Source organism: Streptomyces spongiicola, assembly GCF_003122365.1.
Taxonomy (GTDB): domain Bacteria; phylum Actinomycetota; class Actinomycetes; order Streptomycetales; family Streptomycetaceae; genus Streptomyces; species Streptomyces spongiicola.
On sequence record NZ_CP029254.1, the window covers coordinates 5,922,719 to 5,980,389 of the forward strand.

Annotated in this window: 40 protein-coding genes and 2 pseudogenes (2 of these 42 running past the window's edge); 24 read left to right on the forward strand and 18 right to left on the reverse strand. The window is 70.1% G+C overall.

Features of this window, described 5'->3' with window-relative positions; translation table 11 throughout:
- The 7 genes from DDQ41_RS25855 to DDQ41_RS25885 form a co-directional block, all read right to left on the reverse strand.
- Positions 1 to 154 carry the 5' end (the start) of an ABC transporter substrate-binding protein gene (locus tag DDQ41_RS25855; protein WP_109296610.1) on the reverse strand. Its footprint begins 1,526 nt before the window's first position, so only the first 154 of its 1,680 coding nucleotides appear in the window; its start codon is at positions 152 to 154; its stop codon lies off the left edge, out of view.
- 77 nt (positions 155 to 231) lie between these two features.
- Positions 232 to 1,041: a class I SAM-dependent DNA methyltransferase gene (locus DDQ41_RS25860; RefSeq protein ID WP_109296611.1), complete on the reverse strand. Its 810-nt coding sequence runs from the start codon at positions 1,039 to 1,041 to the stop codon at positions 232 to 234.
- Positions 1,038 to 2,318 carry an MFS transporter gene (locus tag DDQ41_RS25865; protein WP_109296612.1) on the reverse strand — a complete coding sequence of 427 codons (1,281 nt, stop codon included), beginning with the start codon at positions 2,316 to 2,318 and terminating at the stop codon, positions 1,038 to 1,040. The genes DDQ41_RS25860 and DDQ41_RS25865 overlap by 4 nt, the downstream gene beginning before the upstream one ends.
- On the reverse strand, positions 2,302 to 3,363 hold the full coding sequence (locus tag DDQ41_RS25870; protein WP_109296613.1) for a mandelate racemase/muconate lactonizing enzyme family protein: 1,062 nt from the start codon (positions 3,361 to 3,363) through the stop codon (positions 2,302 to 2,304). Before DDQ41_RS25870 ends, DDQ41_RS25865 begins: the two co-directional genes overlap by 17 nt.
- Positions 3,360 to 4,457 carry a pyridoxal-phosphate dependent enzyme gene (locus DDQ41_RS25875; RefSeq protein WP_109296614.1) on the reverse strand — a complete coding sequence of 366 codons (1,098 nt, stop codon included), beginning with the start codon at positions 4,455 to 4,457 and terminating at the stop codon, positions 3,360 to 3,362. The genes DDQ41_RS25870 and DDQ41_RS25875 overlap by 4 nt, the downstream gene beginning before the upstream one ends.
- A complete protein-coding gene (locus DDQ41_RS25880; RefSeq protein WP_109296615.1) occupies positions 4,454 to 5,302 on the reverse strand; it encodes a Rossmann-like domain-containing protein in 849 nt (282 codons plus the stop codon). Before DDQ41_RS25880 ends, DDQ41_RS25875 begins: the two co-directional genes overlap by 4 nt.
- A complete protein-coding gene (locus DDQ41_RS25885) occupies positions 5,299 to 6,555 on the reverse strand; it encodes an ATP-grasp domain-containing protein (protein WP_174720325.1) in 1,257 nt (418 codons plus the stop codon). Before DDQ41_RS25885 ends, DDQ41_RS25880 begins: the two co-directional genes overlap by 4 nt.
- A 581-nt stretch (positions 6,556 to 7,136) precedes the next feature.
- On the opposite strand from DDQ41_RS25885, the gene DDQ41_RS25895 reads away from it, so the two are divergent.
- Positions 7,137 to 7,682 carry a GNAT family N-acetyltransferase gene (locus DDQ41_RS25895; RefSeq protein WP_109296617.1) on the forward strand — a complete coding sequence of 182 codons (546 nt, stop codon included), beginning with the start codon at positions 7,137 to 7,139 and terminating at the stop codon, positions 7,680 to 7,682.
- A 951-nt stretch (positions 7,683 to 8,633) separates the two neighbouring features.
- Positions 8,634 to 9,439, forward strand: a protein-coding gene (locus tag DDQ41_RS25900) for an IS5 family transposase (protein ID WP_217364463.1) whose coding sequence is annotated in 2 segments (ribosomal slippage) — positions 8,634 to 8,964 and positions 8,964 to 9,439 — 807 coding nt in all. Because the reading frame shifts where the segments join, the coding sequence is not laid out codon by codon here.
- A gap of 486 nt (positions 9,440 to 9,925) precedes the next feature.
- Here DDQ41_RS25900 and DDQ41_RS33110 read toward each other — a convergent pair.
- The gene (locus DDQ41_RS33110; RefSeq protein ID WP_373995407.1) at positions 9,926 to 10,105 is read right to left on the reverse strand and encodes a NucA/NucB deoxyribonuclease domain-containing protein; all 180 of its coding nucleotides are present in this window, start codon (positions 10,103 to 10,105) and stop codon (positions 9,926 to 9,928) included.
- A gap of 211 nt (positions 10,106 to 10,316) precedes the next feature.
- On the opposite strand from DDQ41_RS33110, the gene DDQ41_RS25905 reads away from it, so the two are divergent.
- The 5 genes from DDQ41_RS25905 (at position 10,317) to DDQ41_RS25925 (ending at position 17,606) form a co-directional block, all read left to right on the forward strand.
- Positions 10,317 to 12,479: an ATP-dependent nuclease gene (locus DDQ41_RS25905; RefSeq protein WP_109296618.1), complete on the forward strand. Its 2,163-nt coding sequence runs from the start codon at positions 10,317 to 10,319 to the stop codon at positions 12,477 to 12,479.
- Positions 12,476 to 14,290, forward strand: coding sequence for a UvrD-helicase domain-containing protein (locus DDQ41_RS25910; protein ID WP_162602741.1), 1,815 nt, complete (start codon positions 12,476 to 12,478; stop codon positions 14,288 to 14,290). The genes DDQ41_RS25905 and DDQ41_RS25910 overlap by 4 nt, the downstream gene beginning before the upstream one ends.
- Positions 14,291 to 14,375: 85 nt before the next feature.
- Positions 14,376 to 15,542 (forward strand): DUF262 domain-containing protein, encoded by a 1,167-nt coding sequence (locus DDQ41_RS25915; protein ID WP_109296620.1) that lies wholly within the window; start codon positions 14,376 to 14,378, stop codon positions 15,540 to 15,542.
- Positions 15,539 to 16,651, forward strand: a complete 1,113-nt coding sequence (locus DDQ41_RS25920; protein WP_109296621.1) for a DUF3696 domain-containing protein — start codon at positions 15,539 to 15,541, stop codon at positions 16,649 to 16,651. The genes DDQ41_RS25915 and DDQ41_RS25920 overlap by 4 nt, the downstream gene beginning before the upstream one ends.
- Positions 16,629 to 17,606 carry a hypothetical protein gene (locus tag DDQ41_RS25925; protein WP_109296622.1) on the forward strand — a complete coding sequence of 326 codons (978 nt, stop codon included), beginning with the start codon at positions 16,629 to 16,631 and terminating at the stop codon, positions 17,604 to 17,606. The genes DDQ41_RS25920 and DDQ41_RS25925 overlap by 23 nt, the downstream gene beginning before the upstream one ends.
- Before the next feature lie 395 nt (positions 17,607 to 18,001).
- Here DDQ41_RS25925 and DDQ41_RS25930 read toward each other — a convergent pair whose 3' ends face one another.
- A complete protein-coding gene (locus DDQ41_RS25930; RefSeq protein WP_109296623.1) occupies positions 18,002 to 19,531 on the reverse strand; it encodes a helix-turn-helix domain-containing protein in 1,530 nt (509 codons plus the stop codon).
- A gap of 410 nt (positions 19,532 to 19,941) precedes the next feature.
- Between DDQ41_RS25930 and DDQ41_RS25935 the strand changes: the two genes are divergently transcribed.
- From DDQ41_RS25935 to DDQ41_RS25945, 3 genes and pseudogenes are all read left to right on the forward strand, one after another.
- Positions 19,942 to 20,832, forward strand: a complete 891-nt coding sequence (locus tag DDQ41_RS25935; RefSeq protein WP_109296624.1) for an aminoglycoside phosphotransferase family protein — start codon at positions 19,942 to 19,944, stop codon at positions 20,830 to 20,832.
- Between the two features lie 617 nt (positions 20,833 to 21,449).
- Positions 21,450 to 21,833: pseudogene (locus tag DDQ41_RS33255) on the forward strand (YunG family protein); the annotation flags it as partial.
- 60 nt (positions 21,834 to 21,893) lie between these two features.
- The gene (locus DDQ41_RS25945) at positions 21,894 to 22,388 is read left to right on the forward strand and encodes an NUDIX domain-containing protein (RefSeq protein ID WP_262508686.1); all 495 of its coding nucleotides are present in this window, start codon (positions 21,894 to 21,896) and stop codon (positions 22,386 to 22,388) included.
- An 840-nt stretch (positions 22,389 to 23,228) separates the two neighbouring features.
- Here DDQ41_RS25945 and DDQ41_RS25955 read toward each other — a convergent pair.
- From DDQ41_RS25955 to DDQ41_RS25965, 3 genes are read right to left on the reverse strand one after another with little or no spacing between them, the layout of a single operon-like run.
- On the reverse strand, positions 23,229 to 23,822 hold the full coding sequence (locus DDQ41_RS25955) for a hypothetical protein (RefSeq protein ID WP_109296626.1): 594 nt from the start codon (positions 23,820 to 23,822) through the stop codon (positions 23,229 to 23,231).
- Positions 23,823 to 23,878: 56 nt separating this feature from the next.
- Complete coding sequence (locus tag DDQ41_RS25960; RefSeq protein WP_109296627.1) at positions 23,879 to 24,889, reverse strand: TniB family NTP-binding protein; 1,011 nt, start codon at positions 24,887 to 24,889, stop codon at positions 23,879 to 23,881.
- The gene (locus tag DDQ41_RS25965; protein ID WP_109296628.1) at positions 24,886 to 27,810 is read right to left on the reverse strand and encodes a TnsA-like heteromeric transposase endonuclease subunit; all 2,925 of its coding nucleotides are present in this window, start codon (positions 27,808 to 27,810) and stop codon (positions 24,886 to 24,888) included. The genes DDQ41_RS25960 and DDQ41_RS25965 overlap by 4 nt, the downstream gene beginning before the upstream one ends.
- Before the next feature lie 273 nt (positions 27,811 to 28,083).
- Here DDQ41_RS25965 and acnA point away from each other — a divergent pair, with 273 nt between their 5' ends.
- Positions 28,084 to 30,801: an aconitate hydratase AcnA gene (gene acnA / locus DDQ41_RS25970; RefSeq protein ID WP_109296629.1), complete on the forward strand. Its 2,718-nt coding sequence runs from the start codon at positions 28,084 to 28,086 to the stop codon at positions 30,799 to 30,801.
- Between the two features lie 130 nt (positions 30,802 to 30,931).
- Here acnA and DDQ41_RS25975 read toward each other — a convergent pair.
- A pseudogene (locus DDQ41_RS25975) lies at positions 30,932 to 31,279 on the reverse strand (IS30 family transposase); the annotation flags it as partial.
- Positions 31,280 to 31,441: 162 nt separating this feature from the next.
- Between DDQ41_RS25975 and DDQ41_RS25980 the strand changes: the two are divergent.
- Both DDQ41_RS25980 and DDQ41_RS25985 read left to right on the forward strand, forming a co-directional pair.
- Positions 31,442 to 31,906 carry a type II toxin-antitoxin system Phd/YefM family antitoxin gene (locus DDQ41_RS25980; protein ID WP_109296630.1) on the forward strand — a complete coding sequence of 155 codons (465 nt, stop codon included), beginning with the start codon at positions 31,442 to 31,444 and terminating at the stop codon, positions 31,904 to 31,906.
- Between the two features lie 2 nt (positions 31,907 to 31,908).
- Positions 31,909 to 32,259, forward strand: a complete 351-nt coding sequence (locus DDQ41_RS25985) for a hypothetical protein (protein ID WP_109296631.1) — start codon at positions 31,909 to 31,911, stop codon at positions 32,257 to 32,259.
- Positions 32,260 to 33,232: 973 nt separating this feature from the next.
- On the opposite strand, the gene DDQ41_RS25995 is transcribed toward DDQ41_RS25985, so the two are convergent.
- Positions 33,233 to 34,132, reverse strand: a complete 900-nt coding sequence (locus DDQ41_RS25995; RefSeq protein ID WP_109296633.1) for a LysR family transcriptional regulator — start codon at positions 34,130 to 34,132, stop codon at positions 33,233 to 33,235.
- A gap of 218 nt (positions 34,133 to 34,350) precedes the next feature.
- On the opposite strand from DDQ41_RS25995, the gene DDQ41_RS26000 reads away from it, so the two are divergent.
- A complete protein-coding gene (locus DDQ41_RS26000; RefSeq protein WP_109296634.1) occupies positions 34,351 to 34,719 on the forward strand; it encodes a DoxX family protein in 369 nt (122 codons plus the stop codon).
- A 378-nt stretch (positions 34,720 to 35,097) separates the two neighbouring features.
- Here the strand turns inward: DDQ41_RS26000 and DDQ41_RS26005 are convergent, their stop codons facing one another.
- Positions 35,098 to 38,928 (reverse strand): GH92 family glycosyl hydrolase, encoded by a 3,831-nt coding sequence (locus DDQ41_RS26005; RefSeq protein ID WP_109296635.1) that lies wholly within the window; start codon positions 38,926 to 38,928, stop codon positions 35,098 to 35,100.
- A 744-nt stretch (positions 38,929 to 39,672) separates the two neighbouring features.
- On the opposite strand from DDQ41_RS26005, the gene ngcE reads away from it, so the two are divergent.
- From ngcE to DDQ41_RS26055, 9 genes are all read left to right on the forward strand, one after another.
- The gene (gene ngcE, locus DDQ41_RS26015; RefSeq protein WP_109296637.1) at positions 39,673 to 41,124 is read left to right on the forward strand and encodes an N-acetylglucosamine/diacetylchitobiose ABC transporter substrate-binding protein; all 1,452 of its coding nucleotides are present in this window, start codon (positions 39,673 to 39,675) and stop codon (positions 41,122 to 41,124) included.
- A gap of 91 nt (positions 41,125 to 41,215) precedes the next feature.
- On the forward strand, positions 41,216 to 42,139 hold the full coding sequence (locus tag DDQ41_RS26020) for a carbohydrate ABC transporter permease (protein ID WP_109296638.1): 924 nt from the start codon (positions 41,216 to 41,218) through the stop codon (positions 42,137 to 42,139).
- Position 42,140: 1 nt separating this feature from the next.
- Positions 42,141 to 43,070, forward strand: coding sequence for a carbohydrate ABC transporter permease (locus DDQ41_RS26025; RefSeq protein ID WP_109296639.1), 930 nt, complete (start codon positions 42,141 to 42,143; stop codon positions 43,068 to 43,070).
- A 170-nt stretch (positions 43,071 to 43,240) separates the two neighbouring features.
- Positions 43,241 to 44,440 (forward strand): ROK family transcriptional regulator, encoded by a 1,200-nt coding sequence (locus DDQ41_RS26030; protein ID WP_109296640.1) that lies wholly within the window; start codon positions 43,241 to 43,243, stop codon positions 44,438 to 44,440.
- A 120-nt stretch (positions 44,441 to 44,560) separates the two neighbouring features.
- A complete protein-coding gene (locus DDQ41_RS26035; protein WP_109296641.1) occupies positions 44,561 to 45,673 on the forward strand; it encodes a substrate-binding domain-containing protein in 1,113 nt (370 codons plus the stop codon).
- Positions 45,674 to 45,837: 164 nt separating this feature from the next.
- Positions 45,838 to 46,626 carry an ATP-binding cassette domain-containing protein gene (locus DDQ41_RS26040; RefSeq protein ID WP_109296642.1) on the forward strand — a complete coding sequence of 263 codons (789 nt, stop codon included), beginning with the start codon at positions 45,838 to 45,840 and terminating at the stop codon, positions 46,624 to 46,626.
- The gene (locus DDQ41_RS26045; RefSeq protein ID WP_109296643.1) at positions 46,623 to 47,927 is read left to right on the forward strand and encodes a sugar ABC transporter permease; all 1,305 of its coding nucleotides are present in this window, start codon (positions 46,623 to 46,625) and stop codon (positions 47,925 to 47,927) included. Before DDQ41_RS26040 ends, DDQ41_RS26045 begins: the two co-directional genes overlap by 4 nt.
- 246 nt (positions 47,928 to 48,173) lie before the next feature.
- The gene (dxs, locus tag DDQ41_RS26050; RefSeq protein WP_109297952.1) at positions 48,174 to 50,150 is read left to right on the forward strand and encodes a 1-deoxy-D-xylulose-5-phosphate synthase; all 1,977 of its coding nucleotides are present in this window, start codon (positions 48,174 to 48,176) and stop codon (positions 50,148 to 50,150) included.
- A 164-nt stretch (positions 50,151 to 50,314) separates the two neighbouring features.
- Positions 50,315 to 51,826 carry an amino acid permease gene (locus DDQ41_RS26055; protein ID WP_109296644.1) on the forward strand — a complete coding sequence of 504 codons (1,512 nt, stop codon included), beginning with the start codon at positions 50,315 to 50,317 and terminating at the stop codon, positions 51,824 to 51,826.
- A gap of 742 nt (positions 51,827 to 52,568) precedes the next feature.
- On the opposite strand, the gene DDQ41_RS26060 is transcribed toward DDQ41_RS26055, so the two are convergent.
- A complete protein-coding gene (locus DDQ41_RS26060) occupies positions 52,569 to 52,940 on the reverse strand; it encodes a PIN domain-containing protein (protein ID WP_109296645.1) in 372 nt (123 codons plus the stop codon).
- A 172-nt stretch (positions 52,941 to 53,112) separates the two neighbouring features.
- Here DDQ41_RS26060 and DDQ41_RS26065 point away from each other — a divergent pair, with 172 nt between their 5' ends.
- On the forward strand, positions 53,113 to 54,222 hold the full coding sequence (locus DDQ41_RS26065) for a hypothetical protein (protein WP_109297953.1): 1,110 nt from the start codon (positions 53,113 to 53,115) through the stop codon (positions 54,220 to 54,222).
- Between the two features lie 282 nt (positions 54,223 to 54,504).
- Here the strand turns inward: DDQ41_RS26065 and DDQ41_RS26070 are convergent, their stop codons facing one another.
- Both DDQ41_RS26070 and DDQ41_RS26075 read right to left on the reverse strand, forming a co-directional pair.
- A complete protein-coding gene (locus tag DDQ41_RS26070) occupies positions 54,505 to 56,634 on the reverse strand; it encodes a 3-hydroxyacyl-CoA dehydrogenase NAD-binding domain-containing protein (RefSeq protein WP_109296646.1) in 2,130 nt (709 codons plus the stop codon).
- Between the two features lie 73 nt (positions 56,635 to 56,707).
- Positions 56,708 to 57,671 carry the 3' portion of a thiolase family protein gene (locus DDQ41_RS26075; protein WP_109296647.1) on the reverse strand. It continues 263 nt past the right edge of the window, so 964 of the gene's 1,227 nt are visible here — the last part of the coding sequence; its start codon lies beyond the right edge, outside the window; the stop codon is at positions 56,708 to 56,710.

The window sequence follows — 57,671 nt, forward strand, 5'->3', positions numbered from 1 at the left end:
CGGTGGCGGAGAGGAAGCCGCGGCGGCGCAGGCCCGGGAAGCGGTCGGGGGAGCTGTCCGGGAAGTGGTCGGGGGAGCTGTCCGGGAAGCGGTCCCGGGAATGGTCCTGGGAGTGTTCCGGGGAGGGGGGACGGCGGGTGGTTTCGTCGTGCATGCGTGTTTCCTCGGGGTGTGTGGATGTGCGGCTTGCGGAGTGGGGCTGCGGGCGTCGGGGTGTGTGGACGGGCCCGGTCAGCAGGGCCGGGTCGAACGGGCCACCACGTGCAGCCGGTCGGCGTCGGTGGTACGGCCGGGAAGCAGGCCCTCCCGCCACGGCGGTTCGGTCCGCGGGCCGGGACCGTCGTGGAGTTCGAGGGTCTCGAAGCCCTGCGCGGCCAGGAGGTGCACCGCCTCCAGCGGGAACAGCAGCCGCCACGCGGAGCGTTGCTCGACCGGCTCCGTCCCGTCGTCCGCGGTCCACACGCGGGTGCGGCGCAGCAGCTGCGCCGTACGGTCGACGGTGAGGGTGGTGGTGGACCGGTAGGCCGTGCCCTGCCGGACGAACCCGTCGGCCCTGGGCGTGTCGAGCAGGTCGGTGCGGCCCAGGAAGTAGGCGCCGTTGCGCATCTCCGCGACGAGGAGTCCGCCAGGGGCCAGCGCACGGCGGCAGGAGGACAGGAAGGCGTCGAGCTGCTCGTTGGTGTGGCAGTACAGCAGGGCGCTGTCCAGGCAGACCACGGCGTCGAAGGCGTCCCGCCCGAGATCGAACCCGCGCAGGTCGGCGTGCACGTAGTCGGGCCCGGGATGGTGGGTGCGGGCGTGCGCGAGCATCGCCGGGGAGAGGTCGGCGCCGGTCACCGTACGGCCGGCGCGGTGCAGGTGTGCGGCGTCCCGGCCGGTACCGCAGCCCATGTCCAGCACGCGCGGGCCCGCCGCGTGCCGCCGCAGGCAGTCCTCGGCCCAGCGTCCGGCCAGCCGGTCGGGGTCGGGGAAGCGGGTCTCGTACAGTTCGGGGTTGTCCGTGAGCAGGTTGTGCGCACTCGCCGTCGGTGTCGAGGTCAACTCGGTTTCCTTCCACTGGCGGTCGCGGATACGGCGGGCTTCGGCGGCGTCGGCAGCGAGCCCAGCCGGCGCAGCCAGGCCACGCCCAGTGCGGACGCGAGCCCGAACAGCGCGCAGCACGCCCACGGCAGCCAGCCGGCGTCGTGCTGCTCCCCGGTGTCCATGGCCCAGCCCACGACGCCGTTGCCGGCTGCGGCGGCGAAACCCGAGACGACGTAGAAGATTCCGAAGTGGGAGCCGGTCAGCTCGGGGCGGCCGAAGCCGGGGATCAGCTCCATGACGAACGGCTGGGCGATCATCAGGCCGAGGTAGAGCAGCAGGGCGCCCGCCAGCACGGGCAGGGCGCGCAGCACCGCGTCCACCGTCCCGTACGGTCCGCCGGAGCCACCGGCCACCAGCGCGGGCGGCAGGAACGCCAGTGCCATCAGGCCGAGCCCCGTGGCGATCCAGCGTGACCTGGTCCCCCGCTCCTTGAGGGCCCGGGTGAGGCGCAGCTGAAGGGTGAGGCTGGCGAGGGTGCCGACGAGGAAGACGAGACCGGCCGCGCCGTCCCAGCCGGTGGCCTGCCGCGCCCCGTCGGGCAGCAGCAGGTAGAGCTGGTTCTCCAGGGTGAACATGCCGACCATGGCGAGTGCGAAGGCGACGAAGGCGCGGTTGCCGAGGACCTCGCGCCAGTCGGCGAGTATCGTGCCCTGGCTCGGTTCGACCCGCCGGGCGGGCAGGGCGAGGGCCTGAGCCACGGTGAGGACCGCGAAGATCCCGGCGGCGGTCAGGGCCGACGTGCGGAAGTCCACGAGCAGCAGCGCGCTGCCCAGCAGCGGCCCGATCAGCGCCCCGGTGGTGGCGAAGACGTTGAACAGGGCGAACGCCTCGGCCCTGCGCCCGTCGGCCTCCTGGGCGAGGTAGGCGCGTACGGCGGGGTTGAACAGCGCCCCGGCGAAGCCGCTGAGGACGGACGCCCCGAGCAGGACGGCCAGGTTGTCGCCGAGCGCGAACAGCGCGAACCCCACCGTGCGCAGAGCGCAGCCGGTGATGATCACACCCCGTGCGCCGAGCCGGTCCGAGGCCGAGCCGCCGACGATGAACAGGCCCTGCTGGCTGAGGTTGCGCACACCGAGCACGACACCGACGACGGCGGCGGACATGCCCAGGTTCTCGGTGAGGTGGGTGGCCAGGTAGGGGATGAGGAGGTAGAAGCCGGTGTTCACGCCGAGTTGGTTGACCAGCAGGAGCCGGACCGCGAGCGGGAAGCTCCTCATCTCACGCCATGTCCTCACGGTTCACCTCCCGCGGCGCGACGCCCAGGCCGGGCAGACCGCTCGCCCCTACGCGGCCGTCCTCGCCGCCGATTCCGGTCCATGGGTCGTGGGCGAGCAGGAGGTGCCCGTCGAGGTCGGCCCAGCGGGCCCGGTCGGCGAGGTGGACGGCGGGCGCGAGGCCGAGACTGCTGGCGGTCAGGCAGCCGAGCATCAGCTCCGTGCCGCTGCCGTCGATCGACTCGGCGATGCGCAGGGCCGCGTGCACCCCTCCGCACTTGGCGAGCTTGACGTTGACGCCCTGAACGCGTCCGGCCAGCCGGCGCACGTCCTCCAGGTCCACGGCGTCCTCGTCCGCGATGACCGGCAGCGGCGAGCGTTGGGCCAGCGCGCCCAGCGCTTCGGGATCGCCGGGGGCGAGGGGCTGTTCCACGGCCTCGACGCCGAGGTCGGCGAACCGGGGCAGCAGGGCCTCGGCCCGGGCCGCGGTCCAGGCACCGTTGGGGTCGAGGAGCAGCCGGGCCCGGGGCGCGGCGTCGCGGACGACGCGGACGCGCTCCACGTCGTCCTCCGGATCGGGCGCCCCCGCCTTGACCTTGATCACCTCGAAGCCGCTCGCCGCGAGCCGGCGGGCCTGCTCCGCCGTGTGTGTGAGGGACGTGATGCCGATGGTGCGGGCGGTCGCGACGAGAGGGGGCTCCGCGGCGCCGAGGAGCCGGTGCACGGGACTGCCCGCGCGCTTGCCGACGAGGTCGAGCAGCGCCGACTCGACGGCGGCCGTCACGGCCGGGGGAGTGCCGTCACCGGTCGGCTCGTCCGCCCGCAGGGCCTCCAGGGCGGTCTCGGGATCGGGGAAGCGCGCGAGGTCCGCACCGGCGGCAGCGAGGAGCCCGTCCAGGGTCTTGGCGTCGAGGCGGTAGTAGACGCTGGTGACAGCCTCACCGTGCCCGGTGGCACCTTCGTGTTCGATGGTCAGCCACACGGCGTCGCGGGTGGTCATGGTGGAGCGGGAGATGCGCAGCGGTTCGGTGAGGTCGAGGCGCACGGTGCGCCGGCCGGCCCTCACGGCTTGCCTTCCGAAGAGGGGGCGGCCTTCAGCGGGTCGGTGACGCGCGCGCACCGCACCCACCCCGCTGCCTCGGCCGCGCGCGGGTGCGGTATCTCCACGGGCCGGGTGGCCGCCGCGGCCGGGTCGAGGCCGTGGCCGGCCGTGAAGTCGTCGTCGTAGACGGTGCCGAGGTAGCGGTGCGGGCCGTCGGGGAAGACGGCGGCGACGACGGCTCCGGGGTGGACGCGGGCGGCCCAGGCGGCGACGCGGGCGGCGGCCCCGGTGCTCCAGCCACCGCTGACGAAGCTGGCGCGGGCCAGGCGGCGGCAGCTGTCCACGGCCTCGGCCGGGCCGACCCAGTGGACCTCGTCGAAGGCGTCGTAGGCGACGTTGCGCGGGTGGATGCTGCTGCCCAGGCCGCGCATCAGCCTCGGCCGGGCGGGCTGGCCGAAGATCGTGGAGCCGGTGGAGTCGACTCCGATCAGCCGCAGCGCGGGCCAGTGGCGGCGCAGCGGGCCGACGATGCCGGCGCTGTGCCCGCCGGTGCCGACGCTGCACACCAGAATGTCCAGGTGGTCGAGCTGGACGGCGAGTTCGGCGGCGAGCGAGGCGTAACCGGCGCTGTTGTCGGGGTTGTTGTACTGGTCGGGCCAGTAGGCGCCGGGCAGCACGGCGAGCAGTTCGCGCAGCCGGCCGAGCCGCGCGGCCTGCCAGCCGCCCTGGGGCGCGGGCCGGTCCACCATCTCCAGCCGCACTCCGTGAGAGCGCAGTAACTGGCGCATCGAAGGCTCCAGTTCACTGTCGGCCACCAGCACGACGGGGTGGCCGAGGGCCTGGCCGGCGAAGGCGAGCCCGACGCCGAGCGTCCCGGAGGTGGACTCCACCACCGGGGCGCCGGGCCGCAGTTCGCCGCGTTCCCGGGCGCCCATCAGCATGGACACCGCGGCCCGGGCTTTCATGCCCCCCGCGGCCAGCCCCTCGAGTTTGGCCCAGAATCCGGGATGCGGCCTCGGCAGACCTGCGGTGATGCGTGCGACGGGCGTACGTCCGAGCAGGGCGAGCAGCTCCGGGCGGGCGGCGGGGCGTACGGAGGTCGCGGCGGTCGGGGTCACCAGGCGCCCCCCGGACCGTCGGCGCGGTAGTGGTGGACGGTTCCGGGGCCGCCGTCCAGCCAGAAGAAGGGGTACGGCTCCGCACACACGGCACTCACCCCGTGCCCCAGGAACCGGGGCAGCACGGCGCTGCCGGTCTGGGCGAACATCACGAGCTGCTTGCCGTGCCGGAGCGCGTGCTCCCGCAGCGGCTCGAACGTCCCGTTGCCGAGCGTCATCCCGGACACGAGCAGCGCGTCACACCGGCCGACCTCGGCCGAGGCGTCCGTGGCGACGGTCTCGCCCCACTCCGTGACCCCGCCCTTGAGGTCGCACGGAACGTATGCCAACCCCCGCGAACGCAGCGTCTCCAGCAGTGAGTTGACGACACCGACCACGAGCACCGTCGCTCCTCGCGGAAGGTCCAGCAGCTCGGCCACCGCCCGGGCGCGGGCCCGGGACTTCTGCAGCGAGGTTCCGGCCGGCAGCCGCACGGGCCGGGCGCCGTTGTCCGGGGTGTGCGGGGTGACGTGCATGAGGTAGGCGTCGAGCGCGGCCACCCGCACCGGCAGCAGCGGATGCGCCAGCAGCCGGGCGACGTCCGCGCCGACGCAGTCCTCGACCGCACTGTCGGGCAGGGCGCCCGGCTCGACCGCGCAACTCCCGACGGCCTCGGCCAGGCGCAGGCTGAGCACCTCGTTGCGGTATCCCGTCCCGCGCCCGTCGTGCCGTACTGCCTGCCGGGTGGTGAAGGCCACGGCGATCCGGAGGGCGGCCGGATCAGGACCGAGCCGGCCGGCGCGGGCCCGGGCCACGAGCGCGTCGTACGTCGCCGCGCGCGTGGACGCCGAGGCGGCGGGGGTCATCGGATCACCGGCCGGGACCGCAGCCCGCCGAGTATCGCCTCGACCCGCTCGCGTGCGCCCGGCCCCTCGGCGTCGCCCGCCATGACGTGCCCGAGGTACTCGTTGTTGCTGTCCGCGATCTTCACCGGCCTGCCGGGCTCGGCGAGCTGCACCTCCAGCACCCCGGGCCCGTCCCGCAACGCGTCGCCGTCCAGGGCCTCGAGCGTGCCCGCGGCCTGCGGGACGAGGAAGCCTATGGCGGCGCTGCGCAGACCGGTGTCCGTGCGCCGCAGGTCGGGTGCGCGGCCCAGGGCGACGTCTACGAAGACCGCGGCCAGATCGATGCCGGTGACATGGCGGACCAGCTCGGTGATGCGGTTCCCGGCAGGGCGGGGGTTGACCTCGACCACGCGCGGTCCGGCGGAGGTGAGCTTGATCTCGGTGTGCGCCACGACGCCTTCGGTCAGCCCCAGCGCCTTGAGTGCGCCGAGCGCGGTCAGCTCGGCGGCCTCGGCGTCCGCGGCCGGCAGTGCGGCAGGGAACATGTGGCCGGTCTCGATGAACGCGGGCGCCCCGCCGACGCTCTTGTCGGTCACGCCGATCACCTGGACCGCGCCCGCGTGCGAGACGGTCTCGACGCTCACTTCCGGGCCGTCCATCAGCTCCTCGAGCAGCACGACGGGCGCCCGCCGCTGCCCGCGTGCGTTGAGCGGAAAGTCGGCCAGCGCCCTCACGGCGGTGGTGAGCTGCTCCTCGTCGTCCACCCGCCTCACGTACATGCCTGCGCACAGGTCGACGGGCTTGACCACGAGCGGGTAGCCGATCTCCCGCGCCGCCCGCGCGATGTCGGCCCATTCCCCGTGCACGGCGAAGCGCGGCCCGGGCACTCCCGCGTCGGCGAGGACCCGGCGAGCGGCGTCCTTGCGGCAGGCGTTCTCCACCGCCTCGGGGCTCGATCCGGGCAGGCCGAGCGTCCCGGCTATTCGCGCCGCCGTGGACAGGTAGTAGTCGCAGGACGTGATCACCCCGTCGAACCCGAACACCGAGTGCAGCCGCTCGACTTCAGGAAGCAGGGTCTGTGTGTCGTTGGTGTCCGTGGTGATCACGTTGCGCGCCCCGAGCAACGGATGTGCCGCGCCCTCGGGCGCCGAACGCAGGTAGTGGTGCAGATCGCGGGTGAGGAAGGTGAACTCGTGCCCGCTCTCCCGGATCGCCCGCGGCAGCAGCCTGCTCATCGAACCGACCCAGCTCTCGACCACCAGCAGATGAGCCACAGTTCCCCTTTTCGTGCGGTGCGTTCACATGACACGACAGGCCGAGCGGAGCATCCGCGACGAGGCGGACCCCGCTGCGCCGAGAACACGGTATAGGTAATCATTTTCATTGTCAGCAGGATCCGGGTCCGCCCGGAGGCGCGCTTGGGCCGACGGCGCGGCTCCCGCTCCCGCTCCCGGGTGCGGCGTGACGGACGTCCACCGGGTGGCGCCGGCCGGGCCGGTCGGCCTGGGGCGGTCGGTCGGCCCGACCGCGGAGGGTGCCCACCCGCGGCCGCGGTGCCGCCGTCGGTGCCGCCGCACCCTGCTCGGCGGTCCCGGTGCGCCGCCCGTGCCGGTCGCCGGCTTCCGGAGCCGCCGCGCCGCACCCGTCGCGGGCGTGCGCCGCCCGGTCCGGCTCCGGCCGCCGCCGGTCCCTGCGTCCTCGGCGGCGACCACTCGCGCGGCGCCCTTCACCGGGTGCGGCGAGGTCCTTGTGCGCGTCGGGTCCTGGCTGCCTCGGGGAGTCGCGACACGCTAACGATTGTGACAGTCGTTTTCATGTAACTAGCATGGAGCCACGATACGGAAGGAAGCCCCCCATGAGTCAGACCACACCTCGCGGATACACGGTGCGGCCCGCTACACCGGCGGACGTGGACGGCGCGCGCCGCGTCATGCTCGACACCCTCTACAACGAGTTCGGATACGGATACGTACCCCGGTGGCACCGGGACGTGGTGGACATCGAGGGCACGTATCTCGACGATCCACGGCACCTTCTGCTCGTGGCCCTCCACGACGGCGAGGTGGTCGCCACGACGGGCGTGCGGTCGCAGGGGCCCAACCACCCCCCGCATCCACGCTGGTTGGCCGAAAGCTATCCGTCCGTCACCACCGCCCAACTCGTCCGGGTCTATGTGCGGCCCGAACACCGGCGCCGAGGGCTCGCCGGCACGCTGGTCGACACCGCCCGCGCCTTCATCGCGAGTACCCCCGGCTACGAACGCGTCTACCTGCACACCAACGTGGACATCGAGGGGACGGACGCCTTCTGGCGCAGTGTCGCGAAAGAGGTCTTCGACGCCCGCAGCACCGGCGAACACGGACCGGGTGTGGCCACGGTGCACTTCGAGATCCCCATGTGACCGGAGGGTGCCGGTGGCGCCGGGACCGCTGGTGCGTGATGCGCCGCCCTGCCGGCGGGCCTTCGCCATGCCGGGCCGTCCGTGCGTGACGCGGTCCGTTCCGGGACGGGGACGGGGACGGGGGCGAGGGCGAGGGCGGCGGCGGGGGCCTGCCGCCGGTTCCGTGCCGGTGGGCGAGGGGGCGCGGACCCCTCGGGCGGTCAGAGCGTAGCCTCCACCCGATCGCGCGCCCCGGCACGCCGGCCGGGGCACTCCGGCCGCGGGTCCACGCCGCGGAAGCGCTCCCGCTTCCTGCCCCCGTACCCGTACCCGTACCCGTGCACGAGGCGGCACCGCTATCGACGCGATCTTCGCCCAGCCGCGGCCACGGCTGGTTCCCTGGAGCGTGACTCGTAGCCCGCCGCAAGCTCGAGGGAAGTCCCAAGGCTCAAAGTCCCTGAGAGGAACCGGAGACGCCGCCGCGCCTCTCCCCGACCCGTTGGGCAGCGGGTCGGGGAGAGGCGCGGCGGCATCCGCCCGTCAGATGTCGCGGGAGAGGCCTGCCAAGGCTGTGACCTGTGATGTCTGGCCGTCGCAAGTCGTTGACCTGTATGAATGCCCTTTCAGTGGTTTCAGGCTCGTACTGGCTGATGCGGCCGGAATTCCCAGGAAAGTCCCAGAGGACTCCCACGGACAGGAGCCACTCTTTCGACTCTGCACAGGGCATGCGAGTGCGCAGTGGGCTGGTGATCGCGGATCGGCGGTCTGACCCGCACGGACGGCAACGCGCACTGCCCGAACGGCTTGCAGCCGATGAAGAGCGTCCCGCAGCCTGGGCGCCGGGGATTGGCGGTCGGTCGGAGTGACAGGGAAACGACCCTGAAGTTCACCGAGGATGGCCTCTACTGCCTTAGAGCGCGTCTCACGTGGCGTGAGTTGGATGCGGCATGATGCCTGGCCATGGGTGTCGGTCTGTCACAGCGGTTGGTTCCTGACGAACTCTGGGCACTGGTTGCTCCGTTGCTTCCGCCTTTCGCGTCACGTCCGCAGGGCGGTGGGACCGCCCCGTGCGACGAGCGGGCCGTGTTCACCGCTGTGGTGTACGTGCTGACCAGCGGGTGCGCATGGCGGCATCTTCCCGAGACATTCGAGGTGTCTCCCGCTACGGCGCACCGCCGGTTCTCCGCCTGGACCGAGGCTGGGCTCTGGAGACGGTTGCACCGGGCGGTCCTGGACGAACTCGGTGCCCGCGGTGAAGTGGACTGGACCTCGGCGATCGTGGATGCGGCCTCGGTGCGCGCGAAAAGGGGGGATCGCTGACCGGGCGCAATCCGGTCGACCGGGGCAAGAAGGGCAGCAAGCTGCACGTCCTGTCCGACGCCCAGGGATTACCCCTGGCGCTGGGTGTGTCCGGGGCGAACGTCCATGACAGCCAGGCTCTGCTGCCGCTGGTCCTGGGCATACCCGCGATCCGGTCGCGGCGTGGGCCGCGCCGACGCCGACCCGGCAAGCTCCGCGCGGACAAGGCCTACCACTCCACCGAGCACCTGAGGTGGCTGCGCAGCCGCGGCATCGTCCCGCGCATCGCCCGCCCGGGCATCGAGTCCAGCGAGCGACTTGGCCGGCACCGCTGGAAGATCGAACGGTCGATCTCCTGGCTCTTCGGCTACCGCCGCCTCACCGTCCGGTACGAGCGGAAGGGCTCGCACTTTCTCGGCTTCCTCGGACTCGCAGCCGCACTGACCTGCTACAAGAAGCTGACCCAACCCGCCACGTGAGACGCGCTCTTAGACATGGTCATCGTCCTGAAGGGCTGACGCCGACTGAAGGCGATGACGCGGTATCCGGCGGACATGCTGGATTCAGGCTTCTTGGTCCCGACCCGATTCACTTGTAGCAGTACCGGACCGAGCGGACTCGTGCGGCCCTCGGAGTCCGCAGGAGGATCCTGAAGGACCGTCCCAGATACGGACAGCGATCTCGATGCGCAGGTCTGGCTGCAGAGTGCGGAGGCACAGGTGGTAACCGTTGCCGGCGACCACCTCGGAACGGGCCTTGGCAGCCGCCTCACAGTCAGCTTCGTAAGCGTCGGCGTCATAGACCTCGACGATGCCGCGGTCCGGTTGTGCAGTGGTGCGAAACTCCGCTATGAGCGCCACGGCCGCGGGCGTCTCCCGTACTACGGAACTCCGGTGACGTGGAAGGCGTTACCGGCGACTATGCGATTTGCCGTGTACGTACTGTTCAGGTGCCGCCCGCCTTCCTCATTTTTCCGGTCTGTCGATGAGTCTGCCCGAGTACCGGAGGCCGTCCGTTCCGCGTTCCTCGGCGGAGGCGAAGGGATGCTCGTCGCACCGCAGGCCGGTGCCGCTGTAGTCACCCCGGACATCGCTGCATGTCTGGATGGCCGGCCCGTCGGCCTTGTGAGAAGTGGTTCCGTACAAGTGCTATATATCGAACACTCGAGATTGATTTCAGATCGATAGGTGATCGAAGTTGAGTTAAATGCGATCGTTGTGCATTTAGAGGCTTATGGTGACAAGATGCGGCCTCGGATGCTGAGGGGCCAATGGCATCGCATGGGGGTTTGAGGCTCTCTTTGCCGCGTGTGCCCCAAGACGTCCAGGGTGTGTACGAGCGCAGCAAGGAGCCGCGATGATCCAGAGCAGTGCACCGCTTGTCATCCCAGGACCGCGAGACGGCTCCGCCGAACCACAGGGGCCCGTGGCCCCGGTGCCGCCTCGGCTCACCAAAGCGGTCATCCGCAACTTCCGGCTGCTCCGCAGAACCGAGCTTTCCTTCACGGACAAGGTGACACTGTGCGTCGGCCGCAACAACACGGGAAAGACCTCGCTGGCAAAACTGTTCGAATTCTTCGTGGCGAGGAAGAAGGCCGGGCTGCGCATCGAGGACTTCTCCGCCGACTGCTATGAGGAGTTCCTCGCCGCCCATCGCCTCTTCGCCTCGGGTGAGGCGGAGCAGGCGCGCGACACGATTCCGGCAGTCACCCTCACCCTCCACATCGCCTACGACAAGGACTGCGGCCAGTACGGACCCCTGGCCCCCTTCGTGGTGGACCTTGACCCCGACTGCTCCGAGGTGGTGATCAGGTTCGCCTTCGCGTTGGGGGACGGTGCCCTGACGGAGTTCTTCGGCGGCGTGCCGGTGGGACCGGATGCCACGGCCACGCTTGAGCAGCTGGGCAGGGGTATCCCGAAGCACTTCGAGATGTCGGTGATGGCGGTCGACCCGACCGATGAGGCGAACGTCCGACCGGTCGACCTCGCGGACGTGCGCACCCTGGTGAGGGTGGACTTCGTCGAGGCGCAGCGAGGGCTGGACGACGAGAGCGACGGGCATGCCGCACCAATCGGAGCGGTCTTCGAGCAACTGCTGACCGCGGCGGAGAAGAGTCAGAACGCGACGTGGCTGGAGGAGCTCGCCGCGAACATCGACAGGACACTCGTGGACACCTCCGGCAGTCTCGACAGCAGCCTCCAAGAGGTCCGCGAACGGGTGGCGCCGACGTTGAAGGCATTCGGCTATCCGGGTCTGGCCAACCAGGAGTTCGTCACGGCCGCCCGGCTGGACTCCAAGAGGCTGCTCAGGAACTTCGCGCGCATTCACTATCCGGGAGTGGCCGGTGTGCGGTTCCCGGAGTCGTACAACGGCCTCGGTACGCGGAACTTGGTGATGATTCTGCTCAGGCTCTTCACCTGCTACCGCGACCACATGGCGACCTCTCCGGAGTCGGGGATCCATCTCGTCTTCCTGGAGGAACCGGAGGCCCATCTGCATCCGCAGATGCAGGAAGCGTTCATCCAGCGACTCACGTACTCCGTCAATCTGTTCCCTCGGATCGACGCGGAGATGAGAGCGACGATGCCCGGGCAAGAGGGAGCGGTCGAGGAGAGCGGCACCGCAATCGACAGCAGCCCCCGGTGGAACGCTCAGTTCGTGGTGACCACCCACTCGGCACACGTGGCCAACCGGGGACACTTCTCCGACATCCGGTACTTCCGGAAGGAGGAGGACACCGTGGAGAGCGGAAGCGAGCCGGGGGCGGCCCGCACCGTCATCAAGGACCTGTCCCAGGTGACCGGCGACAACAGGTTTCTCCGCAAATACCTGACCCTCACCCGGGCCGACCTCTACTTCGCGGACAAGGTTATCCTCGTCGAGGGCGCCAGCGAGCGTATCTTCGTCCCGGCTGCGGAGGAGAAGCTGGCGGCGAGGAGGTCCGGAGAGACGCCCCAGCACCAGTACGTGACCTTGATGGAGGTCGGAGGGGCGCATGCCCACAGGTTCTATCCGCTGCTGAAGGTCCTCGGGATTCCAGCCCTGATCATCACGGATCTTGATTCCGTCGACGACAGGGAGCCCAAGAGCCGCAAATGTCTGGTGTCCGAATCCGGACGCACGTCCAACCAGTCCATCAGGGCGTGGTCCCCCGAGATGGCCGACATCACGGTGGCCGAGCTGCTGCAGCTGGCCGATACGGACCCACCGATCTCCGGCGGCAGCATGTGCCTCGCCTACCAGGTGCCGGAGAAGCCCGGCGGTCCGTGCGGCCGCACCTTCGAGGACGCCTTCGCACTGGCCAACCGGTCCCTGTTCGGCATCTCCGCAGGTGACGCTCCCGCCGGGGAACTGGAGAAACAGGCCCGTAGCAGCGTGGAGAGCAGGCGCAGCAAGGTCGACTTCGCCCTCGACTACGTCCTCGGAGAGCGCGACTGGGAGGTCCCGAAGTACATCAGGCGCGGCCTCGAGTGGCTCATGGCACAGGACGGGACGGCGACGAAGGCGGACGACGAGTGACGACCGAGGCGGAAGACGTCACGCGCACGATCCTGACGGCCCTCCGGGAGGGCCGTCACTTCAAGGTGGAGGCCGGCGCCGGAGCGGGCAAGACCAGCTCACTGATCGAGGCGCTCCGGAGCATCCTGGCCGACCGCGCCCGCTACCTCCCGCGGCCCCACCAGCGCGTCGCGTGCGTCACCTACACCAATGTGGCCCGCGACGAAATCATCAGCCGTACCGACCGCAGTCCTTACGTGTTCGCCGAGACCATCCACGGCTTCCTGTGGCAGTTGCTCTCCCCTTTCCGTAAGCACCTGCTACGCCACATCGTCGAGCTGGACCTCATGCCGTCGAAGATGGAGGGCCGTACCTCGCTGGACGGCTACACCGTCGAGTACAGCACCGGCTTCCAGAAAGTGGACCACGACACCCGTCAGGTGCGGCTGGGGCACAACGACCTGCCTGTCCTCGCGAGGGCGTTCTTCGCTCTTCCCAAATTCCGGGCCCTGGCCGCCGACCGGTTCCCGATCGTCTTCGTGGACGAGTACCAGGACACCCCCGACGGCCTGGCGGAGGCCATGCTGGGAGCTCCGGACGATGAGGCCACCTCGCGCGGCCCCCTGTGCGGCTTCTTCGGGGACCACTGGCAGCAGATCTACGAGAACGCGTGCGGGGCACTCGAGGACACACGCCCGGTACAGGTCTTCAGACGGCGCAACCGCCGTTCGCAGCGCGCCGTCGTGAATTTCCTGAACACGATGCGTCCCGAACTGACACAGACCACGGCGCCAGAAGCGGGCGAGGGCACCGTCGCCATCTATCACACCAACGAGTGGGCCGGGACGAGGCTCACCCACCACCGGAAGGGCCAAATCGGCTGGAACGCGGCCCACGCAGCCCGGAGGTGGGTACTTGACGACGTCCGCGACCGGTTCTGGAGCACCGGGGCATCCGGGCCCGATGAGCAGGGGGGAGCGGAAGAGCCCAGCACGAAGATCCTCATGCTCACGCACGAGACGATCGCCGGCGAGCTGGGCTATCAGAAGCTTCACGGGGCATTTCGACGCAACGATTCCTACGTGAAGAAGGAGGACCACGCCATGGCCTTCTTCATGGATACGCTGGAACCGGCACTGCTCCACCACCGGAACAAGCGCTACGGCGCGATGTTCGACGCACTCGACCCACGTGGTCGTCCACCCATCAACTCGTCGGCTGACAAGCAGGAATGGATGGTGTTCCTGACGAAACTGGGGGAGGCCCGTAAGACGGGCACGGTCGGCGACGTCCTCGACCTCTGTCTTGAGCAGCAGCTCTTCGACGGCCTGGGGAAGGTACGCGAGCGTCACCGTAAGGCCGTGTCACCATCCGGCACCGACCCGCAGGCTATGAGTGACGACAAGGCCGAAGCCCGGGCCGCGGCCCGGACGAAGGAGTACCAACAACTGCGCAAGGTGCCGTACGCGGAGTTGCTGGCGTTGAACGAACACCTCGGCGGCGGCACGCCCTTCGCCACACAACACGGAGTCAAGGGACTGGAGTTCAACCGGGTCCTCGCCGTGGTCAGCAAGGGACACTCCCGCTTCCAGATCCCCGAGATGCTGGCCAACTTCTCCCGGCGCGACGAACTGGTGGACAAGGAACTGGAGGCGTTCATCAGGGCACGCAACCTCTTCTACGTGGCATGCTCACGAGCCAGAGAGCACCTGGCCATCCTCTTCACCACGAAACTCCAGCCCGCCTCACTGGACACCCTCCGGGAGTGGGTCGGCGAGTCGCGGATCACGTCGCTGCGGTTCGACGGGGACACGGTGGTGGGTGGCGAGTGAGGGAGTGAGGCAGGTCGGACGGATCCCCGGTCCGGCCCGGACAAGGGAGGCCCTCGGCTGCCGGTCGCCCGGATACGATCCCCTCATGACGACCCCGGACACCCCCCAGCCGCCGAAGATCACGGAGGAGCACTTCCTCGACACGGGCACCGGGGTCGAGGCGGAGACCGAGGCCGAGGACGCGCCCCCGGAGATCGACAGGCCGTGGAACCCGGAGCAGATCCGGGTCAACACCAAGCAGTTCTCGCTGCGCAACGCCCTGGACATGATCGAGGACGGATCGCTGGAGCTGGCCCCGGACTTCCAGCGCGGCCGGGTGTGGAAACCCAGGCAGAAGTCGCGGCTCATCGAATCCGTGCTCCTGCAGATCCCGCTCCCCGCCTTCTACTTCGCCGAGGACACCGACGGGCTCATGCGCGTGGTCGACGGCCTCCAGCGCCTGTCGACCATCCACGACTTCGTACGCGGGGGAGAGGAACGAGGGTTCCCGCTCAAGGGACTCGAGTACCTGCAGGGCACGGTGGAGGGAAAGCGTTTCGAGGACCTCCCCGCTCCGTGGAAGCGGCGCATCTACAACACCCAGATCGTCACCAACGTCATCGACCCGACGACTCCGCCGGACGTCATGTACGACATCTTCAAGCGCATCAACACGGGCGGCACGCCCCTGAACGCGCAGGAGATCCGGCACTGCATGAGCAAAGGCCGCAGTCGGACCGTCCTGCGGGAGATGACCTCCACGGCGGAGTTCAACGCGGCGACCGACAACATGGGCGGCCACATCCGGATGAACGACCGGGAGATGGCCCTGCGTTTCGCCGCTTTCTGGTTGATGGGTACGAAGGGTTACGCGAAGTACGCCGCGATGGACCCCTTCCTCCAGCACACCACCACGGTGCTGGACCGTACGGAGGAGGGGGACGCCACGGTCGACGCGCTCATGGCCGATTTCCGCAAGGCCATGGTGAACGCCCGCTTGGTCTTCGGCGATCAGGCGTTCCGCAAGTGGCCGCTCGAGTTGTCCGGCCGGAACCCGATCAACCGGGCGCTCTTCGAGGCATGGTCGATCGCCCTCGCCCGGTACGAGGCCACGGACCTCGAACAGCGCCGCGAAGCGATCGTTGAGGCCGCACGCTTCCTGATGACGAACGACTACCCGTACCTGGAGGCCATCACCTCCTCCACGGGCGACGTCCGCCGGGTGATGCTCCGTTTCGATGTCACCGCCCAGGTCACGGAGGCCGGTGGGTGATCACCTCCCTGCGCGTCCGGTACTTCAAACGCTTCGCCGACGCCTCCTTCGCCCTGCGCCCCCTCACCGTGCTCACCGGACTCAACGGAACGGGGAAGAGCACCACCGTCCAGAGCCTGCTGCTGGCCCGCCAGCTCGCGGACGCGCCGGCCGGTCGAGTGGTCCAGCTCAATGGCCCCTACGGACTCGCCCTGGGCGAAGCACACGAGGTGCTGCACCCGGACGCCCCCGACTCCACCATCGAGATCGAGATCGCGGGCGACGGAGCCGAGGTACCCGGCCTGCACCGCTTCACGGTCCCCGACGAGCAGGCCCTCTACCTGAGGGTGGCCGAGAACAGCGAGTCCCCGCCCGCGGAACTGTGCGGCAGGGGCAGCGCGTTCACCTACCTGTGCGCCGAGCGCCTCGGCCCCCGCGACCAGCTGGGCGTCTCTGCGGAGCATCCCGACCTGCTCGGAGTCGGCGTGCGGGGGGAGTACACCGCGCAGGTACTCGCCCTGCACGAGACCCGGGTGGTGGGTGAGCCCTTGCTCCACCCGACGACCCGTAACACCCACAACGTCACCACCCTGCGTACGCAGGTGGAAACCTGGGCCTCCGACATCATCCGCCCCATTAAGATCACCGCACAGTGGCCGCCCGGCATCACGGCGAGCACCATCCGCTTCCAGGAACCGGGCCTGCTGAGCGAGCCGATCCGCCCGGCCAACATGGGCTTCGGATTCTCCTACGCCCTGCCCGTGATCGTCGCCGGCCTTCTCACCGGTCCGGGGGACCTGCTGATCGTCGAGAACCCGGAGGCGCATCTCCACCCCGGCGGCCAGTCCAAGCTGGGCGGCTTCCTCGCCCGGGTCGCCGGGGCCGGCGCGCAGGTGGTCGTAGAGACGCACAGCGACCACGTCCTCAACGGGGCGCGACTGGCCGTGGCGGAGGAACGGATCCTGCGGCCCGAGGACGCGATCGTGCACTACTTCGGCGAGGAGGAAGCCGGTTCCGTGCCCATCGAGTTCACCGCGAAGGGCGAACTGACCGAGTGGCCGCGAGGCTTCTTCGACCAGATCGAACAGGACTTGGGGAGGCTGGCGCGTGCCAGGCGCAGGGAACGGTGAGTCCTACCGGATCGTCGTGGACGAGTCGTCCTTCGACTTCAGGGGGCTGACGGAGGAGCGGTTGACCGACCTGCTGGACGATTTCAGCGACACCCTGGAGGAGTTATCCGAACAGCATCCGGTCGCCGTCTCGCCGTGGTGGGTGGAGGCGGAGTGCGCGGACGACCGGAAGCTCTACGACGTCCTGTACGAGGGGGAGACGCCGCGCGCCGGACGTGACGCGCGACTGAGAATGGTCCGTCTCATGGACCGCTGCCCCACCTGGGACACGGATCTTCCCGGCCTGCCCGACCGGGTCGAAGTGGCGGGCACCGCCCATGACCTTGCCTGGTCCCTCTGCTACGCCTGGTGGCGGACGCGGCGGAGGCACCACGTTGCCTGCCTGGTCTTCCCCGTCCGGGACCGCCGCGGCTGGCTCCCGCTCTCCGCGAGCGACGGGACGACCGACGAGCCGGTGGCCGAGGATGTCTTCCACCTCGTCGAGGCGCCCGCGCTGTCCGAGTTCTGGCGTTCTCTTTTCAGGCGGGAGGACATAGCGGAGCAGGGCTTCTTCGACCGTGCCCGCCGGAGCTTCCCGGAACTGGTCTTCGCAGACTCCCTCTCCTTCCGCAAATTCGACGGCTCCTACGCGGAGATGCGTGACTGGGTCGTGCGGCTCCTGGGTGTGGTGCACGACCACTTCGCCGAGGCCCTGGCCCTGCACTCGGGGCAGCCGCATCAGGTGCAGGCCGAACTGGGTCGTTTCGGCCTGGACCTGTCCCCCGAGAGCCCCAACACTCGCTCCAAGCCCGGAATCATGAAGCAGCGCGACGTCGACCACGAGGGCGAGACCTACCGCTGCGAGTGGCACGGCAAGAAGGAACGGCACCGCAACCGCGTCCACTTCAGTCTCCCCGAACCCCGCCTCAGCGGTCGCATCCTCATCGGTATCTTCGTGGACCATCTGGACACCTGAGCACGGGGAAGGGAAACGCGCTCCCGCACTGCGCGTACCCGCACCCGTGGGGGACACGCCTCCATCGTGACTGCAGGGCAGCGGCAAGGTTCATGATGCGCGAGCTTGCTTCCGCAGTGAGATGGGCTCGTGGAGGGTGCATGAGTGTGACCGTAAGGCAGTGAGTCGACCACCCGGCCCCCCTTCTCCTCGTCCATACGTTGTTCAGGCCGACGCCCTGCCTGTGGCCCATCACGTGTGTAGTGCCGGGCAATCCGTCCCCCAGCCCCTGAGGCCGACAGCCTCCTGACTCGGCCCAAGAGTCCCTGAGCAGTCCCACAGGCGAAGCCGAACCCCCTCCTGGCTCGCATGAATGCAGATCAGGAGGGGTGTAACGGCGTTGATTCCGACGGCTTTCAGATGTCGCGGAAGATCTCGATCTGCGCGCCGACCGAGTTGAGGCGCTCCGCCAGCTCCTCGTAACCGCGGTTGATGACATAGACGTTGCGCAGCACCGAGGTGCCCTCGGCCGCCATCATCGCGAGCAGGACCACCACGGCCGGACGCAGCGCCGGCGGGCACATCATCTCGGCGGCCCGCCAGCGGGTGGGGCCCTCGACGAGGACGCGGTGCGGGTCGAGGAGCTGGAGCCGGCCGCCGAGGCGGTTGAGGTCGGTGAGGTAGATGGCGCGGTTGTCGTAGACCCAGTCGTGGATGAGGGTCTGCCCCTGGGCCACGGCCGCGATCGCCGCGAAGAACGGCACGTTGTCGATGTTGAGGCCGGGGAAGGGCATCGGGTGGATCTTGTCGATCGGCGCCTCCAGCTTGGAGGGCCGGACGGTCAGGTCCACCAGCCGGGTCCGTCCGTTGTCGGCGGTGTACTCGGGGGTGCGGTCGTGGTCGAGGCCCATCTCCTCCAGCACCGCGAGTTCGATCTCCAGGAACTCGATCGGCACCCGGCGGATCGTCAGCTGCGACTCGGTGACGACGGCGGCCGCGATCAGGCTCATCGCCTCGACCGGGTCCTCGGAGGGGGAGTAGTCGACGTCCACGTCGATCTCGGGTACGCCGTGGACGGTCAGCGTGGTCGTGCCGATGCCGTCGACCCGTACGCCCAGGGCCTCCAGGAAGAAGCACAGGTCCTGGACCATGTAGTTGGAGGAGGCGTTGCGGATCACGGTGATGCCGTCGTGGCGGGCGGCGGCCAGCAGCGCGTTCTCGGTCACCGTGTCGCCGCGCTCGGTCAGCACGATCGGGCGGTCGGGGGCGACCGAGCGCTCGACGGCCGCGTGGTAGAGGCCTTCCGTCGCGGTGATGTCCAGGCCGAAGCGGCGCAGCGCGATCATGTGCGGCTCGATGGTGCGGGTGCCGAGGTCGCAGCCTCCGGCGTACGGCAGGCGGAAGCGGTCCATCCGGTGCAGCAGCGGGCCGAGGAACATGATGATCGAGCGGGTCCGGCGCGCGGCCTCCGCGTCGATGGCGTCCATGTCGAGCCGGGCCGGGGGGACGATCTCGAGGTCGGTGCCGTCGTTGATCCAGCGGGTGCGGACGCCGATGGAGTGCAGCACCTCCAGCAGCCGGTAGACCTCCTCGATGCGCGCGACCCGGCGCAGTACGGTGCGGCCCTTGTTCAGCAGTGACCCGCAGAGCAGTGCGACGCAGGCGTTCTTGCTCGTCTTGACGTCGATGGCACCGGAGAGGCGGCGCCTGCCGACGACCCGCAGATGCATGGGACCGGCGTAGCCGAGTGACACGATCTCGCTGTCGAGCGCCTCTCCGATCCGGGCGATCATCTCAAGGCTGATGTTCTGATTGCCGCGCTCGATGCGGTTGACGGCGCTCTGGCTGGTGCCGAGTGCGTCGGCGAGCTGCGACTGCGTCCAGCCACGATGTTGACGGGCGTCACGGATGAGCTTGCCGATGCGTACGAGGTAGTCGTCTGCCATGGGGGAAGGCTATCTCAGATATGAGATGAGGCTTCCATTGGGGTGGACCAAACGGGTGATACCTGGTCTTGATGCTCCATCACCTGGCCAACTCGGGCAAACCGGGCTAGGCCGTTCGGGGGCACGATGGGTGCCGCATCGCCCGCTCCGGGTCGCGCGCGGCCGGACGGTGGTCTCGGCGGCGTTCCGGTGGTCATGCGTTCCCGTGGCCACCCCGCCCCTGCTCCCCGGTCGCCCCCGGCCACTCCGCCCCTGCTCCCCGGCCGTCCCCGGCCACCGCCCCGGACGGCCCCGGCTCCCGCGCCGCGGTTGCGCCCTGGGCTGCCGCCGTGGGCGGGCCCTGCTCCGTTGATCTGGACTGCTTCCGTCGTTGTCGAACCGGACCAGTGGAAGGGCCCCCGAGACTGACCATGCACGGTGACCAAGTGGACGTGACCACCGACATCGTTGCGACCTCGGTCCGGGATCAGTTCCCGCAGTGGACTGGCAAGGCGGTCCGACTCCTGTCGTCTACCGGGACGGTCCACGCCGTCTTCCGCATCGGGGACGACCTCTCCGCGCGTCTTCCGCTGCGGCTGACCGATGCCGCGCAGGCGCTGGCGGTTCTGGAACGGGAAGCCCGGGCGAGCGCGGAGCCGGCACGGGTGTCTCGGTTCCCCGTTCCGGAACCTGTCGCCTTGGGAACGCCTGGTGCGGGTTGTCCCATGCCGTGGTCGGTCCAGACATGGCTGCCGGGGACGGTCGCCGTCGATGCCGACCCGAGTGGGTCGGACGCTTTCGCCCGGGATCTTGCGGCCTTCATCGCGGCCCTGCGGGACGCCGGGACGCGGGGGCGGCGTTTCGGCGGCGAGAACCGTGGCGGCGTTCTCGCTCACCACGACGACTGGATGGCGAAGTGCTTCGAGGAGAGCGAGGGGCTGCTCGACGTGCCCCGGCTGCGCCGGCTGTGGACCCACCTTCGAGAGTTGCCGCGCACGGCTCCCGACGTGATGAGCCATGGCGACTTGATTCCCGGCAACGTACTGGTCACGGGAGACCGGCTCGGCGGGGTGCTCGACACCGGCGGCTTCGGTCCGGCCTTCCCCGCGCTGGATCTGGTCGGCGCCTGGCACCTGCTGCGGCCGGGCCCGCGAGAAGTGCTCCGGCGGACACCGGCCAGTGACGATCTGGAGTGGGAGCGCGGCAAGGCATGGGCCTTCGAACAGGCGATGGGCCTTGTCTGGTACTACGTCGAGAGCAATCCGGCGATGAGCAGCATGGGGCGCCGGACACTCGACCGCATTCTGGAGTCGCCGAAGTGAGGTCGCCGGATCCGTTCATCGGTACGGATGTCGACGACCACCGCCGAGCCATCCGTGCGGCGTATGAAGTAGTCCGGTGTGTGCCGACGCTCACGCTCGCCGTCGTGCAGGTGCGGCCGGAACGGCTGCGAGGCGCCCCCCGCCACCCCGGGATCGAAGTCCGTCAGTGCAAGCCGGTCCCGCTCCGGCCGCGACTCGAAACAGACGTGCCGCCCGGTACCGGTCCGAGAAATGATGCTCACCACGCGACCGGCGAAGCGGCCGCACCGCGGCCACGTCCTCGAACCGTGCCGTCACGCGGTCCGGCAGCGGACGCGGCCGGCACTTCCGTGCCGCATCCGTGTGCGACGGCTCGACGTACGGCTCCGCGAGATCGGCCCCGACCGGTGCGGCCACCCGGTACCCCCGGCACGTCTCGTTCTGTGACCGGGTGCGCCGGCAGGGTGGCCGGAACGACCGCGGTGGCCGTCACACGCCTCGAATGGATGGCAGCGGACAAGCGGACACCACTGACCTGTCGCAGTGAAGGTTAAGCGTTTCTCACCGAAGATTGAGCGGATGGCCTTGCGAGGCAGAGCCTCCGGCCGTTGTCAGTGCTTGCAGGCAGGATCACGGGCATGACGCCATTGCTTCTTTCCGACATCGAAAGAGCCGTTCGCAGCAGTTGGAGTGCCGAGACGTGCACTCCTGAGTTCCGGTCGCGCTGGACCGAGGAGAATCCGGCTCGGGACCAGTGCGGGGTGACCGCCATGGTGCTCAATGACCTGCTGGGAGGGGAGCTGATCCGCGGGGAGGTCCACGTCAACGGAGAGCGTGTGGACTACCACTGGTGGAACCGCCTGGGCATGGGCATTGAGGTCGATCTCACCCGCGAGCAGTTCGGGCCGGAGGAGACTGTCACTGGCGGCATCGTCATTCCCCGCCCGCCCGTGACCGAGTGGCGCAGGCTCCGTGAAGAGTACGAGCTTCTCCGCGACCGAGTCATGGAGAAGCTCAATCGGCAGCAGGTATCCGCCTCTGTGGCCGTGCCTCGGCAGCCTTCTGCGGGGTTCGTGGATGAGATGGTCGAGCGTGTTGACGAACAAGACCAGGTCTTGGCGGTGGTCGGCCGGGGTGAGGCCGTTCGCCATGGCTGGTTGCATCGGATCGCCGTGACGGTGTGCCGGGACCGGGAAGGTCGGATCCTCGTGCAACGTCGGTCCGAGCACGTCGCTCGGTTCCCCGGGCACTACGAGGTAGCGTCCGGCGGTGCTGTTGCCGAGGGGGAGTCCTATGAGGAAGCTGCAGCGCGCGAACTGGCAGAGGAACTAGGCGTTCGAGCGCCAGTCCGCTTCATCGTGAAGTTCTTGAACCGTAGCGGGCTCAGTCCCCATTGGCTTGCCGTGCACGAGGCTGTCCTGTTCGACGATCCGAATCCTGACCCGGATGAGGTGATGTGGCACGGCTGGCTGTCGGAGTCCGAGCTCTTCCGGTCGATGCGGGAGAACCTGTTCACTCCGGACACCCATGACGCTTTGAGTCACTACTTTGCCGCTGTGGGGCGGGGAATCGCCTGATCGCCTTGGTCCTCCTCGCTGTGCCACTGCCGACCTTCGACGGGGTCGGGGACCTGTTGGAGTCGCGCCTTCTTGCGGAGCCCGTAGAGCTTGTTGCGGCAGGAGTTTGAGCACGTCAGGCGTATCTGGTTGTTGTGGCCCGGTTTGAGGGGGCCAGCGCATGCTGCGCAGGCTGTCGGTTGCAGCCGGGGCGGGGCATCAGGGGGTGGCGAAGGCCGGGGAGGTTCGCCTCTTTCGAGCCGTCGGCGTGTGTATGCCTGGTGGCTGCACCGTCTTGAGCACCAGCGTCTTCGACTGCCGGGTCCGAGCGAGGTGTCGCAGACGCCGCAGCTCGGTTCCGGGAGAGCTATCTCCTCGACTCTCTCGCTCCGGCGTTGGCGGTATGCCCTTTGACGGCAGCGCTGTGAACACCAGCGGCGTGCCTCTTCGTGGACGGAGACGGTCACCTTCTTGCCGCAAACCTGACAGAGCACCTCGCGTTCATCGCGTGGTCTCGGGTTCCGCCTTCGGTAGGCCTTCTGCCGGCACGCGTGCGAGCAGGTCCGCCGTGAGCTGCCGCCCGCACGGAGGAACATGAGGGAACCGCACTCAACGCACCGAGCGCCCTCGAGGATTTCCCGCAGGGCGGAAGGGTCACGACCGGCCACGGCGGCCAGACGTGTCCAGGACACCCGTCGTGACGACGGCGGGTCCTGGAGGTAGGCCCGCAGGTGCCGAACCTTGAGATGGTTGGCGGCGGCGAGGCGCTCGAGGAAGGAATTCAGGCCCTCACCGGCGACGGGCCGGACCTGCCGGGGAGCTGGGCGGGTGGGCTCGGGCTGGGCATCGTGTCCGGTCATGTCAGCAGATCGGCGGGGTGGGCGAGCGGTAGCCGGTTCGCTGGTTGCGGACGTAGGCGTTGAGGGTGGAGAAGGAGATCGAGACGCCGTGGTCGTCCATCAGCGCTGTCCAGATGTCCTTCGCGCTCATGTCCGTGCTGATCATCGGGTTCACCAGGTGACGGACGGAGGCGATGACCGGCGTCTTGCGGTAGCGGTTGGGCCGTTGGCGGGCGGGAGGGAGCGACGCGGTCAGGGCCTGGCGGACGACGCGCCGGCTGACGCCGTGCCGTTCCGCGAGTCGGCGCGGGGACATGCCGTTCTCGGCGTCCTGGCGGATCGCGCGATAGAGCAGGTAGATGCCCTTGGGCAGGGTTTCGTACCGGCCTGTGACGGTCGTGCGCCGACGTGGGGTGGAGCTGTCGGTCAGAGCCCGCTGCAGGTGGTCGGCCGGTCGGCCGGCGAGGACGGCGAGCCGGTCCAGGCGCGGTTTGCCGGTCCAGTTCGGCGGGCCGCAGGCGACGCTGTGCAGGACGCTGGGCTTGAGGTGGTTGGCCCGGGCCAGGCGGCGGATGTAGTTCTCGGTGTTCTCGCCCAGGTGTGGACGGACCGGCATCGGTGGCGGGGTCAGCGACTGCGCGTCAGCGCGCTGGTGCCCTGTCGGCCGGCCGGTCATGACTCGGAGCTGTGGTCGAGCGGAATCGCCTCCAGGCTCTTCTTGGTGATCTCCTCGCTGCCGGTCAGGACCGCGTCCAGGGCGGCGCCGCGGATGAGGTGGGAGAGTGAGCCGATCATGCCGTCGGTGCGGTCGTGGAGGTATCGGTCCAGGTCGGTGAGGGTGCCGGGCTTGTGGTTGTGGAGGCGGAGGGATTCCTCCAGGGTGGCGAGCAGGCCCTGCCATTCGGTGTTGTAGGGCAGCGGGGCGGTGGGGATCAGGGTGAAGCGTCCGGCGATCTGCTGTCCGCGGGTGCCGTCGAACAGGCCCTCGCGTTCGACGTTGATCCCGGCATAGACGAACGTCGCCGGGATGCGCTCGGAGAAGTACTTCAGCGTATCGGCGACCTCGGCTCCCGACCTGGTCGCCAGCGAGATGTTGTGCAGTTCGTCGACGAGGACCAGGCCGACCCGGGCGTCGGTCAGCACGCCGCAGACGGACTCCAGGATGTCGGTGATGTTCGAACGGGTGCGGATGGGCAGGCCGAGGAACCGGGCGAACTCCACCGCCACCATCCGCGGCGTCGCGGCCGGCGGGACGGTGATGTAGACGACCGGGATTCGGTCGCCGACGCCGGGATGACGGGCCCGGTCGAGGAGTTCGTGCGAGCGTCCGAGCTGGGTGATCGCGGTGGTCTTGCCCGTGCCGGCCGGGCCGGAGACGATCAGCCCGCGGCGGGCGCTGACCGCGTGCCGGTTCAGCAGCACCAGACGGCGCCCGGTGGTGACCGTGTGCTGGACGACCGAGGTCGCCACCACCAGCAGCCGGGTGTGGTGGTCGATCCGGTCCTCGTCGTAGCGGGTGAGCTCGGCAGGGCTGAGTTCCGCGCGTTCGGCGTCGCTCAGCAGGTGGGGTATGAGGGGCTGGTCCGCGACGAAGGCCCGCCAGCCCGGCAGGGTCGTCAGATGCAGGTCCGGCTCGTCCGGGCCGTCGGCGGACGGGCTGAGCAGGCTGTGCGGTTGTGTCATCGCTTCTTCCAGGGGTCGGCGAGCGGATCGAACAGGCCCAGCGGGATCACCTTGGCCAGCGGTTCTTCCTCCTCCGCCTGCGGCGGCTCGGGTTCGGACTCCGGCGCGGTGCGCGGTGCCCGCGGAGGTATCGGGACGGGCGGGGCGGCCTTGGTGCGGGCGATGACCTGTTTGTCGCGGCGGGTGCGCTTCTTCGGCTTGGCCTGCGCGTCCTCAGGACCGGCGTGGGCGCGGGTCAGCAGGGCGGCGGCGGCCTGAGCGATCTCCGCCTCGGTGCCCTCGGGCAGGCCCCGGGCGGCGTGGTCCCAGGCCAGCTCACCGAAGGGGACCGGGGTGTGGCGCAGGTGCTTCCACGTGGCTTCGATCCACTCGCCGTCGCCGTGGTGGTTGCGTACCCAGATGCGAGAGATGTCGTAGGGGTCGTGGTGGATCTCCCACAGGCCCTTCTTCTCCGTCATGCCGGAGTGCTGGCGCCGGATCAGACCGGGGCCATCGTAGGTGCGGCGCTTGATCTTGATGCCGTAGTCGTTCACCGCCCGCCAGACGGACGGCAGCAACTCGATGTAGTCCTCGGCGCTGAGCGCGACCGAGACATAGCCGCAGGCCTCGACCAGCGCGGCGTACTTCTCGTTCGGCGTGAACGACCGGCCCGGGTGCAACGGATCGCGCAGCCCGTCGTGCTCGCGGTTCTGCCACTTCGCGACGATCCATTCGTCCAGAAGCTCCTGCAACTCCGGCAGGGACCACAGCGGCCGCTTGTCCAGGTTCCGGCCGCGGTGGTCGGTGCTGCGGCCGGTGTAGCCGGCGACGAACTGCGCGAAGGCTATGCCGACGGAGTCCAGCATCTTCTCCACGTGCCCCTTCTGGAACGGGGACGCCTTGTGCGTAGGCTGGAAGTCGATCTCCAGAAAGCGGCAGGACGCCTTGAAGTTGCGGGAGATGAACACCATGCCGTGATCGCAGACGATCATCTCCGGCACGATCACCGGCCTCGCCGCCGCGTGCTCCAGCCGCTCGTCGATGTCCAGCAGCCGGCGATAGGGCAGCACCGAGCGTGACATCCGCAGGGCGTCCGCCCAGCCCGGCCGCATCACCTCGGGCGTGAGCGTGCGGGCCAGCAGCACGCTCGCGTCGACCGACTTCGTGCTGGGCCGCAGCACCGCCGCCGTCACCGTCCTGGTCGCGACGTCGATCACGCCGGTGAGATCGACCTTCCCGACCACTCCGTCGTCCAGGCGGACCAGCACGTCCAGCGGGGTGGAATCCATCTGCATCACCTCGCCCGGCGCGAACACCGTCCACTGCCCGAACGGCGCCTTCGCCCCATGTGCGCGAGAGCGGCGGTTGCGGGCCGTCCCCGAGACGGGATTGCCCTGCGACAGCTTGGCCAGCAGCCGGTAGAGCGTCGCCTGCGACGGCAACCCGACACTCTCGGCCGCCTCCCGCAGGATCTCGCCGGTCCGCCAGATGATGTAGGTCCCGGTGCGGGTGGAGTCGTCCTCAACCTCCTTGATCGCCTTCCGCATGGCCTCGACCACCGCGTCGTCGACCGTCCCGAAGCGAGGCCGCTTGCGCACCGGGCGACGGTCGGCCAGCCCCAGCAGCCCCTCAGCCTGATAGCGGCGCCGGAAGTTGCCGACCGTACTCACACTGACCCGGTAACCGGCGGCCGTCAGCTCGGCCGCCTTCGCTCGCTCGCGCGCGGTCAGCGAATGACGGGCCGGATCGTACTCAGGCCGCGGCCCGTCATCCCCACCCGCATCAGGGTCTGTGCCGTGGAGAACCTCCAGAATGTGCCCCTCCCACCACAGGGCCTTCTCCCGCGCGCGTTCCGGAAGCGCCTCCAACAGCGACACCGGCGGCAAAGGCATCCGCACCGGACTGCCGAGCACCTCGAAGCTCTCATCACCCAGCAGCACCGCCAGCGGAACCTCCCGCGGCGAGCCGCCCTCCTCAGACAGCGTCACTGCCCGGGCGGACACCGCGAGCACCGCCCTCACCCGCCCGGCGAACCGCACCCGGTCACCCACCCCGACCGCAGCCGGCCTCGACAGCCTGCGCATCTGGCTCCCCTCACCGCGTGTGCCCGGCCTCGGACGCAACAGACCATGTCCCCGGCCCTCCTGCGGCGGCCCGATGACAGTCCCATCCGACGTGTGCACCACAGTGCCACTGCCCAGCAGATCCCCACCGAGGTCAGCCCGAAGTGCCCCGGACCACAGCAGATGGAACAGCACCGGCAGAACCCGCAGGACGTCCCCCGCCACCTCGGCCCCCGCCCGCAGCGGGCCCGGCTGCCGGAAGACCTCCAGCAGACGCTCGGCGACATCCGCATCACGGCCGCACCGCCCGTGCCGATAGCGGGCCAGCCACCGCACATTCGCCATGAACACCGGATCCGGGACACCGACGTGCGCGAACTCCCAGCCAACCGCCGAACAGGCCCGCTCGGTCGCGGCGAACGCCTCCGCGGTTCGCTCATCGACCTGATCCTCGGCACGGACATCGACCACCCGAGCCCGGCCGTCGGCCAGCCGAACGAAGTAGTCAGGCGCGTGCCGCCGCCCCTCACCCTCCTCGCGCCAGTGCAGCCAGAACGGCTGGGAGGCGATCCCCACCACGTCCGGGGCGAAGTCCAGCAGAATCAGCCGGTCCCGCTCCAGCCACGACTCGTAGCCCACATGGCCGCCGGTCGTCACCGCGTAGTACCAGCCCGCGAAGCTGCGGGCACCCTTGTTCCAGCGGAACCCACGTACCGGCGCCACATCCTCGAACCTGACGCTCCACCCGGCACCCAACGCGACACGCCGCCGCCGGCCGCTATCGAAGAAGTCCAGCTCGAAGGCCCTCAGTACGGGATCGCCGTACGCGTGTAACGCTTCCCCCACCGTCTCCCCAGACAGCCAGGCCGCAACGGCCACTCAACCTTCGCTGAGAATACCGAGCTGCCACCAGCCTTCGCTGAGAATCCTCAACCTTCGCTGCGAGAGATCAACCACCTCCGGACATGACCCGTCGGCGGTCATGTATTAGAGTTATCTCGACATCGAGATATATGGAGAAGGCGAACCGCAACCACCTTCCGCCGGACCGCTGAGTAAGGGTGCCCTAACTAAGTCCTACCTTAGCGGATGGTGTGGAGTCGCAGGCGGCAGGATGCGGTCGGTACGCGCACATTGATGAAGGAGACTGTCGTGTCGGCGAACAGCTTCGACGCCCGCAGCACGCTGCGCGTGGGCGACGAGTCGTACGAGATCTTCAGGCTGGACAAGGTCGAGGGCTCCGCGCGCCTCCCCTACAGCCTCAAGGTCCTCCTGGAGAACCTGCTCCGCACCGAGGACGGCGCGAACATCACCGCCGACCACATCCGTGCGCTCGGCGGCTGGGACTCGCAGGCGCAGCCGAGCCAGGAGATCCAGTTCACGCCGGCCCGCGTGATCATGCAGGACTTCACCGGCGTGCCCTGCGTCGTGGACCTCGCCACCATGCGCGAGGCCGTCAAGGAGCTCGGCGGCGACCCGGCGAAGATCAACCCGCTCGCCCCCGCCGAGCTGGTCATCGACCACTCCGTCATCGCCGACAGGTTCGGCACCCCGGACGCCTTCGCCCAGAACGTGGAGCTGGAGTACGGCCGCAACAGGGAGCGCTACCAGTTCCTGCGCTGGGGCCAGACCGCGTTCGACGAGTTCAAGGTCGTCCCGCCCGGCACCGGCATCGTCCACCAGGTGAACATCGAGCACCTGGCCCGCACCGTCATGGTCCGCGGCGGCCAGGCCTACCCCGACACCCTCGTCGGCACCGACTCGCACACCACCATGGTCAACGGCCTCGGCGTGCTCGGCTGGGGCGTCGGCGGCATCGAGGCCGAGGCCGCCATGCTCGGCCAGCCCGTCTCGATGCTCATCCCGCGCGTCGTCGGCTTCAAGCTCACCGGCGAGCTGCGCCCCGGCACCACCGCCACCGACCTGGTCCTCACGATCACCGAGATGCTGCGCACGCACGGCGTCGTGGGCAAGTTCGTCGAGTTCTACGGCGAGGGCGTCGCCGCCACCTCCCTCGCGAACCGCGCCACCATCGGCAACATGTCGCCGGAGTTCGGCTCCACCGCCGCGATCTTCCCGATCGACGACGAGACCCTGAACTACCTCAAGCTCACCGGCCGCAGCGAGCAGCAGGTCGCGCTGGTCGAGGCGTACGCCAAGGAGCAGGGGCTGTGGCTGGACCCGGCCGCCGAGCCCGACTTCTCCGAGAAGCTGGAGCTGGACCTCTCCACGGTCGTCCCCTCCATCGCCGGCCCGAAGCGCCCGCAGGACCGCATCGTCCTCGCCGAGGCCGCCGAGCAGTTCGCGCAGGACGTCCGCGCCTACGTCGACAACGTCGAAGAGGCGGGCAAGGAGTCCTTCCCGGCCTCCGACGCCCCGGCGCTCTCCCCGAACGGCTCCCCCTCGAAGCCGACCCCGGTCACCGCCCCCGACGGCTCCACGTACGAGATCGACCACGGCGCCGTCACCGTCGCCGCGATCACCTCCTGCACCAACACCTCGAACCCGTACGTCATGGTCGCCGCCGCACTGGTGGCCAAGAAGGCGGTCGAGAAGGGCTTGACCCGCAAGCCCTGGGTCAAGACCACCCTCGCCCCGGGCTCCAAGGTCGTCACCGACTACTTCGACAAGGCGGGCCTGACCCCGTACCTCGACAAGGTCGGCTTCAACCTCGTCGGCTACGGATGCACCACCTGCATCGGCAACTCCGGCCCGCTGCCGGACGAGGTCTCCAAGGCCGTCAACGACCACGACCTGGCCGTCACCTCCGTGCTCTCCGGCAACCGCAACTTCGAGGGCCGGATCAACCCCGACGTCAAGATGAACTACCTGGCGTCCCCGCCGCTGGTCGTCGCCTACGCCATCGCGGGCTCCATGAAGGTCGACATCACCCGCGAGGCGCTCGGCACCGACACCGAGGGCAACCCGGTCTACCTCAGGGACATCTGGCCCTCCGAGGCCGAGGTCAACGACGTCGTCGCCAACGCCATCGGCGAGGACATGTTCAACAAGTCCTACCAGGACGTCTTCGCCGGCGACGCGCAGTGGCAGGCGCTGCCCATCCCGACCGGCGACACCTTCGAGTGGGACGCCGAGTCGACCTACGTCCGCAAGCCCCCGTACTTCGAGGGCATGACGATGGAGACCACCCCGGTCACCGACATCGCGGGCGCCCGCGTCCTCGCCAAGCTGGGCGACTCGGTCACCACCGACCACATCTCCCCGGCCGGCGCCATCAAGGCCGACACCCCGGCGGGCACGTACCTCACCGAGCACGGAGTGGAGCGCCGCGACTTCAACTCCTACGGCTCGCGCCGCGGCAACCACGAGGTCATGATCCGCGGCACGTTCGCCAACATCCGCCTGCGCAACCAGATCGCGCCGGGCACCGAGGGCGGCTACACCCGCGACTTCACCCGGGACGGCGGTCCGGTGTCGTTCATCTACGACGCCTCCCGCAACTACATCGAGCAGGGCATCCCGCTGGTCGTCCTGGCCGGCAAGGAGTACGGCTCCGGCTCGTCCCGCGACTGGGCCGCCAAGGGCACCGCGCTCCTCGGCGTCAAGGCCGTCATCGCCGAGTCGTACGAGCGCATCCACCGCTCGAACCTCATCGGCATGGGCGTCCTCCCGCTGCAGTTCCCCGAGGGCACGTCGGCCGGGTCCCTGGGCCTGACCGGTGAGGAGACCTTCTCCATCGCCGGGGTCACCGAACTCAACGGGGGCACGACGCCGCGCACGGTCAAGGTGACCACCGACACCGGCGTGGAGTTCGACGCGGTCGTCCGCATCGACACCCCCGGAGAGGCGGACTACTACCGGAACGGCGGCATCATGCAGTACGTGCTTCGCGGACTTGCCGGTTCCTGACCTGATGTGAACGAGCGCCCTGCCCCTGCGTCTCGCGAGTGGGGGCGGGGCGCTCGCGCGCGACGGGGCGGAAGACGCCGCCTGCGACCACGATTGCAGGCGATCTGTTCCCGGAGCGGAACTGCGCATCCTACGAAGACGAAGAACCCCGCACCTGGTGGCGGTTTCTAGGGGGCGTCGCAACACGTGATCGTTTGTGTTGGGCGGCGAGCAGTCTATGCAGGCGCTCGGCTGAGGTTTCCCAGCCGAGCGTTTCGCGTGGGCGGCCGTTGAGTTCGGCGGCGATGGCGTCGAGATGTTCGCGGGTGTGGACGGACAGGCCGGTGCCCTTGGGGAAGTACTGCCGCAGCAGGCCGTTCGTGTTCTCGTTCGAGCCGCGCTGCCAGGGGCTGGCCGGGTCGCAGAAGTGGACCGGGACGTCGGTGGCGATGCTGAAGGCGTGGTGGGCGGCCATCTCAGAGCCCTGGTCCCAGGTCAGACGCGTCCGCGGGCATGATTGCACGCGAGCTGTTCCGGGAGCGGAGCTGCGCATCCTACGACGACGAAGATCTCCGGCATCCCGCATCCAGAGGTTGAGTCTGGCGCACGCACTCCGCGGTTTCCACTAGATTTCCGAATACGTTCCGAATACCATGGATCCATGACCATCGCATCAGGCCTCCCCGTGGCGACTCGGCGCTCCTCGGACCTGAGCAAGCACTCCGCCGAGGTCTTCGCCGAGGCCGAGGACCACCCCGTGACGGTGACCCGGCGTGACGGCGAGGCTCTGGTCCTGATGTCGCAGCGCGAGGCCGAGGGTCGTGCCCGCTTGCTGAACTTTGCCGCGCAGCTCATCACCGTCACCCTCGACGACCGCGGCTCGCTCGCCGAGCGCATGTCCAAGGCCTTTCCTTGGATGCTTGCGCTGTCGCCGGCCGACCGGGAGTCCTGCGCGCAGGACCTCGTCGATGCGGCGCGCGCATCGTTCTCCACCGACCAGACGCACCTCGCGATCGCAGAGCTGACCTCCTGGAAAGAGACGGCCACCGCCATTGCGGCCGGGCTCAGCAACGGCAGCGCCGGTCTGGAGTGGCTTGATGGCGATGAGACTGTGGAGCGTCCGTAGCCGTGGCGGCCGCCAAGAAGGGCGAGCTGGTTCCTCGTCCTCCAAAGAAGATCGAGTACGAGATCCGCTTCGCCACGGCCGACGCGCAGAAGGGATGGCGCGACCTCGTCGCGACGATCCGCAACCCCATGACGGAGACCTGGGACTTCCTCACGCGGACGCCGCTGTCCACGACGCCGACGAACTATCGGCTCAAGGGTGAGCTCGGCGTCATCGAGCGTGGCGGCGCGACCCATGAGCGGTGGCAGCACAAACCGACTGCGAAGGGCACCGCGCACATCTGGTTCTACGTCCACGAGCGCACGGTCTTCCTGGAGCAGGTGCACACGAGCCACCCGAACGAGACGAAGTAGGCGCGCTTCGCAGCGTCGTACATCGTCGGTGAGCGCGCATCCGGCGACTACCGGCATCGCCGGTGCCATGCCGGTCCAGCAGTCCGTCTCGGTCACGATCAGGGAGAACCGGACCAGCGGGCTCACGTTGCAGCATTGGGTGAGCGCGAACGCGAGAGGAGCGCGACCGGGCCCTGTTCCGCCGGTGTCGAGTACCGCTTCTGCGGCCCTCCAGCTGTCCGGTCTGGCGCTCCGCGCCCATGACGTGCACTGGTCCGAGAGCCTGCCTGGCGCAGTATGGCGACGCACCGACAGCAATCGCCAATGAAGCACGTTGACTCGCCGTGCTACGCGTGTCGAGGTGCTGCGTCAGCGGTAGGAAAACCCGGCCGGATGCGCTCTCCGCACCCGGAAACAATGGTCATTATGGCGATCTGATGCGAGGATCATCGCAAGACGCCATCGCCTCGAAATCCTGCAGAACTACCGTGTAGCGGGAGCATGTCTCAGTACGTGCTTCGCGGACTTGCCGGTTCCTGACCTGATGTGAACGAGCGCCCTGCCCCTGCGTCTCGTGAGTGGGGGCGGGACGCCCGCGCTCGAAGGTGCGGGACACGCCCTCTGTGACCATGGTCGCAGGCGATACCCGTGCGGTACGGCGCCCACGCGGTCTGCCAGGGGCCGCAACCTCGATTCGCGCTGCGAGGTTGCGGCCCGTCGCCGTCGCCGTCGCCGTCGCCGTCGCCGTCGCCGTCGCCGTCGCCGTCGCCGTCGCCGTCCGGTCCCTGGGCTCTGGGCTCTGACGGTCCCCGTCCGCTGCCGGGGGCCGCCCGCGCCCGGGCACCCGGTGAGCACCGTCGTTCCGCGCCGGACGCTTCGGTCCGCGCCCTCCCTCCGCACCATGCGACGAGCGGGCCCCGGCCCTGAGCGCGGCGCGGGATCCGGTCCCCCGGCCCCGGCCGCTCGGCCACCCGGCCCCCGGGGGGGCGACGGGTCACCGCGGACCGGCAACCGCCTCGCGGCAGCAGTCGACGAAGTCCCGCACCACGGGGTTGCCGTCGTCCACGGGAGCCCAGGCCACCGCGACCCGGCTGGGGCTGACACCGCTCACCGGCCGGTAGGCGACCCCGGGCCGGGCGTAGAAGCGGGCGGCCGACTCAGGCGCGAGCGCGACCCCGTAGCCGTTCGCGATCGCGCTGAGCCAGTCGTCCGGCTGGTCGGTGACGGCGCCGATACGCACGGGCCGGCCACCGCGCTCGTCCGCCGCCAGCCAGTAGTCGCGCCAGGGACCGGTTTCCGGCGGTGCGGCCACGAACGGCTCGTCCCACAGCTCATGGAACGACAGCCCTTCACGTGCGGCCAGCGGATGGCCGGAGGGGAGCGCCACCCACCGGGGTTCCTCCAGCAGCTCCGCCACGCGCAGCGCGCCCTGACCGGGGAACGGCAGCCGCAGCAGGGCTGCGTCGACGTCCCCGTCGGCGAGTCCCGCGCTCGGGTTCGACCAGGCCGCCTGCCGCATCTCCACCCGCCAGCCCGGTCGTCGCCGGGCGAACTCCGCGATGATGTCCGGTGTCGACTCGTTCGCCGCACTGGCCAGGAAGCCCACTCTCAGTACCCGCTCCGCCCGGCTCGCCGCGCTCTTGGTCTCCCTCAGTATCCCGTCCCAGTCCGCCAGCAGCGACGGGACCAGCCGCGCCAGGGCCCGGCCCGGTTCGGTGAGCGCCATACCGGCCCGGGAACGCGTGAACAGCACCGTGCCCAGCAGGGTTTCCAGCTGCCGGACCTGCCGGGTCAGGGCGGGCTGCGACACGAACAGCCGCTCCGCCGCGCGGGTCAGGCTCCCCTCCTCCGCCACCGCGACGAAGGAGCGCAGCAACCGGGTGTCCACATCCATGCCGCCAGGTTATGGAAAGGGGCATTGGACGCTTCGCAGGCCGCTCGGCAGGCTGGACGTGTCGCACGGCGGCCGCCCCCGTACCGCACACCGAGGGCCGTCACCGCGCACTTGTCTCCGCGCACTTGTCTCCCGGCATCCGTCGCGGTCGCGGTCCGAGGGCCGGCCCCTGCTCTCGCCGTCCCCGTCCTTGCCCGCCGAGCCGAACAGAGGTCCCCGTGTTCACCGCCTACGCAGTCGTCACCGCCGTCGCCATCGCGGCCAACGCCGTTGAGGCAGCCGCCAACTTCCTGAGGGCGCGGTTCGTGGTCGCCAACGCCGCCGCGGTCGGCGTCCCGCCGTCCTGGCTGCCCGCCCTCGGGGCGCTGAAGGGCGCGGCGGCCCTGGGGCTCCTGCTCGGCCTCCTCGGTCTCACCGCCGTCGGCACGGCCGCCGCCACGGGGCTGGTGCTCTTCTTCATCGGTGCCCTGGTGTTCCACGTCCGCGCCCGCGTCTTCCACAACATCGCGGGCCCGCTGCTCTTCCTGGCCCTGTCGGCCGCAGCGCTCGTGCTCACGGCCGCGGTGCCACCCGCCCAAGGAGGCTGAGGACCTCCGCGTCCCGGCATCTCCGTGTCCCGGCATCCCCGCGTCCCACGCCGGCCCTTCACGCCGGGCGCTCACGCCGGGCCCCTGCGGCGGGTCGGTGCCCCGCCCCTTCCGCCCGGCAACACGCCCAGCCCACGTCCAGCCACCCCTCGCACCCGCGGCCCACGCCGGGCGCTCACGCCGGGCCCCTGCGGCGGGTCGGTGCCCCGCCCCTTCCGCCCGGCAAGACGCCCAGCCCACGTCCAGCCACCCCTCGCACCCGGGGCCCACGTCCAGCCACCCCTCGCACCCGCGCCCGGCCCGCCCCGGCCCGCCCCGGCCCACGCCCGGGCCGCGGCCCCGGAGGGACCGCGGCCCGGACACGGGGGCGAGGAGCGCTCAGGACAGCAGCTCGACCTCCGCCAGCACGGGCTTCACCGCACCCCCGGCGGGGACCAGCCGGTACTCCCGGTAGCCGCCGGGGCGGGCGACGGTGAAGGCCCGTGTCTGCCGGTCCCAGGCGAACGACTCACCTGACCGCCGGTCCAGATCGGTCCAGGCCGTGCCGTCCCGGGAGCCCTGGAGCACCCATTCCGCGGGGGCCTGGTCGTGCGCCGCCGAGGTGAGCGTGTACTGCACGGCCCGTGTGACCTCGGTGACCGGCAGGTCCACGGCCGCCCCAAGCGCCGCCTGGGTCTCGGAGGTGTCGTCGAAGAGCGCGCCCGGGCCGCTGATCGCGTCCCGGCGGGGCGAGGGCACCTTGTCGTCCCGGGTGATCGAGACGGGCGCGGCGCCCTTGCCCGTGCCCCAGCGCGACGGCTCCGGCCCCATGTCGAACTCCAGGGTGCCGCCCCGCGTCAGCAGCCCGTGGGGGAGCGCGGTGGAGTTCCAGCGCTTGCCGTTCACCTTCAGGCCCTGGACGTAGATGTTGCGGGCGCTGTTCCGGGGTGCCTTCACCACGAGTTCCCGGCCGTTCTCCAGGTGGACGGTCGCCTTCCTGAAGAGCGGAGAGCCGACCGCGTACTCCCCGCTGCCCATCACCAGCGGATAGAAGCCGAGCGCGGAGAAGAGGAACCAGGCCGACTGCTCCCCGTTGTCCTCGTCGCCGTGGTAGCCCTGCCCGATCTCGCTGCCGGTGTAGAGGCGGGAGAGGACCTCGCGCACCTTCTCCTGCGTCTTCCACGGCTGGGCGGCCGCGTTGTACATGTAGGCGACGTGGTGGGCGACCTGGTTGGAGTGGCCGTACATGCCCATCCGCACGTCACGGGCCTCGGTCATCTCGTGGATGACGCTGCCGTACGAGCCGACGAACTCCGGCGACGCCGTCTCCGGGGTCGAGAAGTAGGTGTCGAGCTTCCCGGCGAGTCCCGGCCGGCCGCCGTACAGGTTGGCCAGTCCCCGGCTGTCCTGCGGCGCGGTGAACGCATAGCCCCAGCCGTTGGTCTCGGTGTAGTCGTGGCCCCAGACCCGGGGGTCGTACGCGTCCGAGGGGACCCGCCAGGCGCCCTTCGCGTCGCGGCCCTGGAAGAAGCCCGCCTTCCCGTCGAACAGCGTCACGTAGTTGCGGGCCCTGTTCAGGAAGTAGGCGGACTCGTCCTGGTAGCGCGCCTTCCCCGTTTTCGCGTGGAGGGCCGCCGCCATCCTCGACAGGCCGTAGTCGTTGAGGTAGCCCTCCAGCGACCACGACAGGCCCTCGTGAGTGGCGGTGGAGGCGTAACCGGTGAACGGGGAGGTCTCCATGCCCTTGCGGCCCACGCCCCGGTGCGGCGGCGCCACCGTGGCGTTCTTCAGCGCCGCCTCGTACGCCTCCTGAGCGTCGAAGCCGCGGACGCCCTTCACATAGGCGTCGGCGAAGGCGATGTCGGAGGAGGTGCCGGTCATCAGGTCGGCGTAGCCGGGGGAGGACCACCGGGAGATCCAGCCGCCGTCCCGGTACTGCTGGACGAACCCGTCGACCAGTTCGCCCGCCTTCTCCGGGGTGAGGAGGGAGTAGGCGGGCCAGGTCGTGCGGTAGGTGTCCCAGAAGCCGTTGTTGACGTACACCCGGCCGTCGACGATCTTCGCGCCGGTACGGGTCGGGGTGTCCGGGCCGGTCTGCGGCGAGAAGGGGCTGGCGTACCTGTCCTTGCCGTCGACCTTCTCGAAGCCGGAGTTCGGGTAGAGGTACAGCCGGTAGAGCGAGGAGTACAGGGTCACGAGCTGGTCGTGGGTGGCGCCCTCGACCTCGACCCGGCCGAGCAGGGCGTCCCAGGCGTCGCGCGCCCGGTCCCTGATCCGCCCGAAGGCCGCGGACGCGGGGATCTCCTGCGCGAGGTTCTTCCTGGCCTGGTCGACGCCGATCAGCGAGGTGGCGATGCGCAGTGTCACGGTGCGGTCCTCGCCCGCGTCGAACCGCAGATGGCCGGCGACGCCCCGGGACGAGGAGGAGGTGACGGGCGCGTCGAAGACGCCGTACACGAACAACCGGGTTGCGCCGGTGGACAGCCCGCTCCTGACGTCGGAGTAGCCGGTGAAGGAGCTGGTCTCGGGGTCGAGCGTCAGCCCGGCCTGCTCCGTGACGTTGTCGAAGAGCACCGAGGCGTCATCGCCCGGATAGGTGAACCGCATCATCGCCGCGTGGTCGGTGGGGGCGATCTCCGCCTTCAGCCCGTTCTCGAACGTCACGCCGTAGTAGTGCGGCCGGGCGGTCTCCTTCTCGTGGCGGAAGGGCAGGGCGCGGGCGGTACGGCCGGTGTCCGGGGTGCCCTTCGCGGCGGACGGCATCAGCTGGAAGGTCTGCCGGTCGCCCATCCACGGGCTCGGCTCGTGGCTGGCGCTGAACGCCTGCACCGTGGGCAGGTTGTCGGCGTTGTTGGCGCGGGCGTACTCGTACAGCCAGCTGAGCGAGCCGGCGTTGGTCACCGGTGTCCAGAAGTTGAAGCCGTGCGGGACGGCCGTCGCCGGGAAGGTGTTGCCGCGCGAGAACGCGCCGCTGGAGTTGGTGCCGCGCACCGTCGAGGCGTAGTCCGCGAGGTGCGCGAGCCGCTTCTCGGGCGCCTTCGGGGCGATCCGGATGTCGTCGACCCACCCCTGGAACTTCGCCGGGCCCTCGGGCGCGTCGTACGCCACCAGGATCCGGTCCACGGTCTTCCCCGCGGCGACCGAGCCGATCCGGGACGCCACATGGTTCCACTGGTTGACGTAGAGCCGTTTCGCGGCGCCCTGCCCCTGCGGTGTGAGCGGCCCGCCGTGCGAGTCCACCGCCCGGAGGTCGCTCAGATGGGTGCCGTCGGTGAAGGCGAGGTCGACCGCCACGTTGGTGGCCGGGTAGCGGAGGTCGGTCTCGGCCATCGACGGGAAGACCCGGTACGACAGCTCGGTGTCCCTGCGCACGGCCGTGTCGACGTCGAACACCCTGTTGTACGAGTACGCGCGGCCGTCCGGCCGGTGCGTGCCCGCGTACCGCAGCGCGCGCGTGCCGGTGAAGCCCGCACGGGCCTTCGCGGTGGGGGAGCCCGCCGGACCGCGGTCGACATGGCTGCGCATGTCCTCCGGTACGGGGCTGCCGGTGCTTCCGTCGGAGAACTGCACGTCGGCGAGCTGGACGATGTCCGGGGCTCCGTTGTTGCGGGTGATCTCCAGGCGGTAGCGCGCGTACTCCCCGGCCTTCGCCGCGTCGATGCCGTACGTCCTCGTCTGGAAGCGCTCGTCGAAGGCCTGGCCCTCGCGGGTGTCCAGGACCGTCCAGTCCGCACCGTCCGCCGAGCCCTTGAGCGTCCAGTCCCTGGGGTCGCGCTCGGCGAAGTCGTTGGCCGAGGTCAGTGCGTAGGTGACGACCTTGACGGGGCCGTCCGTGTCGAACTCCACCCAGCCGGCCGGTTCGAAGGTGAGCCATTTGGTGGACGGCTGGAGGTCGACCAGGTTCTCCTTGGTCTCGCCGGCGCCGGTGTTCTCGCCGCTGGCGCGCAGTTCGGTGACCCTGTCGGTGACATTGCCGGGGATGCCCGAGGTGAAGCCGCCGTCGACGCCCTCGGACCGCTTCGCTCCGTCCGGTCCGGTGTCGACGGCGTCGCGCCAATCGGGCTGGGGCTGGTCGGCCTCGAAGGAGCTGGAGAACTCCGCCGCGGGGGCCGGGGGCCGGGAGGGCAGGGCGACGGCCGCCGACTGCGCCGTCAGCACCAGCAGGGAAGCGGCCGCCACCAGGGCGGCCGTGCGGGCGTGGGGATGCCTGGGGCTGGATCGTTGCCGCATGGGAAGCGGTTCCTCCCGCCGGAAGGGGTGGCATGGACAGGTGGTGACGAGCCGTTACACATAGCGGCGGCCGGGCCGGAACTGAACCGGCCGGAACTGAACCGGCCGGTGCGGTGCGGTGCGGTGCGGTGCGGTGGGGTGCGGTGCGGCGCGGTGGGGGAGGGGCGAGGCGGTGGCGGGGGGACGGGGCGCAGCGGGCACAGCGGGCAGGGGAGGCGGTGAGAGGCGACGGAGGGCCGACGAGGGGCGACGAGGGGCAATGAGAGAGGGACAACGTTGTCAGCGATGCTGTGCAGGGACCAGTAGGGAGGCAAGTGCCCAGTGATGTCAAGGGTGTTGACGGCATGTCGGTTCGGATCCGGCCGCGTCCGCTGGACTCCCGCGCCGGCGTCCTGTCGCCGCCCTACTGTGTCCAGGTGTTCTCGCGCACGTTCCCGCCGTGTCCCGCGCCCGCGAGGTCTCAACTCGGGAAAGACTGCCGCGCGACCCTGTTTTCGATCTTGCTCCGTCGGAGGGGAGTGGACTATACCTGTCGGCGTCCGCCTCGCCGGAAGGCACGGCGAAGGGCCGGGGACGGGCAGGCGAAGTATCGTCTGCGGCCCGGACGGCAGTCCGTTCCCACAGCCACGGAACCACCCCTGCACGACCAGCTTCAGCAATCGACCGCGGTGGCGGGGCCCTTCGTCCCAGGAAGAACGGGCGACCGGCTCACCGCCTGAGTCCTGGAGAAGGCGAGGACTGAGCATGGGATCCACCTCCGGCCACCCGAACGGCGGTCTCGGCCGCCGCGACCTGATCAAGCGGTCCGCGGCGCTCGGCCTGGTCACCCTCCCCGCGACGGGCTTCCTGTCCGCATGTGCCGGCGGCGGTGGCGGCGCCGGCGGCCCGAAGGTCGAGAAGGGCGAGGTCACCAAGGCCAACCCGCTCGGCGTCAACGAGACCGCGGCCCTCGAAGTCGTCATCTTCGACGGGGGTTTCGGACAGCAGTACGCCATCGACGCGGAGAAGAAGTACAACGCGGCCTTCCCCGAGGCCCCCGAGGTCACCCACAGGGCCACCCAGAAGATCCAGTCCGAGCTTCAGCCCCGGTTCAACGGAGGCACCCCGCCGGACCTCATCGACAACTCCGGTGCCGAGCAGATGGACATGGGCGTCCTCGTCGGCAAGAAGCAGCTCGCCGACCTCACCCCGCTGCTGGACGCGCCCTCGATCGACGACCCGGGCAGGAAGGTCCGGGACACGCTGCGCCCCGGCATCGTCGAGATGGGCCAGTTCGACGGAGCGCCGGTCTGGATCCTCTACTACGCCTACACGGTCTACGGCGTCTGGTACTCGCGCACCGCGCTCGACCGGCTCGACGCGCAGTACCCCGAGACCTGGGACGAGATGCTCGCCCTGTGCGAGAAGGCGAAGAGGCAGGGCATCGCGGGCTGGACGTACGCCGGCAAGCACCCCTACTACCTGCCGTTCTCGCTCTACCCGTTCATCGCCAAGATCGGCGGCCGGGAGGTCCTGGAGTCCATCGACAACCTGGAGCCGAACGCCTGGAAGCACCCCGCCGTCAAGGCCGCGTTCGAGGCGTACTACGAGCTCCAGCGGAAGGGCTACGTCCTCAGGGGCACCCCCGGCCTGGACCACATCCAGTCCCAGACCGCCTGGACCAAGGGCAGGGCGCTGTTCATCCCCAACGGCTCCTGGGTGGAGAACGAGGCGGCCGGCACCATGCCGAAGGACTTCGACCTCACCGTCTCCGCGCCGTCCGGGCTCGACGCCTCGGACAGGATGCCCTTCGGCACCCTCTGGGCCTCCGGCGGCGAGCCCTTCATCGTCCCGGCGAAGGCGAGGAACGTCGAGGGCGGTATGGAGCAGCTTCGGATCATGCTCGGCGAGGAGTCCTCGAGGAACTTCACCCGCCAGGTCAAGTCGCTGACCGCGTTCGACGGCGGCACCGACGGGATCGGGCTGACGCCGGGTCTGAGGTCGGGCGTCGCCGCGCTGGAGAGGGCCGGCGAGAACGTCGTCAACCCGCGGCTCCAGGACTGGTACGTCAAACTCCAGAAGGAGCAGATCGGCGTCGCCGGTCTCGGCGAGATGATGGCCGGGCGGCTCACCCCGACCGAGGCCGTCAGCAGGATCCAGGGCTTCGCCGACCGGGCCGCGCAGGACCCGTCCGTCAGGAAGTACAAGCACCGGTGACAAGCACCGGTGAGCGGCCCGTGCTCCCGGGGCGCGCCCCGGGAGCACGCAGCACGGGCGGATCACTCCTGAGGATTCGGGGTCGGTAACCATGCAGCACGGCAAGTACCGGTTCATCGCGGGGTTCCTGGCGGCCCCCCTGGGGCTGTACGCACTCTTCGTCGTCTGGCCGTTCGTCCAGTCCATCTACTACTCCTTCACGGACTGGACCGGTCTGAGCCCGGACTTCTCCGTGGTCGGCCTCGACAACTACGCCAGGCTCTGGGACGACGACGTCTTCTGGACGTCGCTCCGGCACAGCCTGCTGTTCGCGCTGCTGCTGCCGGTGCTGACGATCGGCCTCGCCCTGTTCTTCGCCTTCATGATCAATGTGGGCGGGCGGCCCCGCCGGGGCGCGGCGGTCTCCGGGGTGCGGGGCTCGTCGTTCTACAAGGTCGCCTACTTCTTCCCGCAGGTGCTCTCGATCGCGATCGTCGCCCTGCTCTTCCAGTTCGCGTACAACCCGGAGAGCGGGGCGATCAACTCCGGGCTGCGGGCGATCGGGCTCGGCGGCGTCCAGCCGCTGTGGCTCGGTGACCCGGACCTCGCCCTCTGGTGCGTGATGGCGGTCCTCGTCTGGTCCACGGTCGGCTTCTTCGTCGTCCTGTTCTCGGCGGGCATGGCGTCCATCCCCCGGGACTTCTACGAGGCGGCGCTGCTGGACGGCGCGGGCCGGATCACCACCTTCTTCCGGATCACCCTGCCGCTGCTGCGGGACACCATCCAGTCCGGCTGGGTCTACATGGGCATCCTCGCGCTCGGCGCCGAGTCCTTCGCGGTGGTGCAGATCATGACCACGGGGCCGGGCGGCCCCGACTACTCGACCACGGTGCTGGTGCTGTACGTGTACCAGTCGGCGTTCCGCGACGGCGCCGCGGCCTATGCGACGACGATCGGCGTCGCCCTGCTCGTCGTCACGCTGGCCTTCGCGGCCGTCGTGATGAGGCTGGGCCGCCGCGAGCGCCTGGAGTACTGACTTGAGGACGACTCAGACCTCTCCCGCCGGCACCGCGGAACCCCTGCCGCAGGAGGTGAAGGCCGGCCTGTCCGGCGCGGGGCCGGGGAAGGGCGGCAGGCGCGGCCGCGGCGGGGTCCTGAACGCCTTCTCGCATGGCGTGCTGGTCCTGTGGGCCTTCATGGTCGTCATGCCGCTGCTGTGGGCGGTGATGACGTCCTTCAAGGACGACAACGCGATCTTCAGCTCGCCGTGGTCGCCGCCGGACCGGCTCCACTTCGAGAACTGGTCGCGTGCCTGGAGCCAGGCGCATATGAGCGACTACTTCCTGAACACCGTCCTGGTGGTCGCCGGCTCGCTCGCGGGCACTCTGCTGCTGGGTTCGATGGCGGCGTACGTCCTGGCCCGGTTCGACTTCCCCGGGAACCGCTTCCTCTACTTCCTCTTCATCGGGGGGATGAGCTTCCCGATCATGCTGGCGCTTGTCCCGCTGTTCTTCGTCATGAACAACATTCAGCTCCTGAACACCGTCCACGGCCTGATCCTGGTGTACATCGCCTACTCCCTGCCGTTCACCGTGTTCTTCCTGACCGCCTTCTTCCGTACGCTGCCGACCTCGGTGGCCGAGGCGGCGCTGATCGACGGGGCCTCGCACACCCGGACGTTCTTCCAGGTCATGCTGCCGATGGCCAAGCCCGGACTGATCAGTGTCGGGATCTTCAACTTCCTCGGTCAGTGGAACCAGTACATGCTGCCGACGGTGCTCAACACCGATCCGGAGCACAAGGTGCTCTCCCAGGGGCTGGTGCAGCTGGCCGTCAGCCAGGGGTACAAGGGCGACTGGTCCGGCCTGTTCGCGGGCCTGGTGATGGCGATGCTGCCGGTGCTCGCCGCGTACGTCGTCTTCCAGCGCCAGGTCGTCGCGGGCCTCACGGCGGGCGCCCTGAAGTAGTCCCCGCCGCTCCGCCACCGCTCTCGTACCGTCCGTCCGGCACTCCCGGCGGGCGGTGCGCGCGCTTCCTCGGATGGGTCGGGCTTTCGCTCAGGTCTTGACGGAGAGCGGCCCGAAAGGCTCCCCTTGGAGTTCACATGTTGGAGTGAAGAGCAGGAGTGTGTGAGTCGATGGAGACTCCGGGGTCGCAGACATCTCTGCATCGGGCCAATCTCGAGAGGGTCGTACGCGCCGTGCGTCTGGCCGGTTCGCTCACCCAGGCCGAGATCGCGAGGAGCACGGGCCTGTCCGCCGCGACCGTCTCCAACATCGTCCGGGAGCTGAAGGAGGGCGGGACCGTCGAGGTCACCCCCACCTCCGCGGGCGGCCGCCGGGCCCGCAGCGTCTCGCTCAGCGGCGACGCCGGCATTGTCGTCGGCGTCGACTTCGGGCATACGCACCTGCGGGTGGCGATCGGCAACCTGGCCCACCAGGTCCTCGCCGAGGAGTCCGAGCCGCTCGATGTGGACGCCTCCTCCGCCCAGGGCTTCGACCGGGCGGAGCTGCTGGTCAAACGGCTCATCGAGGCCACCGGAATCGGCCCGGACAAGATCGTCGGGGTCGGTCTGGGCGTGCCCGGCCCGATCGACGTGGAGTCCGGCAGCCTGGGATCCACGGCGATCCTGCCGGGCTGGAGCGGCATCAACCCCAGCCGGGAACTCGCCGGCCGGCTCGGCGTGCCCGTGTACGTCGACAACGACGCCAACCTCGGCGCCCTGGGCGAGCTGGTCTGGGGGAGCGGCCGCGGCGTGAAGGACCTCGCGTACATCAAGGTCGCCAGCGGTGTCGGCGCCGGACTCGTCATAGAGGGCCAGATCTACCGCGGCCCCGGCGGCACGGCGGGCGAGATCGGGCATATCACCCTGGACGAGTCGGGGCCCGTCTGCCGCTGCGGCAACCGGGGCTGCCTCGAGACGTTCACCGCGGCCCGCTATGTGCTGCCGCTGCTCCAGTCGAGCCACGGCCCGGACCTGACCATGGAGAAGGTCGTCCAGCTGGCGCGGGAGGGCGATCCGGGCTGCCGGCGGGTCGTCGCCGACGTCGGCCGGCACGTCGGCAGCGGCGTGGCCAACCTGTGCAACCTGCTGAACCCCAGCAGGGTGGTCCTGGGCGGCAGCCTCGCGGAGGCCGGGGAGCTGGTGCTCGCGCCGATCCGCGAGTCCGTCTCCCGGTATGCGATCCCCAGTGCCGCCCGGCGGCTCTCCGTCCTCCCCGGGGCGCTGGGCGCCAGGGCCGAGGTGCTGGGCGCGCTGGCCCTGGTGCTCGGGGAAATGGGCGATTCGACACTTCTGGACAGCTCGGTGCCGGCGGGCAGTCCTGCCTTCACTTAGATAACGAATGGCGACGTTGTCATCTCGTTAAGGATTTACTCCTTGACGCTGGCGTTACAGCCGAGTTGACTTCCAGCCACCTCGGCCGCAAGGACGCGGCCTCGTCAGGGAGGTTTCTGAATGAACACGCAGATGCGTCGTGTCGCCGTGGCCGTGACCGCCGCCGCGATGGCCGTGTCCCTCGCCGCCTGCGGCAGCGCCAAGGAGTCCGGCGACAGCGGCGCCAAGACCGGTACCGCCAAGGGCGACGAGCTCACCATCGGTCTCCTGCTCCCCGAGAACCAGACCGCGCGCTACGAGAAGTTCGACAAGCCGCTCATCGAGAAGAAGATCAGCGAGCTGACGAACGGCAAGGCGAAGGTCGTCTACGCCAACGCCAAGCAGGACGCGACGCTGCAGACCCAGCAGGTCGACACCATGATCACCAACAAGGTCGACGCGCTGATCGTCGACGCGGTGGACTCCAAGGCCATCGCCGGCGGTGTCAAGAAGGCCAAGGACGCGGGCATCCCGATCGTCGCCTACGACCGTCTCGCCGAGGGCCCCGTCGACGCCTACACCTCCTTCGACAACGAAGAGGTCGGCCGGGTCCAGGGCGAGGCGCTCCTCGAGGAGCTCGGCGACAAGGCCAAGAGCGGCCAGATCGTCATGATGAACGGCTCCGTCACCGACCCGAACGCCGCGCTCTTCAAGAAGGGCGCCCACTCCGTCCTCGACGGCAAGGTGAACGTCGGCAAGGAGTACGACACCAAGGAGTGGAAGCCGGAGAACGCCAACGCCAACATGGAGGCCGCGATCTCGGCCCTCGGCAAGGACAAGATCGTCGGCGTCTACTCCGCGAACGACGGCATGGCGGGCGGCATCATCACCGCCCTCAAGGCCGGCGGCTTCGACAAGCTCCCGCCGGTGACCGGTCAGGACGCCGAACTCGCGGGCGTGCAGCGCATCGTCGCGGGCGAGCAGTTCATGAGCATCTACAAGCCGTACGCGCCGGAGGCGGCCGCGGCCGCCGAGATGGCCGTCGCGCTCGCCAAGGGCCAGAGCCTCGACGCGATCGCCACGTCCAAGGTCGACAGCCCCACCACCCAGGGCATCCCGTCCGTGCTCGTCCCGGTCGTCTCCCTGACCCAGGACAACATCGCGGACTCCGTGATCAAGGACGGCGTCTACACCGCCGCCGACATCTGCACCCCGAAGTTCAAGGCCGCCTGCGACGCGATCGGCCTGAAGTAGGCATCACGTCCCCGAGGGACGCTCCCTGAAGCCTGGCCGGTGCCCCGCCCTCATCCAGCCCCCGCTATGGGGGTGGGGCACCGGGCAGAAACGCTTCTTCCAGCTGCTCAACCTTCCGCGCCACCCCTGCGGCGCGGCATCCCGCCGGTCAGGCGGCGAAGGAGATGGTTCACGTGTCCGCTACGCCCGTGCTGGCGTTGCGCGGGGTCTCCAAGCGGTTCGGTGCCGTTCAGGCGCTCACCGACGTAGAGCTTGAGGTCCACGCCGGTGAGGTGGTCGCCCTGGTGGGCGACAACGGCGCCGGAAAGTCCACGCTGGTCAAGACGATCGCCGGCGTGCACCCCATCGACGAGGGCGTCGTCGAGTGGGAGGGCAGGGCCGTGTCGATCGGCAAGCCCCACGACGCCCAGAACCTGGGCATCGCGACCGTCTACCAGGACCTCGCGCTGTGCGACAACATCGACGTCGTCGGCAACCTGTACCTCGGCCGGGAACTCCGCAAGCGAGGCGTCCTCGACGAGGTCGAGATGGAGCGCCGCTCCCGCGAACTGCTGAGCACGCTGTCCATCCGCATCCCCAGCGTCCGGATCCCGATCGCCTCGCTGTCCGGCGGCCAGCGGCAGACCGTGGCCATCGCCCGCTCGATGCTCGGCTCCCCCAAGCTGGTCATCCTCGACGAGCCCACCGCGGCCCTCGGCGTCGAGCAGACCGCGCAGGTGCTCGACCTGGTCGAGCGGCTGCGCGAGCGCGGCCACGCCGTCATCCTCATCAGCCACAACATGGCCGACGTGAAGGCCGTCGCCGACACGGTGGCGGTGCTCCGGCTCGGCCGGAACAACGGCGTCTTCGACGTCAAGGCCACCTCTCAGGAAGAGATCATCTCCGCCATCACCGGCGCCACGGACAACGCCGTGACCCGTCGTGCGGCGCGCACCTCGGAGGCGCAGAAGTGAGCATCGACAAGACCCCGGCACCCGCCGGCGGCCGCCACCGGGTGGGCACCCCGGAAGCCGCGCCCACCGCGCACACCGCGCCCACCGCGGTCGACCCCCGGCTCCTGGTGCGCGAGCAGGGCATCGGCGGCTACATCGCGGAGTTCAAGCGCAAGCTCCACGCCGGCGACCTGGGCTCCATCCCGGTCGTCATCGGCCTGGTCCTGATCTGCGCGATCTTCCAGAGCCTGAACTCCCAGTTCCTCTCCGCGCAGAACCTCAGCAACATCGCCGTCACCATGGTCGCCACCGGCATGATGGCCGTCGGCATCATCTTCGTGCTGCTGCTCGGCGAGATCGACCTGTCGGTCGGCGCGGTCAGCGGTGTGTCCGGCGCGATCGTGGCCGTGCTCAGCGTCACCCACGGGATGAACGAGTGGCTGTCCGTACTGGCCGCCGTGGCCGGCGGCGCGGTCATCGGAGCCCTCCACGGCTTCTTCTTCGCCCGCATCGGCGCCCCCGCCTTCGCCGTCACCCTGGCCGGCCTGCTGTTCTGGCAGGGCTTCATGCTCCAGCTCCTCGGCTCCCAGGGCACCATCAACCTGGACGGCGACGGCATCGTGGCCAAGCTGACCACGTACTACTTCTCCGACGTGGCCGCCGCCTACGGACTCGCCGGACTGGCCGTCGCCGTGTTCTTCGTCTCGGCCTCCACCGACGCCCGCCGCCGCCGGGCGGCCGGCATCCCGTCCCGGCCGCTCGGCGACATCGTGCTCCGCACGGTGCTGCTCGCCGCCGTGTCCTTCGCCGCCGCGTACATGTTCAACCAGTACAAGGGCCTGCCGCTGGCCCTGGTGCTGTTCCTGGCGGTCCTGGTGACCACCGACTTCGTCCTGCGGCGCACCGCCTACGGACGCAAGGTCTTCGCCCTCGGCGGCAGCGTCGAGGCCGCCCGGCGCGCCGGCATCAACGTCACCGCGGTGCGGATCTCGGTCTTCGCCATCGCCGGCACCTTCGCGGCCGTCGGCGGCCTCTTCTGGGCCTCCAAGATCGCCGCCGCCAACCAGAGCGCGGGCGCCGGCGAGCTGCTGATGAACGTCATCGCGGCGGCCGTCATCGGCGGCACCAGCCTCTTCGGCGGCCGCGGCCGCACCTGGAACGCGCTGCTCGGCGTCATGGTGATCGTCTCGATCCAGTACGGGCTCGCGCTGGAGGGCATCGCCACCCCCATCCAGTTCATGATCACCGGTGGGGTGCTCCTCGCCACCGTCGTGATCGACTCGGTCACGCGCAAGACGCAGAAGACCGCCGGCCGCGCGTAGCGGCCACCCACGGGCGGTGCCCGGCGCCGGAACCGGCGCCGGGCACCGCCGCGTCTCACCCCCCGAGGGGCGGGCAGCCGTACGCAAGGGCCCCGTGTCGTCCGATGGGGTGACGCGGAACGCACCGCCCGATGACAGCCGCCGGGAGCGGAACATTAGACTCGGCGAAATCGGCAAGCTCGACCAGCTCGAACGCAAGGAGGCACGGTGACGCAGCCGCGCGTAGCGCGTCGTTCAGATGTGGCGGTGGGCGACGGGTGGGAGCTGCTTACCCGTATCAGGGGACCACGTGACCTGGACCGGCTCAGTCCGGAGGAACTCGACGGGCTGGCCGCGGAGATCCGCGGCTTCCTGGTGGACGCCGTCTCCAAGACCGGCGGCCACCTCGGCCCCAACCTCGGCGTGGTCGAGCTGACCATCGCCCTGCACCGGGTCTTCGACTCGCCGAAGGACAGGGTCCTCTTCGACACCGGCCACCAGAGCTACGTGCACAAGCTGCTCACCGGCCGGCAGGACTTCTCCAGGCTCCGGGCCAGGGGCGGCCTGTCCGGCTACCCCTCACGCGCCGAGTCCGAGCACGACGTCATCGAGAACTCCCACGCCTCGACCGTCCTCGGCTGGGCGGACGGCCTGGCCAAGGCCAACGAGGTGCTGGGGAAGGACGACCACGTCGTCGCCGTCATCGGTGACGGCGCCCTCACCGGCGGCATGGCCTGGGAGGCGCTGAACAACATCGCCGACGCCAAGGACCGCCCGCTCGTCATCGTCGTCAACGACAACGAGCGCTCCTACGCCCCCACCATCGGCGGCCTCGCCAACCACCTGGCCACCCTGCGCACCACCGACGGCTACGAGCGCTTCCTCGCCCGCGGCAAGGACATCCTGGAGCGCACCCCCGTCGTCGGCAGGCCCCTCTACGAGACCCTGCACGGCGCCAAGAAGGGCCTGAAGGACTTCATCGCCCCGCAGGGCATGTTCGAGGACCTCGGCCTGAAGTACGTCGGCCCCATCGACGGCCACGACATCGAGGCCATGGAGTCCGCGCTGACCCGCGCCAAGCGGTTCGGCGGTCCGGTCATCGTCCACTGCCTCACCGAGAAGGGCCGCGGCTACCAGCACGCGGAGCAGGACGAGGCCGACCGCTTCCACGGCATCGGCCCGATCCACCCCGACACCGGTCTGCCGGTGAAGACCGCCGCGGCCAGCTGGACCTCCGTCTTCGGCGACGAGATGGTCAAGCTGGGCCGGGAGCGCGAGGACGTCGTCGCCATCACCGCGGCGATGCTCCAGCCCGTCGGCCTGAAGAAGTTCGCCGAGACCTTCCCCGAGCGCGTGTTCGACGTCGGTATCGCCGAGCAGCACGCGGCGACCTCGGCGGCCGGACTCGCCACCGGCGGACTCCACCCGGTGTTCGCCGTCTACGCCACGTTCCTCAACCGCGCCTTCGACCAGGTGCTGATGGACGTCGCCCTGCACGGGTGCGGAGTCACCTTCGTACTGGACCGGGCCGGTGTCACCGGCGACGACGGCGCCTCCCACAACGGCATGTGGGACATGTCGATCCTCCAGGTCGTCCCCACCCTGCGGATGGCCGCACCACGCGACGCCGAGCAGCTGCGCGCCCAGCTCCGCGAGGCCGTCCAGGTCGACGACGCGCCCACCGTGGTCCGCTACTCCAAGGGCGTGGTCGGCCCCGCCGTCCCGGCCGTCCGCCGCGTCGGCGGCATGGACGTCCTGCGGGAGCCCGGCACCGTCCCCGACGGCCCCCCGGGCATGTCGGGCATGGGAGGCACCCCCGGACCCGACGTCCTCCTCGTCTCGGTCGGCGCGCTCGCGCCGATGTGCCTGGAGATCGCCGGCCTCCTCGACAAGCAGGGCATCTCCACCACCGTCGTCGACCCCCGCTGGGTCAAGCCGGTCGACGAGGCCCTCCCCGCGCTCGCCGCCGAGCACCGCGTCGTCGTCACCGTCGAGGACAACGGCCGCGTCGGCGGGGTCGGCTCCGCCGTCGCCCAGGCGCTGCGCGACGCCGGGGTCGACCTGCCGCTGCGCGACTTCGGCATCCCGCCGCGCTTCCTCGACCACGCCTCCCGCAAGGAGGTCATGGCCGAGATCGGGCTGACCGCGCCGGACATCGCCCGCCAGGTCACCGGCCTCGTCGCCAAGTTGGACGGCCGCCTCGACGACGAGCCCAGCAGGGCCGCCGCGCCCGCACGGGACTGATCCTCGCGCCGTCCGGCGCACCCACCGGCAGAGAGATTGGACCGGTCGGAGTACCCAGGGAGGTATCCGGCCGGTCCTTTCGTGTGAAACGCCCTCCGTGGGCGGGCGACGCACTGCACCCCTCTCGATCATGGGTTGACGGCCATGGGTACGGAGGTACGCCGGTGAGCACACAGCAGCAGCCCCCCAGGAGTACCGGAGCGTTCCGGACCAAGACGGTCGAGCAGTCGATCCGGGACACGGAGGAGCCGGAGCACGCGCTCAGGAAGTCGCTCTCCGCCTGGGACCTGACCGTCTTCGGTGTCGGCGTCATCATCGGCACCGGCATCTTCGTGCTGACGGGCATCGCCGCCAGGGAGAACGCCGGCCCCGCCACCGCCCTGTCCTTCGTCGCCGCCGGCATCGTCTGCGCCCTCGCGGCGCTCTGCTACGCCGAGTTCGCCTCCACCGTGCCGGTGGCCGGCTCGGCGTACACCTTCTCCTACGCCTCGATCGGGGAACTCCCCGCCTGGATCATCGGCTGGGACCTGGTCCTCGAGTTCGCCCTCGGCACGGCGGTGGTGGCGGTCGGCTGGTCCGGATACGTACGCGCCCTCCTGGAGACCAACCTCGGCGTGACGATGCCGACGGCGCTCTCCGGGCCCGACGCGGGGGGCCACTTCGACCTGCTGGCCTTCCTGCTCATCCTGGCGCTCACCGCCGTACTCGTCATCGGCATGAAGCTGTCCGCCCGCATCACCGCGATCGTCGTCGCGATCAAGGTCACCGTGGTGCTGCTGGTCATCGTCGCGGGCGCCTTCTTCATCAAGGCGGAGAACTACACCCCCTTCATCCCCCCGGCACAGCCGCAGGAGACCGGCAGCGGCCTCTCGGCGCCGCTGGTCCAGCTGCTGTTCGGCTACGAGCCCACCAACTTCGGCGTCATGGGCATCTTCACCGCCGCCTCCATCGTCTTCTTCGCCTTCATCGGCTTCGACGTCGTCGCCACCGCCGCCGAGGAGACCAGGAACCCCCAGCGCGACATGCCCCGCGGAATCCTCGGCTCCCTGCTCATCTGCACCCTGCTGTACGTGGCCGTGACCCTCGTCGTCACCGGCATGCAGCGCTACACGGAGATGTCGGCGACCGCCCCGCTCGCCGACGCGTTCAAGGCCGTCGGCCAGCCCTTCTTCGCCGGCGCCATCAGCCTCGGCGCGGCCGTCGGACTCATCACCGTCTGCATGATCCTGCTGCTGGGCCAGACCAGGGTGTTCTTCGCCATGAGCCGCGACGGACTGCTGCCGCGCTTCTTCTCCATCACCCACCCGACGTTCCGCACACCCCACCGCGCGACCATCGTGCTCGGCGTGGTCATCGCCGTCATCGCGGGCTTCACCAGCCTCCAGGCGCTCGCCGCGCTGGTGAACATCGGCACACTCTTCGCCTTCGTCATCGTGGCGCTCGGCGTCATCGTCCTCCGCAACACCCGGCCCGACCTGCACCGCGCGTTCCGCACCCCCTGGGTACCGGTACTGCCCGCCCTGTCCATCGCCGCGTCCCTCTGGCTGATGCTGAACCTCCCCGCCGAGACCTGGCTGCGGTTCGCCGTCTGGATGGCGCTGGGCGTGGTCGTCTACTACCTCTACGGCCGCTCCCACAGCCGCCTCGGCAAACTGGGCAGGGGCGCCGATTTCTAGCCGGTGCCGCGTCAGGCGGCGTTCGCCCCGTCGCGACGCCCGGCACGGCGACTCGCAGCGCCGCCGAACCAACCGGGTAGGCCTGCTGCGAGGCCGATCCGGCGCCCTGTGATCCGGCGCCCTGTGATCCGCCGCACCGGACGCCGCTCCGCGCCGCTGCCGACGGGCGGACCCTGATTGACGCGGCACCAGCTCGTCCCGGAACCTTCCGCCCTCTAACGGCTGATTCCGGGTCGTACCGGGCTGTTCCCTATCGTTGGGTCCTACTGCCGCTCGTTCCGGCTCTCGTTCCGGCTCGTTCCGTGTTGTTCTGTGTTGTTCTGTGTTGTTCTGTGTTGTTCTGTGTTATTCTGCGTTGTTCTGCGTTGTTACGTTTTATTCCAGGCTATTCCGGGTCGGTCCGGCTCCGCTCCCCGCGGCCCGGCGACCGGCGGGCACGCGGCCCCGGCGGCCGGTCCGCCACCACCCCACACGGCCCCGCACGCCCCCGTGACGGGACATGGGGAGCCGAAGAGTGTGCGCGCACTTCCGTCGGAGCCGCCGCAGTTGCCGCAGCCATCGAGCTGCGCCCTCACACCCGCGACATCCCTCCGCACACGAGCCGGCCCGCGCCCGCGGACGGCCCCGCCCTGCCTCGGCGGCGCTGACGGGCGGCGCTGACGGGCGGCGGCTCCCGGCGGCGGGCGCCAACGGGCGCCAACGGGCGATGACGGGCGATGACGGGCGGACGCCGCTGACCGGGTCAGCGGCGGCGGACCGCACGCGGCCCCACGAACCCCGCACCCAGGGCCGCCACCCGCTCCCGCAGCCCCCGGTCGGCGGTGACCACGACAGCGGAACGGCCCGCGTTCTCCCGGACCAGCTCCACGATACGGTCGTCACCGCTTCCGGGGGCCTCCTCGACGCGTACGCCCGGGACCGCCCGGACCCCCCTCGCCCGGCCCTCGACGACCAGCACCACCTCGACCGGACCGGGGTGTCCGGGGATACCCTCCTCGGCGAGCGGAACCAGTCCGTCGCGCAACCGCTCGGCCGCGCCCCGGCGGTCACGCCACCAGCCGTCCGGTACCGAACCGACCACGTTCGCGCCATCGACGACAAGGAGGAGGACCATGGCGGAAGCGTGCCACAGGACCGCTCCGCGGCCGGGCGAACCGGGGATTCACCGGGTGTTATCGTCACGTGAATCACGCGGTTGCAAGGCGCTCGGGGAAGGTGGGCAACAGGCCATGTCATTGCGGTCTGCGCGGAGGTCGAAGCGTCGGATGGACACCGCCCCCGCACCCGTGGGCGCCGAAGGCAGGCAGCACCGGGCGTCCCGGGCGTCCGCCTCCCTGCCCGCCGACCCCTCGCTCCCGCCGACCGCCGGCTGGCTGCTGCGAGGCAGGGACGGACGGCTGTCCGCGTACACACCGGCCGCCGACGGCGTTCTGCGCTGGACCGAGAAGCGGCCGGGCGGTCCCGGATGGACCGGCCCCGAGCTGTTCCCCGCCCCTGGCGTCCTGCCCTATCTGGCCATCGCCCAGGGTGCGGACGGCTATGTGCAGCTGGTCGGGCTGCGGCGCACCCCGGTCGCCGGCGGCGAACTCGCCACGGACGTGGTGCAGGCCATCCAGTACCAGTCCGGACGCCCGTTGCGCGACTGGTACGCCCTCGGGACCCCGTACGCCCGGGACCGGGCCCTCGCGGCGACCATAGGGCTCCCCGCGGCCGTCGTGGACGCGGAGGGCTCCCTCCACGTCTTCGTGCGCAACGCGGGCGGCGGGGTGTGCGGCCGGGCGCAGGTACCGAACGGCAGATGGAACAAGTGGGCCGACCTCAAGGGCAGCGGGACGCTCGGTCTGCCCGCCGCGGCGGTCACCGACCGCGGGCTGATGGAGGTCCTCGCCCCGGCGGAGGACTCCGTGCTGCGGTGGGACCAGGAGACCCAGGGCGTGAAGTTCCGGCGCGCCGCCGACATCGCGTCCGCCGCCGCCGACGGCTCCGTCAGCTCGGAGCGCACCGGCCGCGAGCGGCTGACCCACTTCTGGCGCGACGCGGCCGCGGGCGCCGTCCACGCCTGGCGCGAGGGCATGGCCGCCCCCGCGAAGCTCGGCGGGGAGGGCGGCTCCGGGCCGGTCGCCGTGCTCCGGACACCGGTCGACGGCCAGGACTGCACGATCCTCGCGCAGCGCGGTGCCGACGGACGCCCGGCCCTCGCCTCGTACCCGACGGAGAAGGAGTCCGCCGCCCTCGACTGGGCACCCACCGGCGAGCCCTGCGTGGGCGCCCCGGCCCTCGCCGTCGACGGCACCGGCCTGGTCGTCCTCGCCGCCCTGGGCGCCGACGGCTCCCTGCGCGTGACCCGGCAGAAGTCCGACTCCGGTCTGGCGATGGAGGCGTGGACGCGGGTGTGACGCCGTACGGTGACACGCCCGGGCGTCCCCGGCCCGGCGGGACACCGCGGGCGGGCCGACCGCACGTGAACGGGCGGTACGGGATCCCTCCCGTACCGCCCGTTCACGTCTTCACGTCCTCACGTCTGACCGCCGAACCACCGGACCACCGGACCACCGGCCGGCCGGTGGTCCGGTGACTCGGCACCGGCCACCGGCGCATGTCGCAGGCCACCCGCAACCCGCCACCCGCAACACCTCGTACGCGTGGGACGCGGGTCGCCGGTCAGGCGGGTCGCACGGTCACGCGGGGACGCTCGCCACGCCCTGCGCCAGGAACCGCCTGCCGTTGACACGCTCGCTGACGCCCTCGCGGTCCAGGTACGGCGTGATGCCGCCCAGGTGGAACGGCCAGCCGGCGCCCGTGATCAGGCAGAGGTCGATGTCCTGAGCCTCGGCGACGACGCCCTCCTCCAGCATCAGCCCGATCTCCTGCGCCACCGCGTCCAGGACGCGGGCGCGGACCTGCTCCTCCGTCAGGACGCTGTCGCCCTGCTTCAGCAGCGCGGCGACCTCGGGGTCCAGCTCCGGCTTGCCGCTGTCGTAGACGTAGAAGCCGCGCTTGCCGGCCTCGACGACCGCCCTGAGGTTCGGGGACACCGTGAAGCGTTCCGGGAAGGCGCGGTTCAGCGTCTCGGACACGTGCAGACCGATCGCCGGGCCGACCAGCTCCAGCAGCACCAGCGGCGACATCGGCAGGCCGAGCGGTTCGATCGCCTTCTCCGCGGTGGCGACCGGGGTGCCCTCGTCGATGACGTTCTGGATCTCGCCCATGAAGCGGGTCAGGATCCGGTTCACCACGAACGCCGGTGCGTCCTTGGTGAGCACCGCGGTCTTCCTCAGCTTCTTGGCGACGGCGAAGGCCGTGGCCAGGGAGGCGTCGTCGGTCTGCTCGCCCCGGACGATCTCCAGCAGCGGGAGCACGGCGACCGGGTTGAAGAAGTGGAAGCCGACCACGCGCTCCGGGTGGCGGAGCTTCGATGCCATCTCCGACACCGACAGCGAGGAGGTGTTGGTGGCGAAGATCGCGTGCGCCGGGGCGACGGCCTCGACCTCGGCGAACACCTTCTGCTTGACCGTCATCTCCTCGAAGACGGCCTCGATGACGAAGTCCGCGTCCGCGAAGCCCTCGGCCTTGTCCAGGACACCGCTCACCAGCGCCTTGAGGCGGTTGGCCTTGTCCTGGTTGATGCGGCCCTTGCCCAGCAGCTTCTCGATCTCGGCGTGGACGTAGCCCACGCCCTTGTCGACGCGCTCCTGGTCGATGTCGGTGAGGACCACCGGCACCTCCAGGCGGCGCAGGAACAGCAGCGCCAGCTGGGAGGCCATCAGTCCGGCGCCGACGACACCGACCTTGGTGACCGGGCGGGCAAGCGACTTGTCCGGCGCGCCGGCGGGGCGCTTGCCGCGCTTCTGCACCAGGTTGAACGCGTAGATGCCGGACCGCAGTTCGCCGCCCATGATGAGGTCGGCCAGCGCGGTGTCCTCGGCGTCGAAGCCCTTCTGCAGGTCGCCGTCCTTGGCGGCCTCGATGATGTCGAGGGCCCGGTAGGCGGCCGGGGCGGCGCCGTGCACCTTGGAGTCGGCGATGAACCGGCCCCTGGCGACGGCCTGGTCCCAGGCCTCGCCGCGGTCGATCTCGGGGCGCTCCACCACGATCTCGCCCTTGAGGACGGACGCCGTCCAGATCAGCGACTGCTCCAGGAAGTCCGCGCCCTCGAAGATCGCGTCGGCGATGCCCAGCTCGTGCACCTGGACGCCCTTGAGCTGCTTGTTCTGGTTGAGCGAGTTCTCGATGATCACCGAGACGGCGCGGTCGGCCCCGATCAGGTTCGGCAGGATCGCGCAGCCGCCCCAGCCGGGCACCAGTCCGAGGAACACCTCGGGCAGCGAGAAGGCCGGCAGGGCCGACGAGACCGTGCGGTACGAGCAGTGCAGACCGACCTCGACACCGCCGCCCATCGCCGCGCCGTTGTAGTACGCGAACGTCGGCACGCCCAGCGAGGAGAGCCGCTTGAAGACGTCGTGGCCGCCCTTGCCGATGGCCAGCGCGTCCTCGTGCCGCTTGAGCAGCTCCACACCCTTGAGGTCGGCTCCGACGGCGAAGATGAACGGCTTGCCGGTGATTCCGGCGCCGACCACGGCGCCCTCCGACGCCTCCTTCTCGACCTGGTCGATCGCGGCGTTGAGGTTGGCCAGCGACTGCGGGCCGAACGTCGTCGGCTTGGTGTGGTCCAGGCCGTTGTCCAGCGTGATGAGGGCGAACCTGCCCGCGCCGCCGGGGAGGTCGAGGTGGCGTACGTGCGCCTGGGTGACGACCTCGTCCGGGAACAGCTCGGCCGCGCCCTTCAGCAGCTCAGCGGTGGTGCTCATGCCGCAACCTCGCTTCGCTCGGTGGGGCGTTCGCACATACTGCACCTCTCCGTGGTTCGCTCGCTGCGCTCGCTCACTTGTTGCCTCCGGCGTCCTTGTGGTGCGGGTTCTCCCAGATGACGGTGGCGCCCATGCCGAAGCCGACGCACATCGTGGTGAGGCCGTAGCGGACCTCCGGCTGCTCCTCGAACTGCCGCGCCAGCTGCGTCATCAGACGCACGCCGGACGAGGCCAGCGGGTGGCCGAAGGCGATGGCGCCGCCGTACTGGTTGACGCGGGCGTCGTCGTCGGCGATGCCGTAGTGGTCGAGGAAGGCGAGCACCTGGACGGCGAAAGCCTCGTTGATCTCGAACAGGCCGATGTCCCCGATGGACAGCCCCGCCTGGGCGAGGGCCTTCTCCGTCGCCGGGATCGGGCCGTAGCCCATGACCTCGGGCTCGACTCCCGCGAAGGAGTACGACACCAGGCGCATCTTCACCGGGAGGCCGTTCTCGCGGGCGAAGTCCTCGGAGGCGATCAGCGAGGCGGTGGCGCCGTCGTTGAGACCGGCGGCGTTGCCCGCGGTGACCCTGCCGTGGACGCGGAACGGCGTCTTCAGACCCTGGAGGTTCTCCAGCGTGGTGCCCGGGCGCATCGGCTCGTCGGCGGTGACCAGACCCCAGCCGGTCTCACCGGCCTCCGGGTTGGTGCGGCGCACCGAGACCGGCACCAGGTCCTGCTGGATCCTGCCGTTGGCGTACGCCTTGGCGGCCTTCTCCTGCGAGCGGACGGCGTACTCGTCGGCGCGCTGCTTGGTGATGTGCGGGTAGCGGTCGTGCAGGTTCTCCGCGGTCATACCCATGAAGAGGGCCGACTCGTCGACGAGCTTCTCCGACACGAAGCGCGGATTGGGGTCCACGCCCTCGCCCATCGGGTGGCGGCCCATGTGCTCGACGCCGCCGGCGACGGCGACGTCGTACGCACCGAAGGCGACGCTGCCCGCGACCGTGGTGACGGCGGTCAGCGCGCCGGCGCACATGCGGTCGATGGAGTAGCCC

Coding starts and splice junctions, on each gene's coding strand:
- DDQ41_RS26005 (WP_109296635.1), bottom strand. CDS start 38,928: ATGCGGCAACGATCCAGCCCCAGGCATCCCCACGCCCGCACGGCCGCC.
- DDQ41_RS26020 (WP_109296638.1), top strand. CDS start 41,216: ATGCAGCACGGCAAGTACCGGTTCATCGCGGGGTTCCTGGCGGCCCCC.
- DDQ41_RS25930 (WP_109296623.1), bottom strand. CDS start 19,531: ATGGCAGACGACTACCTCGTACGCATCGGCAAGCTCATCCGTGACGCC.
- DDQ41_RS25915 (WP_109296620.1), top strand. CDS start 14,376: ATGACGACCCCGGACACCCCCCAGCCGCCGAAGATCACGGAGGAGCAC.
- DDQ41_RS25935 (WP_109296624.1), top strand. CDS start 19,942: ATGCACGGTGACCAAGTGGACGTGACCACCGACATCGTTGCGACCTCG.
- DDQ41_RS26060 (WP_109296645.1), bottom strand. CDS start 52,940: ATGGTCCTCCTCCTTGTCGTCGATGGCGCGAACGTGGTCGGTTCGGTA.
- DDQ41_RS26040 (WP_109296642.1), top strand. CDS start 45,838: ATGGTTCACGTGTCCGCTACGCCCGTGCTGGCGTTGCGCGGGGTCTCC.
- DDQ41_RS25880 (WP_109296615.1), bottom strand. CDS start 5,302: ATGACCCCCGCCGCCTCGGCGTCCACGCGCGCGGCGACGTACGACGCG.
- DDQ41_RS25955 (WP_109296626.1), bottom strand. CDS start 23,822: ATGCCGGTCCGTCCACACCTGGGCGAGAACACCGAGAACTACATCCGC.
- DDQ41_RS25895 (WP_109296617.1), top strand. CDS start 7,137: ATGAGTCAGACCACACCTCGCGGATACACGGTGCGGCCCGCTACACCG.
- DDQ41_RS25905 (WP_109296618.1), top strand. CDS start 10,317: ATGATCCAGAGCAGTGCACCGCTTGTCATCCCAGGACCGCGAGACGGC.
- DDQ41_RS25995 (WP_109296633.1), bottom strand. CDS start 34,132: ATGGATGTGGACACCCGGTTGCTGCGCTCCTTCGTCGCGGTGGCGGAG.
- DDQ41_RS26030 (WP_109296640.1), top strand. CDS start 43,241: ATGGAGACTCCGGGGTCGCAGACATCTCTGCATCGGGCCAATCTCGAG.
- DDQ41_RS25980 (WP_109296630.1), top strand. CDS start 31,442: ATGACCATCGCATCAGGCCTCCCCGTGGCGACTCGGCGCTCCTCGGAC.
- ngcE (WP_109296637.1), top strand. CDS start 39,673: ATGGGATCCACCTCCGGCCACCCGAACGGCGGTCTCGGCCGCCGCGAC.
- DDQ41_RS26035 (WP_109296641.1), top strand. CDS start 44,561: ATGAACACGCAGATGCGTCGTGTCGCCGTGGCCGTGACCGCCGCCGCG.
- DDQ41_RS25960 (WP_109296627.1), bottom strand. CDS start 24,889: ATGACACAACCGCACAGCCTGCTCAGCCCGTCCGCCGACGGCCCGGAC.
- DDQ41_RS26070 (WP_109296646.1), bottom strand. CDS start 56,634: ATGAGCACCACCGCTGAGCTGCTGAAGGGCGCGGCCGAGCTGTTCCCG.
- DDQ41_RS25945 (WP_262508686.1), top strand. CDS start 21,894: ATGGTCGAGCGTGTTGACGAACAAGACCAGGTCTTGGCGGTGGTCGGC.